This is a genomic window from Asticcacaulis sp. (assembly GCF_051956075.1).
Taxonomy (GTDB): Bacteria; Pseudomonadota; Alphaproteobacteria; order Caulobacterales; family Caulobacteraceae; genus Asticcacaulis.
In genome coordinates, this window is record NZ_JBQCGA010000009.1 from 1 (window position 1) to 56,489 (window position 56,489).

Genomic DNA, 56,489 nt, shown 5'->3' on the forward strand with positions numbered 1-56,489 from the left:
AATTCAGTATTTTTTTTTGGGTGCCATGTCTTCCAACACAAAACACCAGAGACCTTTGGTTGTGTTTGGTTTTGTGCTGTTTTTGGTGTGGGGGCGGCCCCACACCCAACCGTCCGGAGGCCCCCTCCGGCGAGACAAGCTCGCCACCTCCCCCGCAAGCAGGGGAGGAGGAATAAGACATGGCTCGTAAGAAAAAAGGCAATCCGATCCACGGCTGGATATGTTTTGACAAGCCGCTGGAGATGACCTCGACCTCGGCGGTCGGTAAGATACGCTGGCTGTTTCAGGCGCAGAAGGCCGGACATGCCGGGACGCTCGATCCGCTGGCGACGGGCGTTCTTCCGATTGCGCTGGGCGAGGCGACCAAGACCGTGCCGTACCTGATGGAGGCGGATAAGGTCTATAGTTTCACCATAGCCTTCGGGACCACGACCGACTCGTTCGACGCTGAGGGCCGGGTGACGGCGCAGTCCGAGGCGCGCCCGACGCAAGACGCGATTCAAAAATCCCTGCCCGCCTTTATCGGCGTGGTCGAGCAGGTTCCGCCCGCCTTTTCGGCCATCAAGGTCGATGGCAAGCGCGCCTATGATCTGGCGCGCGAGGGCGTCGAGGTTGAGCTGAAGGCGCGCGAGGTCGAGATTTTCGATCTGGCGCTCGACGCTTTTCATGGCGACAGCGCCGACTTTACCCTGCATTGCGGCAAGGGCACCTATGTGCGCTCGGTGGCGCGCGACCTGTGCGCCGAGCTGGGGGTTTGCGGCCATGTGTCGAGACTTCGGCGCGAGAGCGTCGGCGCGTTTGAAACAAAAGACTCAATAACGCTGGAAAAACTCGAAGAATTGGTGCATAGAGGCGCCCATCTTGAGGCTTTGCTCGCCGTCGGGACAGCGCTGGACGACATCCCGGCCCTGCCCGTGACGCCTGACGAGGCCGCGAGATTGAAGCAAGGCCGTGACCTTGTCCTCCTGCCCCGTCAGATAGACCTTATCTTCGAGGCTCTCAAAGCCCGCCGCGAGGCTGGTTTTGCCGAGTTTCCCGATACGGTTCAGGCGGTGTGCGGCGGCCAGGTGATCGCGCTTTGCGAAGCGCGCGGGCGGCATCTGCATCCCGTGCGTATCCTGAACCTTTGATCCTTGTTTTAGAAAAGGAAACACCCGATGTCGATTACAGCCGAACGCAAGTCGGACGTCATCAAGTCTCACGCCCGCGCCGCCAACGATACCGGCAGCGCCGAAGTGCAGATCGCGATCCTGTCGGAACGCATCGCCAACCTGACCGAGCACTTCAAGGAACACAAGAAGGACAACCACAGCCGCCGCGGCCTCCTGAAAATGGTGTCGCAGCGTCGCCGCCTTCTTGACTACCTGAAGAACCGCCATGTTGAGCGCTATCAGGCGATTATCGAAACCCTCGGCCTGCGCCGCTAGGTTTTGCACCATCAGGAGGGCCTGAAGGCGACTTCAGGCCCTCTTGCTTAATCTGAAGGTTCGCTTATCCGGCGAACCCGATATGAGGGCCACCTGCTGTCAAGGTGGCTGACCTTCTATCCGGCGGCGTGATCCGCATGCCGACGGAAATTCACAGGGTTCAAGGAAACTTAAGAAGAACCCTCTCATGACGCCGCTCCGATAGCGGCGGGTCTTGGCGGCATGGGGCCGCTCAAAGGCCAGAACGAAAGACGAAATATGTTCGATATCAAAAGAAAAACGATCGAGTGGGCGGGACGCAAGTTCACGCTGGAAACCGGCCGCGTCGCCCGTCAGGCCGATTCCGCCGTGCTGGCCACCTATGGCGAGACCACCGTGCTGGCCACGGTCGTCTATGCCCGCAAGCCCAAGCCGGGTCAGGACTTCTTTCCGCTGACCGTCAACTATCAGGAAAAGACCTTTGCCGCCGGCAAGATTCCCGGTGGTTATTTCAAGCGCGAAGGCCGTCCTTCGGAAAAGGAAACGCTTGTCTCGCGCCTGATCGACCGTCCGATCCGCCCGCTGTTCGTCAAGGGTTTCAAGAACGAAGTGCAGGTCGTCTGCACGGTCCTGTCGCACGACATGGAAAATGACCCGGATATCGTGGCCATGGTCGCGGCCTCGGCGGCGCTGACCTTCTCCGGCGTGCCCTTCATGGGCCCGATCGGCGGCGCGCGCGTCGGCGTGATCGATGGCGAGTACGTGCTGAACCCGACCCTGGACCAGATGAAGGAGTCCGACCTCGACCTGGTGGTCGCCGGGACGCAGGACGCCCTGATGATGGTCGAGTCCGAAGCGCAGGAACTGTCGGAAGACAAGATGCTCGGCGCCCTGATGTTCGCGCATCGCGGCATGCAGCCGATGATCGACGCCATTATCGAAATGGCCGAGCACGTCGCCAAGGAGCCGTTCGAGTTCGAACCGGAAGACTTCTCCGGCATCGTGGCCGACATCAAGAAGCTGGTCGGTCAGGACATCCGCGACGCCTACACGATTCAGGAAAAGCACCCGCGCCACGAAGCGGTCGGCGCGGCCAAGGCCAAGGCCGCTGAAGCTTTGGTCGTTTCCGAAGCCAACCCGGACGGCGTCGAGGCGACCAAGTTCGCCGCCGCCTTCAAGGAATGTGAAGCCGAGGTTCTGCGTCGCGACATTATCGAGCACGGCAAGCGTGTCGATGGCCGCGCCGTCGATAAGGTCCGCGCCATCGTGTCGGAAGTCGGCATCCTGCCGCGCACCCACGGTTCGGCCCTGTTCACCCGCGGCGAGACGCAGGCCCTTGTGGTCGCGACGCTCGGCACCGGCGAGGACGAGCAGTTCATTGACGCGCTGGAAGGCACGTACAAGGAAAAGTTCCTGCTGCACTATAACTTCCCGCCGTATTCGGTTGGCGAAACGGGCCGCATGGGCTCGCCGGGCCGCCGCGAAATCGGCCACGGCAAGCTGGCCTGGCGCGCGGTGCGTCCGATGCTGCCGGCGACGGAAGACTTCCCCTATACGATCCGTCTGGTCTCGGAAATCACCGAGTCGAACGGTTCGTCCTCGATGGCGACCGTGTGCGGTTCGTCGCTGGCGCTGATGGATGCGGGCGTGCCGCTGAAAAGCCCGGTGTCGGGCATCGCCATGGGCCTGATCCTTGAGCCGTCAGGCGAATACGCCATCCTGTCGGACATTCTGGGCGATGAAGATCACCTGGGCGATATGGACTTCAAGGTGGCGGGTTCCGCCAACGGCATCACCTCGCTGCAAATGGACATCAAGGTGGCCGGCATCACCGAGGAGATCATGACCAAGGCGCTGCGTCAGGCGAATGCCGGGCGCATGCACATCCTGGGCGAGATGAACAAGGCGATTTCGGGCGCTCGTGAGGAGCTGGGCGAGTTCGCGCCAAAGATCGAAACGATCAAGATCGCGACCGACAAGATCCGCGAAGTCATCGGTTCGGGCGGCAAGGTCATCCGCGAAATCGTGGAAAAGACCGGCGCCAAGATCGACATTTCCGACGACGGCACGATCAAGATCGCGGCCAATGATCAGGAAAAGATCGACGCGGCGCGCGACTGGATCAAGTCGATCGCTTCGGAGCCGGAAGTTGGCGCCATCTATAAGGGCAAGGTCGTGAAGATCGTCGATTTCGGCGCCTTCGTGAACTTCTTTGGCGCCAAGGACGGTCTGGTGCACATCAGCCAGATCAAGCCGGAAAAGATCGCCAAGGTGTCGGACTTCCTGAACGAAGGCGATGAGGTCAAGGTGAAGTTCCTCGGCTTCGACGATCGCGGCAAGACCAAGCTGTCGATGAAGGTGGTCGATCAGGAAACCGGCGAAGATCTGACGGAAAAGCTGGAAGCTGAACGCGCCGAGCGTGCGGCGGCCCGCGCCGCCGCTGGCGAGGAACCGGAGCTGGAAACGGCTGACGGTGGTGAGGAGCGCTCCGAGCGCCCGCGCCGCCCGCGTCGTCCGCGTCGCGACTAGTAACGGGGTGAAGGGGCCAATGGCCCCTTCGTCTTCTTCAAGACAAACAATCAGGGCGGTCCCGCAAGGGGCCGCCCTTATTGTTTGTTTTCAAGACGAGGGGTCATCAACCCCTCGACCCCGTAATGGGACGCGGTTAGCCCCATTACCCGGACAGGTTCCATCACATATCCCATCCAAAACCTTCTTTCAGGTGACAAACCGCCGCGATATGGCTATGTCTTGTCAGACATAATCGCCGAAAATGGCGCACCTGGGAGGACAATTATGAAACTTGTTATGGGCCTTGCCGCCCTGATGTCGCTGACTCTTGTCAGCGCCGCCGTCGCGCAGAACGGCCCACCGCCGAACATGCCGCAGTTTCCGAAGCAGACGCCGGAGGAAAAGGCGAAATCCGACGCCGATCAGGCCGCCTACGCCAAGGCACCGGACACCGAAGGCAAGGGGCCTTACGCGGCGATGAAGGAACAGGACCCAAGCCTGCCCAACCATGTCGTCTATCGTCCGAAAGATCTGTCCAAGGTCGCGCCGGGCGCTCTGGGCATTGTCGCCTGGGGCAATGGCGCCTGTTCCGCCGATGGCGCCTCCTCGCGCCTGCATCTGGCCGAGCTGGCCTCCTACGGCTATGTCGTCGTCGCGCCGGGCGGCGTCTATTCCGGTCCCGGTTCGACCCCGGAGCCGCAGCGTCCGGCGGGCGCGGGCGGTTTTACGCTGGCCACCACCGGCGACGACGTCAAGGCGGGGCTTGAGTGGGCGCTGGCTGAAAACGCGCGTCCGGGCAGCCCCTATTACGGCAAGATCGACCCGAACAAGATCGCCGTGTCCGGCTTTAGCTGCGGCGGCATTCAGGCCATCGGGCTGGCGGGCGATCCGCGCGTCAAGGCGGTGATCATCGACAACAGCGGAACCTTCCCCGATGGCAATAACTTCCTGTCGGCGCTGGGCGTCACCAAGGCGACGCTGAAGACCCTGCATACGCCGGTCCTCTATATCCTCGGCGGCCCGAAGGACATTGCCTATAATAACGGCATGGACGATTTCGAGCAGATCAACCATGTGCCGGTCATGGTGGCCGCCAACAACGCCGGTCATGGCGGCGACTTCCTACGCCCCAATGGCGGTCCGTCCGCCCATGTGGCGGTGGAATGGCTGCAATGGCAGTTGCGCGGCGACAAGACCGCCGAAGCCTATTTTGTCGGCGAGGATTGCGGCCTGTGTACGGACAAGGCCTGGACGATCAAGCGCAAGAACTTTCCGACGCAGTAGTCAAGGGTCGCGTTTGTCGCTCCTTGAAAGGGCGATCCCTTAGGGGACGCCCTTTTTTGTCTTGGAGAACGAAGGGCCAGTTGGCCCCTTCACCCCTTAGCGAGACAGGGTTAGTTTGTCTCGTAGGGCGGAGGTGGCCATGTGGTTATTGAAAATCTTAAAAACGATTTTGACGCTTGGTTTGAGTACGACAGTCGTCACGGCGTCATTTTTCCTCAGCCTAAACCTCTGGGATCATTTCCATGACAACGAAACCTGGTCATCGCTACTGTCACCAATGAATATGAGATTCATGTTGGGTATCTGGCTTTTGGCCTTAGCCTTGAGTCTTTTCCTTGGCCTGATAAGCCATGCCCTTCTTTGGGCAGCAAAACTCAGATCCTGTCCTTACTATCTCTTAGCCGGGTGCCTAGGCGGTTGCGCCATATCGCTTCTATTCGGCTTGAAGAATATAGGCTTCTTGATTTTAGTGCTATGCGCGGTTGGAATCGCATTGATTTTTTGGCTCGTCAGGCGGCCTGATCGTGACGAGGTATTGACGCGATGAACATGACAGACATGGCCCCAACCATCCTAACCGACAAAATTCTCGACCGCGGCGCGGTGCTGCTGCTGGCTAATGCAGGCGAGCCGGTTCAGCTTGTCGGCTGCGAGCTGGAGGAGCTGGACCTGTCGGATATGATCCTGAACGGCTGGGTGTTCGAGGACTGTATCCTGAAGAAGTCGAAATTCGCTTCGGCCAAGCTGGAGGGGGCGCGGTTTAGCAAGTGCAAGGCGGCGCAGGCCGATTTCACCAGCGCGGCGCTGGTCGAGGCGGTGTTCGAGGGCTGCGACCTCAACAATGTCCGCTTTCGCGGCGCGCATGTCGCGCAGGCGCGGTTTAACGCCTGCAAGCTGACCGGGGCGGATTTCAACGACGCCAAGTCGCTGGATGCGACGTTTGAGGGTTGCCGGTTGAACGATGCGCGGTTGCGCGGGTTTGCGTTCAAGGGGGTGACGCTGAAATCGCTCGACCTGAGCAATGCCGACCTGCGCAATTGCGATTTCCGCGATGTGGTGTTCGAGGATTGCTCGCTTCGCGACGCCGATCTGGGCCATGCGCGCTTTGAAGGCGCGGACCTGCGCGGTACGGATATTGGCGGGGTCCGGTTGGAGGACGCCAAACGCTTCAAGGGCGCGACCATATCGCGGTCGCAGGCGGCGGAATTGCTGTCGGAGCTGGGGTTGAAGGTGAGGTAGGGGGGCTAAGTCAGAAACCCCACCACCACGCCCTTTGGGCGCGGTCCCCCTCCCCAAACGCTGCGCGTTCAGGGAGGTATAAGAGTGATTACGCGGCGATGGTGGCGTTGAAGCCTTCGCGGAGTTCCTGCTCATTGAGGTGGCGGCCGATGAAGACGGCGCGGGAGATGCGCGGTTCGTCCGCCTTCCATTGGCCTTGCAGGTCGCCTTCCAGGATCATGTGGACGGCTTGGAAGACCAGGCGCTTGTCTTCGCCCTGTACGTTGAGGATGCCCTTGGCGCGCAGGATATCGACGCCCTTTTCCGCCAGCAGCTTATCCAGCCACATCGTAAAGCGGCGCCCGTCGATCGGCTTGTCCGTGCTGAGCGACACTGAGCGGATCTCTTCGTCGTGGATCGGGTTGATGTGGTGCGAACAATGCTCGTCATGCACATGACCGGCCTCGCCATGCGCCGGATTGTGGTGCTGGTGATGATCGTGGTCGTGGTCATGATGATGATGGTCATGATCATGGTGATGATGATCGTGGTGATCGTCCTCGCCGATGGCGTCGATCTTGCTCAGGTCGAAGCGGTGCTGGTTCAGCAGGCTGTCGATGGCGACGCCGGAACGCTCGGCGCGGGTGATGCGCGCCAGCGGGTTCAGGCCCTTGAGGCGGGCCTCAACCTCATCAAGCTTTTCAGGGCTGACCAGATCGGTTTTGTTGAGGATGATGTTGTCGGCGAAGGCGACCTGTTCCTTGACCACCTTGTCGGTGTCCAGCGCCGCCTCGAAATGGCGCGCATCGACCAGGGCGGTGACGGAATCGAGATAGGTTTTCGCCTTGACGTCCTCATCGACGAAGAAGGTCTGCGCCACCGGGCCGGGATCGGCCAGGCCGGTGGTTTCAACGATAATGGCGTCGAACTTGCCTTTCCGCTTCATCAGGCCAGAGAGGATGCGGATCAGGTCGCCGCGCACCGTGCAGCACACGCAGCCATTGTTCATCTCGAACACTTCTTCGTCGGCGCCCACGATCAGGTCGTTGTCGATGCCGATCTCGCCGAACTCGTTGACGATAACCGCGTATTTCTTGCCGTGGTTTTCCGACAGGATGCGGTTCAAAAGCGTCGTCTTGCCCGCGCCCAGATAGCCGGTCAGCACGGTGACGGGAGTCTTTTGCGAAACGGGAGCGGAATCGGGCATGGCGGGGCCTTTTGGGTGTTACTTTATAATCGGCTTTTAAGTATGCCATTGCGGCGTGAAATCAAGTCCGTGACGCGCGCGCTTGCGCAAATCGCGCAAAGCAGCTTAGAAGCTTGAAGCGACGCGCCAAAAACGGCAAATAAAACGCCGCGCCGGTTGACTCACCCGCATTCCTCTGTATAAGTCGCCGCCTCTCGCCCGAAGGCCTTGCGCCTTCTGGGGCGTTTTCCATTTTCTTTCTCGCGCAAGCCTTTGCAGCTCCTGCATTTGTTTTGCGCCACTTGCATAAGGTTCTGACCATGTACGCGGTCATCAAAACGGGCGGTAAGCAATACCGTGTTGCGGCTGGCGATCTGATCAAGGTCGAAAAGCTGGAAGGTGAAGCCGGCGCCGCCGTGACCTTCAACGAAGTGCTGATGCTGGGCGACGAAGCCGGCGCCGTGGTCGGCGCTCCGCTGGTTGACGGCGCGGCGGTCGAGGCGACCCTGATCGAAACCCGCAAGGGCGAGAAGGTCCGCATCTTCAAGAAGACCCGCCGTCAGGGCTATCGCCGCACCAACGGCCATCGTCAGATCGAATCGGTTTTGCGCGTCACCGCCATTTCCGGCGCCGGCAAGTCGGCCAAGTGGGACGGCGTCGTCTCGCTGACCCCGCTGGCCGAGCTGAACGCCCGCGCGCGCAACCTCGCGCCGCGTGGTCTGGCCGCCGCCATCGAAACCCCGGCTGTCGAAGCCGCTCCCGTGGCTGAAGAAGCCCCCGCTCCCGCCAAGAAGAAGGCCGCGCCGAAGAAGAAGGCCGCTGCTGAATCCGAAGCCGGCGAAGCGTAAGCGCAAGATTTAAGGAGATCCTCCCATGGCTCACAAAAAATCCGGCGGTTCGTCCCGCAACGGTCGCGACTCAGAAGCCAAGCGCCTCGGCGTAAAGCGTTTCGGCGGTGAAAATGTCCTCGCGGGCAATATCATCGTGCGTCAGCGCGGCACCAAGTTCTGGCCGGGCGCCAATGTCGGCCTTGGCCGCGACCACACCCTTTTCGCCACGGCCCACGGCCAGGTGAAGTTCACGACGAAGCGCGACAACCGTTGTTACGTTTCGATCGAGCCGGTGGCGCAGGCCGCCGAATAGGCATGATCCTCACATTTCGGATCGTGCTTGAGATTTAAGCCGATCCGGACCTGAGATTTGAGCGGGAGTCCGGATTTCACCGGGCTCCCGTTTTGCATATTCAGGTCTGCGCTGGCGCGAATGTCATCCCGGCCTGAAAATGTGATCCCGCTCAAAATCCATATGGGGTGGAACTGACACAGTTCGACCCTAAATAGGCCTAAGACGGGCGCGATAAAAAGGTCGCTTCGTCACGGGTGAGAGGAGACGAGCCATGATCGCGCGCATTCAGGAACCGATCCCCGCAACCAGAAGCGGGACGGACACGCCAACCGCCATCGAAACCTTACGGCTGAGTCTGACCGGCTTTAAGCCCTCCGACCTGGACGCCCTGGTCGCCATTTTCGCTGACCGCGATACGGCCCGCATGACGCATGCCGTCCCGCATCCGTTCAGCGAGGGCGACGCTGTGTCGCGGCTGGCGCGCATGATGCAGGCGCCGGACGCGCACTGGGCGATCCGCACCGGCGACGAGACGCTGATCGGAACGATCAGCCTGACGCGCGGCGCGTGTGGACAGGCGGCGGACCTGCACACCTTCGGGCCGAACCTGAGCGTCTTCATCGCGCCCGATCATCAGCGTCAGGGGTATGCCACCGAGGCCATTGACGGGCTTTTGCGCCGGATCAAGAAGCGCAAGACCCACAAGGTGATCCACGCCGCGCACTTCGCCGATAATCTGGCCTCGGCGCGGTTGCTGGTCCACGCCGATTTTCTGTACACCGGACGGCGCACGCTGGAGACTTCGCTGGCGCGCGAGGGCGAACATCAGGCCCTGCACATGATCCGGTTGCTGTAACGAAAAAGGGAGCCTTGAAGGCTCCCTTTTTATTCGGCCGCCATCGCCTGTTTGGCCAGTTCGGCGATGGATTTGGCTTCGGGATTGCGGTGGCGTTCAATGTCGCCCGGCAGCATCTGCTGTTCGCAGTGCGCGCAGTAGATCACCGGCTTGATGCGGTTGCCGCAGCTATGGAAACCCTCGATCAGCGGCTTTTCGTCCTGATAGACATAGGTTTGGCCCCAATCGACCATGTGCAAAAGGATGCCGCGCAGGGCGCGCCCCTTTTCGGTCAGCAGATATTCGTGGCGCTGTGGGCGCTCGCAATAGAGGCGGGTCTCGAAAATGCCGTTGGCGACCAGATGTTTGAGCCGGGCGGCGAGCACATTGCGCGCCAGACCGAGCGAATCCTGCCATTGCTCGAACCGCGTCAGGCCGCGGAAGGCGTCGCGGATGATCAGCAGGGTCCACGGCTCGCCGATAATGTCGAGGCAGGCGGCGGAGGCGTCGCGTTGGCGGGAATAATCGGCGGAACGACCCATGAGCATGTATCCTGGCAAACGGTCACCGGCTCTGATGCCGATGCGACTGATACGCAAGATAGGGTGTGTTCCGTCGCCAAAAAAGACGCGAGTGGGATTTTTTTGCACACGAAAGTCGTAAAACTTCGGTAGGTTGAAAACATGGGCGCCGCCTCAGGCGGGTATGGGAAGCCCACGGACTGAAGCGCCTGATTTTCATGCATTCGCGGCGTATAACGCCCAAGTTTTCTAAGGATTCGCGGCGTATAACGCCCGGATTTTTAAGGATTGGCGGCGTATAACGCCCAGGTTTTCTAAGGATTGGCGGCGTATAACGCCCAAGTTTTTTTTTAGGGATTCGCGGCGTATAACGCCCAAGTTTTTTTTAGGGATTCGCGGCGTATAACGCCCGGATTTTCTAAGGATTCGCGGCGTATAACGCCGCGAGGGCATGCGCCATCATATCTTCGTCGCTGCGCACGAAGTCCTGCGCGAACTGATCATCCGAGGCCTGCCAGTGGATCAGCAGGCTGGCGCCGCCCGCCATGCCCAGCATCAGGCTGTCATGGGCGGCGGTGACGCTGCCCGCGCAATCGGTGGAGAAGCTGCCGCAATCGCCCGCATAGGAACCCGCCGCGACGACGCGCAGATCCGGTTGCGCGCCCGCTTCGGCGTCGAAGCTGGTGACGCGGACGTCCTTGACGCCGTTGACCGTATTCAGCTCGACATGGACGGCGATACGGCTGGAGCCGGGCTCGGCGACCAGAACCACGCGGTCCATGCGACCGTCGCCGTCGAAATCTCCGCTGCGCGGCAGGTCGGCGGCGCTTGGGGTCAGGGCGCTGAAATCAGGCGTCAGGCTGGACGCATGGGCCGCGCCCTCAATCGCCAGACCGGCCATCGCCAGAGGTAAAACCGCCGCCAGAACACAACCGCGTAAAGCTGAAACCACCGTAACCACCCTTTTGTTTTATGGGGCGGCTGTGCCGTTTCCGGTCAGTCGCCTCCGCCTCGCATGTGTCTCCTGCAAGGCGAATACCAGCTTTGCCACAAAGCTTATTGGGCGACAACAAGAATTTATTAACTATTCAGATGGCTGTTTTTCTTCGGGTTTCTCAGATGCTGGCAGGCTGACTGCGGCGATGGCGGCGGGTTCCGGCTTGGGGTTGAGCGCAGCGCCGCCCGGATCGAGATTGTCCCACTGACTGCGCGACACGAAGATGAAGTGATCGCCATCGACCACGCCTTGCGCCGGTTGCGAAAGCTGGCTGTCGTCGCGCGCGACCACGTCCGCGCCGGTGACCGCGCTCCAGTCGGGACTCAGATGCAGTTGCAGCACCTTGTTCGGCTTGAAGCCGTTTTGCACGGCGACCAGATCGCCGCCGTGAACCGACAGGGAGGTCAGGCCCAGCAGCGAGACGCCGTCCGGCGCTTTCAGATGCGTCATCTCGCCGGAGTTCAGGTCGATGCGGTAGAGGCCGGAGATGAAGTCGGCGACGATCAGCACGCTGGCCTCGGCGTTTTCGGCCAGACCCTGCGGGCTGTCCATATAGCCTTCGGGGATCAGGGTCTGCAGATCGCCCGCATAGCCATTGAGCCGCAGCACCGCGCCGTGATTGCTGTCGATGACATAAAGGTCGTCGCGTCCGGCCAGAAAATGCCCGAACTGCGCATCGTCTGCGCCAGTGGCGATCGTCTTCACCGCGCCGTCCTTCGGGTCGATGGTGACGATCTTGGAGGCCGCCGGTTTTTTCGGATCGTAGCCCTCGGTCTGGCGCGTCGCGGCGGTGGCGGCCCACAACAGGCCGTCGCGCAGGGCCAGACCGTAGGCGGCGACGCCGGGACGGAAGGTCAGCACGTCATGGCCGCCCTTGGGGTCGAGCGCGATGATCTTGCCGTTGCGCACTGTGGCGACGTACAGGCTCTGCGTCTGCGGATCATAGGCCAGGGCGTTGGGGATGGTGAAGCCGGGCAGGCTGGCCGCGACGTGCAGGTCGCCGACGACCGCCGTGTTCGCGGCCTGCTGTTTGGCCAGATCGTCGTTCCACAGGGTGCGGAATTCGGTGTTCTGCTTCAGATCGACCAGATAGCCGCGGTCAAGATAATCGGTGAGGGCCGCGGTGGCGAGGTCGCGTTTGTTGGCTTTCAGCGCGGTCTGCGCCTCCAGCAGCAGGATCGACGGCGAATCGGGGATCAGGGCCTGGGCGCGCCGAAAGTTGGCGAAGGCGGCATTGGGGTCTTTCCAGTCGAGCGCCTGCATGCCGGAGTCGCGATACTGACGGAACTTGCCGAGATCAGAAGCCGGATCGACGGTCTGGGCCATGACGGGCGCAGCCGCCAGCAGGGCCAGAAACGGCGCGATGTAGCGGATCGGCATGAGGCGCTCCTTTTAAGGTTTACGCGCCCGCCGCCTTCTTGTCGGCGACCGAAGCGCGGTTGTCGGCGAGCAGGATCGGCACCGCCGTGGTGGCGCGCACCGAACGCATGATGATGCGACTTTCTACCCCGGAGACGAGGTCTGAGGCCAGCAGCTTGTCGCGCAAAAAGTCATCATAAGTATGCATGTCTTTTGTAAGGACGCGCAAAATATAGTCCTCATGGCCGGTGACCGTGTCGCAACTGACGACTTCGGGCCAGTCGGCCAGACGCGCCTCGAAGGCTTCGAGATTGGCGCGCGACGGCAGGGATAGTTTCACCGATACATAAACCTCGAAGCCAAGGCCGAGCTTCTCCGGGTCGAGCAGGGTGACGCGTTTGCGGATGACGCCGATATCCTCCAGCCGCTTGATGCGACGCCAGCAGGGAGAAGGGGAAAGCCCGACCTTATCGGCCAGGTCGGCGACGGATACGGAGGAGTCTTCCTGAATCAGGGTCAGGATTTTCGCGTCAAGCTCATCGATCAGATCGGACAAAATATTTCCCCGGCGTCAGTATGCGGCACAACTCAACGTCACTATCCGCTCGTTTTCGGAAATTTTCCACCGCCGCGAAAGGTCGCAGGCGATTTTCCCGAACAGGTGTTTTAAATATGTCAAAACTCGCCTAGGTTCCGGGCACTTTTGCACGTTACGGGATGAGGGATGCGGATTCTCAACATCATGCTGGCCGAGAGGCGCGGCGGGGTCGAAACCATGTCCCTGCGCTATCATGCGGCGCTGAAGGCGTCCGGGGTCAGCGTGCTGAGCATGGGCCATCCGCACGGCGTGCTGGGCGAGGCCCTGATGCGTGGGGAATTGCCGGGGGACGAGTTTCGCCCGGTCCACGCCCTGTTCAATCACGACCCGTTCGCCGCCGCGCGCATCCGGGCCGCTGCGCGCGAGTTTCAGCCCGATCTGGTGCTGACCCATGGCAATCGCGCCACCGGCATCTGTCTGTTGCCGTTTCTCGGCACGGCGGCGCGCACCGTGCAGGTGATCCATAATTTCCGCCTCAAGGGTCAGATCGAACGGGTGCGCGCCGCCATCTGCGTCTCGGCCTCGGTGACGCAGAGCGTGCGCGACAGACATCCCGGCCTGCCGGTCTATGAGCTGGCCAATTTCGGCCCCTTGGGCGTGCGGCCCGTCAAACCGGCGCCGCAAGGCGTGGTGACGTTGGGCGTACTGGGGCGGCACCATGTCAATAAGGGATTCGACGTGATGCTGCGCGCCTTCGCCCTGTTGCGCCAGCGCGGGCTTGATCTGAGCTTGCGCATCGGCGGCGACGGGCCGGAGCGCGGCGCGCTGGAGCGGCTGGCGCGCGAGCTGGGCGTGACCGACCGGGTGGAGTTTGTCGGCTGGGTCGATGCGCCCGCCGACTTTATGCACGGGCTTGACCTGTTCGTGCTGCCGTCGCGCGTCGAGCCGTTCGGGCTGGTCGTGGCCGAGAGCATGGCGGCAGGCGCTCCGATCATCGCCACCGGCATTGACGGGCCAGAGGAAATCTTATTGGGCGGCCAATTGGGCGGCCTATGCGCGCCGGACAATCCGCAGGCTCTGGCGGACGCCATAGCGGCGGCGCTGTCCGACTGGCCCGCGACCTCGCGGCGGGCTGAGGCGGCGCAGGATTATGCGCTCGGCCATTTCAGCCTTGAGGCGGGCCGCGAACGCCTGATCAGCACGCTTGACGCCATTCTTACGGAAAGCCGTTAGCCGAGGCTTGTGCGCTTGTTTTTGCGCGCCTAAGTATGGAGCCATGACCGCGCCCGCCCCCCTTATCGACGGTTTTGGCCGCCGCATATCCTATGTGCGGTTATCGGTGACGGACCGCTGCGACCTGCGCTGCGCCTATTGCATGAGCGAGCATCCGGCCTTTCTGCCGCGCCGCGATCTTTTGAGTTTCGATGAGCTGGAGACCCTGTGCGGCTTTCTGATCGCGCGCGGGGTCGAGCGGTTGCGCGTCACCGGCGGCGAGCCGCTGGTGCGCAAGGGCGTGCTCGACTTTCTGAGCCGGGTCGGCGAACACGTCCATGCCGGACGGCTCAAGGAACTGACCCTGACCACCAACGGCACCCAGCTTGAACGGTTCGCGCCGGGGCTGGCGGCGGCGGGGGTGCGGCGGATCAATGTTTCGTGCGACACGCTGAAGCCGGATGTGTTCCGCAGCCTGACGCGCGGCGGCGATCTGGCGCGCGTGCTGGCCGGAATTGAGGCGGCGCAGGGTGCGGGGTTGAAGGTCAAGCTCAATGTCGTGGCGCTGGCGCAGGACAATCGGGAGGAAATTCCCGATCTGATCGCTTTTGCGCATCAGCGCGGCATGGATATTTCGCTGATCGAGACCATGCCGCTGGGCGACGAGGTCGAGGGCCGCGAGGCGCAGTTCGTCTCGTTGCGCGACGTGCTGGCCGAACTGCAAAGCTTCTGGACCGTCGAACCGGTCAGCGAAACGACCGGCGGTCCCGCGCGCTATTACCGCGTGGCGGAGACGGGCGGCAAGCTGGGCCTGATCACGCCGCTCAGCCATAATTTCTGCGATACCTGCAATCGTGTGCGCATCACCTGCACGGGCAGGCTCTATATGTGCCTGGGGCAGGACGATCATGTCGATCTGCGCGCCGCTTTACGGGATGGCGGCGGCGAGGCGGGTCTGGCGGCGGCCTTGCAGACGGCGCTGGCGAAAAAGCCGCAACGGCACGATTTTTTCATCGACGCGCCGGGACTGACGGCGCCGGAGCGGCGCTATAGGCCCGCGCGCACCATGTCGGCGACGGGTGGCTGATCAGGACTAACTGTCCGTCTTTATGGAATTTTTATTTCCAATTCCCGCCTTCTTATTGGATGCTTGCCGCCGCCGACCTAGGGTCCGGGTTTTCACGCTGGTCTTTACGGGACGGGCGGCGCAGGGGAATGGCTGAGAATGAGCATGACGACGAGCGCGCCGCAGGTTCGACGGCAGATGCGCATGGATATCGGCGTATCGCTGGGCCTGTCGCTGGTGGCGGTGTTTTTCGTCCTGAGCGGCGTCGTCTCCTGGCTCAATATCCGCACCCTGAACGACGACGCCGACCGCATCGCCCAGACGCATGAGGTCATTTTGGGCCTCAACCAGATTCTCTCGACCATGAAGGACGCCGAAACCGGCCAGCGCGGCTATGTGCTGACCGGGCAGGAGTCCTATCTGCAGCCCTATGACAACGCCTTGAACTCGATCGAGGAGCAGGTGCTCAAGGTCGAGCAGGAAACGCAAGGCCAGCCGGAGTTTCAGCGCCGCATGGCGCCGCTGAAGTCGCATATCGCCGCCAAGCTGAACGAGCTGGCTCAGACCATAAGCCTGCGGCGCGAGCGCGGCTATGAAGCGGCGCTCGATATGGTGCAAAGCGACAGCGGCAAGACCGATATGGACGCCATCCGCGCGCAGATCGCCCAGATGCAGGGCGATGCGGAGCAGGAGCGCGAACGGCGCGTGACCGAGATGGACCACGCCTTCACGACGGCGGTGATCAGCGTGACGGTCACCGCGATTATCGGCGTTTTGCTGGCCGGACTGATCACCCTGATCATCTCGCGCGCTTCGGCTTCGCGGCGGCGCGAGGCATGGCTGCAGGCCGGTCAGGTTGGTCTGTCGGCGGCGGGCGTCGGCGAGCAGAGGCTGAACCAGCTTGGCGACAGCCTGCTCGATTTTCTCAGCGGCTATCTCGGCGCCGAGGCGGGCGTCTTCTATGTCCTGAGCGAAGGTCTTTACCGCCGCGTCGCCACCTTTGGCCTGCCGGAAAAGAGCGATGCGCCGATGCAGTTCCGCAACGGCGACGGCCTGCTGGGCGAGGCGGCGCAGTCGGGGCGCGCCATGGCGCTCGCCGACCTGCCGGAAAGCCATCTGGCGGTCGGGGCGGCGCTGGGGCAATGGCGGCCGCGTCATGTGGTGATCGCCCCCGCCGCGCATGAGGGCCGCGTCGAGGCGGTGATCGAACTCGGTTTCTTAAAGCCGATCCCGCCGCAGAGTCTGGAGCTGATGGCGCGGTTGTCCGACCTGATTGGCGTGGCGGTGCAGTCGGCCAAGTACCGCGCGCATCTGCAACAGCTTCTGGAGGAGACGCAGCGTCAGTCCGAGGAGTTGCAAAGCCAGTCCGAGGAGCTGCGCGTCAATAATGAGGAGCTGGAGGAGCAGAGCCGGGCGCTGAAGGAATCGCATGCGCGGCTGGAGCAGCAGCAGGCCGAGCTGGAGCAGACCAACGCCCAGCTTGAGGAGCAGGCGGCGATTCTGGAAAATCAGAAGGATGACCTGAACCGCGCCAAGTCGGATCTTGAGGCCAAGGCGCGTGAACTGGAGCAGGCCAGCCGCTACAAGTCCGACTTCCTGGCCAATATGAGCCACGAATTGCGCACCCCGCTCAATTCGTCGCTGATCCTGGCCAAGCTGCTCAGCGACAACCCGGACGGTAATCTGACCGAGGAGCAGGTCAAGTTCGCCCGCACCATCCAGTCGTCGGGCAATGATCTGCTGGTTCTGATCAACGATATTCTCGACCTGTCCAAGATCGAGGCGGGCCAGATGGACATCCGCCCCGAAGCGGTGTCTTTGCAACGGCTGCTGCGCGATATGGAGCGCACCTTCGAGCCGGTGGCCAAACAGAAGGGGCTCACCTTCCGGGCCGAGATCGAGGGCGAGCCGCCCGGCCAGATCGACACCGACCGGCTGCGGCTGGAGCAGGTGCTGAAGAATCTGCTGTCCAACGCGATCAAGTTCACCGGCAAGGGCGAGGTGCGCCTGACCCTGTCGCCGCTGGGCGAGGACCGGTTGCGGCTGGCGGTGCGCGACACCGGCATCGGCATTTCCAAAGAGCATCAACAGACGATTTTCGAGGCTTTCCGGCAGGCGGACGGCACGATCAACCGCCGCTATGGCGGCACGGGTCTTGGCCTGTCGATCTCGCGCGAACTGGCGCGGTTGCTGGGCGGGCGCATCACGCTGGAGTCCACGCCGGGCCAGGGTTCGACCTTCGCCATCGAAATCCCGCTGACCTACGATGCGGGCGCGGTGGCGGCGCCGGAAGTCCTGCCGGTCGCTTCGCCGGAGCCGGAGACCCTGGCCGAGACTGCGGCGCCCAAAACAAAGAAGACCAAGGCGGCCCGCAGCCTGCCGGGGCCGCGTTTTCATGACGACCGCGACGCGCTGTCGCCCGATCGGCGCACGCTGCTGATCGTCGAGGACGATGAGACCTTTGCGCGCATCCTGTACGATCTGTCGCATGAGCAGGGCTTTCAGTGCGTGGTCGCCGCCACCGCCGAGGCGGCGCTCGATGCGATGGAACCCTATCAGCCGTCCGCCGTGCTGCTCGATATCGGCCTGCCCGACCATTCCGGCCTGTCGGTGCTGGACCGCCTGAAGCGCGACGTCAAAACGCGCCACATCCCTGTGCATGTCGTGTCCGGCAATGATTATCAGCATACCGCCCTGTCGCTGGGCGCGGCGGGCTATATGCTCAAGCCCGTCAAGCGCGAGGAGCTGGTCGGCGCCTTCCGTCAGCTTGAGACGCGGCTGTCGCGCTCGGTCGGGCGCATCCTGATCGTCGAGGACGACGACGTGCAGCGCGAGAGCGTGGCGCGCCTGCTCAAGACCGGCGATGTTGAAACCGTGGCGGTCGGCACGGCGGCGGACTGTCTGGAGCTGCTCAAGACCCAGACCTTCGACTGCATGGTGCTGGACCTGAACCTGCCCGACGCCACCGGCTATTCGTTGCTGGAAACCTTAAGCCAGGAGGACGCCTATTCCTTCCCGCCGGTCATCGTCTATACCGGCCGAGATCTGAGCGCGGACGACGAGCAGCGCCTGCGCCGCTATTCCAATTCGATCATCATCAAGGGCGCCAAATCGCCGGAGCGCCTGCTCGATGAGGTGACCCTGTTCCTGCATCAGGTGGTGTCGGAGCTGTCGAGCGAGCAGCAGAGCCTGCTGAAAAAGGCGCGCAATCGCGACTCGATGCTGGAGGGTCGCCGCATCCTGATCGTCGAGGACGATGTGCGCAATGTCTATGCCGTCACCAACATCTTCGAGCCGCTGGGCGCGGTGATCGAGATCGCGCGCAACGGCAAGGAGGCGCTCGACGTGCTGGACCGCAGCAATGGCGGGCTGAAAAAGGGCGAGCGCGGGCCGGACAGCGTCGATCTGGTGCTGATGGATGTGATGATGCCGGAAATGGACGGGCTGACCGCGACGCGCGAAATCCGCAAGCGCAAGGCATGGGCCAAGCTGCCGGTCATCATGCTGACCGCCAAGGCGATGAAGGACGATCAGGAGCGCTGCCTGGAGGCGGGCGCCAATGACTATATGGCCAAGCCGCTCGATGTCGAGAAGCTGATTTCGCTGGTGCGCGTATGGATGCCCCGCTGAGCGCCCCCCCTTTCAACGAACCGGGCGCGCCGCGCACCGAGGATATAGAGCTGCGCCTGTTGCTGGAGGCGGTGTTCCAGAAGTATCATTACGACTTTCGCGGTTATGCGATGGCTTCGATCAAACGCCGCATGGCGCAGGCGCGCCAGCATTTTCGTGTCCAGACCTTTACGCAATTGCAGGATCTGGTCCTGCACGACGACGCCATGATGGGGCAGTTGCTGCCGTTTCTGACCGTGCAGGTGTCGGAAATGTTCCGCGACCCGGCCTATTTCCGCGCCATTCGCGAAAAGGTGGTGCCGCACCTGAAGACCTGGCCATCGCTGAAGGTGTGGATTGCGGGCTGTTCGACCGGCGAGGAGCTGTATTCTTTCGCCATCCTGTTTCGCGAGGAGGGGCTGGAAAGCCGCACCCTGTTCTACGCCACCGATATCAACGCCGAGGCGCTGGCGCGGGCGGAGGCGGGAGTGTACAGCCTCGACCGCATTCGCCAGTTCACCGAAAATCACCGTTTGTCCGGCGGCAAATCGTCCCTGTCCGACTATTACACCGCCGCCTATGGCGCCGCCTCGTTCGACAAGTCCTTACGCAAGAACGTGGTGTTTTCCGATCACAGTCTGGCGACCGACGCGGTCTTCGCCGAGACGCATATGGCGTCGTGCCGCACTGTGCTGATCTATTTCGACCGCGCCTTGCAGGACCGCGCCATCGGCCTGTTCAAGGAGTCGCTGACGCACAAGGGGTTTTTGGGCCTCGGCTCAAAGGAGACCTTGCGCTTTTCGTCCGAGGCCGACGCCTTTGTCGATTTCGCGCGCGAGGAGCGCATCTATCAGAAGCGGGAGCGCGACTGATGGGACGGATCAGAAAAGCGGTGGTGATCGGGGCTTCGGCGGGCGGTCTGGGCGCGTTGTCAGCGGTGCTGACGCCGCTGCCGCATGATTTTCCTGCGCCGGTCATGGCCGTGATTCACCTGCCGCCCGACCGCGACAGCATGGTTCCGGCCCTGCTGGCCGAGGGGTGCGCGCTCAGGGTCGTCGAGGCCGAGGACAAGATCGCCGCCGAGGCGGGCTGCGTCTATTTCGCCCCGCCCGACTATCATCTGCTGGTCGAGCTGGACGGGCGGTTATCGCTGTCGAGCGACGATCCGGTGCTGTTTTCCCGGCCCTCGATCGACGTTCTGTTCGAGAGCGCGGCGGACGCTTACGGGGCCGGTCTGACGGCGGTGGTGCTGACCGGCGCCAATGAGGACGGCGCCGCCGGCGCGCGCGCCGTGGCCAGCGCGGGCGGGCGGGTGATCGTGCAGGAGCCGCAAAGCGCCTACGCCACGGCCATGCCGCTGGCCGCCGCCGCCGCGGTGCCCGCCGCAGCGGTGCTGCCGCTAAACGCCATCGCCGCCGAGCTGTTGCGCGAGGTCGCCGCATGACCCAGATGACAATGCCCCATTTCGACACGCCCGCGCCCATCCTGATCGTTGACGATCTGGAGGAAAATCTTCTGTCGCTGGAGGCGGTGCTGCGTCAGGACGGGTTGGAGATCATCAAGGCGCGCTCCGGCGCCGACGCGCTGGAGATCCTGCTCAAGCGCGATGTCGCCCTGGCCCTGCTCGACGTGCAGATGCCGGATATGGATGGTTTTGAGCTGGCCGAGACGCTGCGCGGCAATTCGCGCACGCGACAGATTCCGATCATCTTCCTGACCGCCGGATCGACCGACCGCCAGCGGCGCTTTCGCGGTTATGAATCGGGCGCGGTCGATTTTCTCGAAAAGCCGCTGGAGCCGGACATTTTGCGCTCCAAGGTCGCCGTCTTCTGCGAACTGTACGGCCAGCGCCGCCAGATCGCCGTGCAGCGCGATAATCTGCGCGCCTTTTCCGAGCAGAATATGCGTCTGCTCAAAGAATCGCGCGCCTATGCCGAGGCGCTGAAACAGGCCGATCAGCGCAAGGATGAGTTTCTGGCCACCCTGGCGCATGAATTGCGCAATCCTTTGGCGCCGATCCGCAACGGTCTGCAAATCCTGCGCATGGCGCCGGAAGGGCCGCGCGCCGAGGAGGTGCGCGGCATGATGGATCGCCAGCTCACCCATCTGGTGCGGCTGATCGACGACCTGCTCGACGTGTCGCGCGTCAGCCGGGGCAAGATCGACCTGCGCCGCGTGCGCATGAAGTTGCAGGACGCGATCGCCGCCGCCATCGAGGCGTCGAAACCACTGATCGAAGCCAGCGGTCACGAACTGACGCTGGACGTCCCCGAAGAGCCCTTGTGGCTGGACGGCGACCTGACGCGGCTGGCGCAGGTGGTGTCGAACCTGCTCAACAACGCCGCCAAATATACGGCGGAGGGCGGACAGATCGCGCTGAGCGTCGCGCGGCGCGGCCATGTCGCCGACATTACGGTCAGCGACAACGGGCTTGGCATTGACGCGGCCATGCTGCCGCGCGTCTTCGAACTGTTCGCCCAGTCCGATGAACATCTGGAACGCGCGCAGGGCGGGCTGGGCATCGGTCTGGCCCTGGTGTCCAAACTGGTCGAGATGCACGGCGGCTCGACGCGGGCGGCGTCGGAAGGGGTCGGACGCGGTTCGCAGTTCACCGTCACCCTGCCTCTGGCCAGCGGCGAGGGCGAGGCGTTGGAGGCGGCGCCCGGCGACGAGGGCAGGGCGGCTTCGCTGCATGTGCTGGTCGTCGATGACAATGTCGATTCGGCGCAGACGACGCGCTGGATGCTGGAGCTGAACGGGCATATTCCGTCGGTGGCGCATGACGGACCGACGGCGCTGACGGAGGCGAAACGTCTGAAGCCGGACGTGATCCTGCTCGATATCGGCATGCCGGGCATGGACGGTTATGAAGTCTGCCGCCGCCTGCGCAGCCTTCCCGAAACGCAAGGGGCGGTGATCATCGCCCAGACCGGTGGGGGACAGGAAAGCGACCGGCAAAAGGCGTTCGAGGCGGGTTTCGACCACCACATCACCAAGCCGATCAGCCTCGACGCGCTCAACGCCCTGCTGGTTCAGGTCAAGGTCTGACTTATGATGATTTTACAAATCGGAAACAGGCTTGCTAGTTTGCCCTTATCAGGCGGCTGACAGTGTGCGAACCGGGCGCAGCGTAACAGGGGAAGGACCGGCATGAGCGAACCCATGCGCGTCATGATCGTCGAGGATAACGAGGCTCTGGCCCAGACGACCGGCTGGCTGGTCGAGATGCTCGGCTACGACTACCGGCTGGCTCTGTCCGGCAAGGCGGCGTTGGAGCAGGTCGGCGATTACCACCCCCATGTCATGATGCTCGATCTGGGCCTGCCCGGCATCAGCGGCTATGACCTGTGCCGCATGCTGCGCCAGCGCCCGGAACTGGCCGATACGGTCTTCATCGCCCAGACCGGCTGGAGCGAGGCCGAACACCGCCGCCAGTCCGCCGAGGCGGGCTTTCATCACCATCTGGTCAAGCCGCTGGCGCTGGAAAAGCTGGAAATGGTGCTGGGCGAGATCGCCAAGGCCAAGGCTTAACCGGGACTCGGCCTCAGCCGAACACGGTGCGCAGAATCTGGCTGGTGCGCTTGGCCGGATCGCGGCGGATGGCGGTTTCTTCGACCCCGACATAGTGGAACAGGCCGCTCAGGGCCAGACCGACGGCGTATTGACCCAGATAGGTTCTGGCGTCGGTCCTGACGACGCCCTGCAAGCGGTTGCGACGGATGGCGCGGTCAAGATAGTCAACGGCGCCAGTCGATTGCAGCGCGTTCTCCATCGGCGGCGTGAAGGCGGCGGTCAGGCGCGGCGTCGTGGTTTTGCGCAGATAATCGGTCCCGGCGGTGTCGCCGCCTCTGACGACGCCGATGGCGTCCTTGATGGTCATGGCGGTGATGGCGTCGAGGAACAGGCCTTTGGCGACCGGCGCGGCGGCTTCGGCGGCGCGGTTCATGCGCAGGTGAACATCGTCGAGCAGAGCCGACTGACCGAGCGGCTTCAGCACGGCCTGCGTGGTCGCCAGCGGTTTCGGCAGGGGAATGCGGATGGCGGAATCGCCCCAGTAGCCGTCGGTCTTCGATACGCGCGTCACCGCAGCGACGGTTCCGTTGCTGAGCGCCTCGCGCAGGCCGCTGGCGGCGCTGGTTTCGCTCAGGCCGCCGGAGCGCTTTTTCTGCGCGGCGTTCAGCAGGTCCTTGAGAGACTGCGCCTGCGCGGCGGCAGGCGCAAGGCTAAAGACGGCCAGGCCGATGATCAGATCGCGTCGTTGCATAAGCGCCCCCTTGACTTAGAGCGGACCAGATTACCGCATCTGACCGCCAAGGCAATGGCGGCCGGTTTTAACGCTGCAACTGATCCAGATCGCGCACCGCGCCGGTGTCGGCGGAGGTGACGAGGGCGGCATAGGCTTGCAGGGCTTTCGACACATAGCGGTCGCGGTCTCTGGGCGTATAGGCGTCCTTGCCGCGCGCGTCTTCCGCCTTGCGCCGCGCCGTGATCTCGCTGTCGGGGATGGCGAGGCGGATCGAACGGTTGGGGATGTCGATCTCGATCGGGTCGCCGTCCTGCACCAGGGCGATCAGGCCGCCCGCCGCCGCTTCGGGCGAGACGTGGCCGATGGAGAGACCCGAGGTGCCGCCGGAGAAGCGCCCGTCGGTCAGAAGCGCGCACGCCTTGCCCAGGCCCTTCGATTTCAGATAGGTGGTCGGGTAGAGCATTTCCTGCATGCCGGGACCGCCGCGCGGGCCTTCGTAGCGGATGACGACGACATCGCCCGCTGCAATCTGGTTGTTGAGGATCGCCGCTGAGGCCGCGTCCTGCGATTCAAACACGCGCGCCTTGCCGGTGAAGGTCCAGATCGATTCATCGACCCCGGCCGTTTTCACGATGCAGCCCTTTTCGGCGATATTGCCGTACAGCACGGCCAGACCGCCATCCCTGGTGAAGGCGTGCTCGACCGAGCGGATCACGCCCTTTTCGCGGTCGGTATCCAGCGAATCCCAGCGCTTGGATTGCGAAAAGGCCTGGGTCGTGCGCACGCCGCCGGGCGCCGCCTTGAAGAACTCCGCCACCGAGGAATCGTTCGAGGTCTTGATGTCCCAGTGCGCCAGCGCCGCCGCCAGGGTCGGCGAATGCACGGTCGGCTGTTCGCCGTGGATCAGGCCGCCGCGGTGCAACTCGCCCAATATGCCCATAATGCCGCCGGCGCGATGCACGTCTTCGATATGCACCGTGGCGACGGCGGGCGCGACCTTACAGATACAAGGGGTGTGGCGTGAAATGCGGTCGATATCGGTCATGGTGAAATCGACGCCCGCCTCCTGCGCCGCCGCCAGAATGTGCAGCACGGTGTTGGTCGAGCCGCCCATGGCGACATCGAGCGCCATGGCGTTCTCGAAGGCCTCTTTTGTGGCGATGCTGCGCGGCAGGACGGAGGCGTCGTCCTGCTCGTAATAGCGCTCGGCCAGATCGACAATGGTGCGGCCCGCTTCGCAGAACAGGCGCTCGCGGTCGGAGTGGGTGGCCAGGGTCGTGCCGTTGCCGGGCAGGCTGAGGCCGAGCGCCTCGGTCAGGCAGTTCATCGAATTGGCGGTGAACATGCCCGAACACGAGCCGCAGGTCGGGCAGGCGGCTTCTTCGACGGCCTGCACCTGCGCGTCGGAAATGCGGTCGTCGCCCGCCTGCATCATGGCGTCCACCAGGTCGAGCGCATGCTCCTTATTGTCCCAGACAACCTTGCCCGCCTCCATCGGCCCGCCGGACACGAAGATGCACGGGATGTTGAGCCGCATGGCCGCCATCAGCATGCCCGGCGTGATCTTGTCGCAGTTGGAGATGCAGACCAGGGCGTCGGCGCAGTGGGCGTTGACCATATATTCGACGCTGTCGGCGATCAGATCGCGCGAGGGCAGGGAATAGAGCATGCCGCCGTGGCCCATGGCGATGCCGTCATCGACCGCGATGGTGTTGAACTCCTTGGCCACGCCGCCCGCGCGTTCGATCTCGCGCGCGACAAGCTGGCCAAGGTCTTTCAGGTGGACGTGGCCAGGCACGAACTGGGTGAAAGAGTTGGCGACCGCGATGATTGGCTTGGTGAAGTCGCCCTCCTTCATGCCGGTGGCGCGCCACAGGGCGCGCGCGCCCGCCATATTGCGGCCGAAGGTGGTGGTGCGGGAGCGATAGGCGGGCATGGTCTTCACCTGAATCAAAGGGAAAGCGTCATTTAAAGGCGGCGTCGAGCGCCTGCCTTGTTGCGCCCTATATAGACCCCTGAACCCCTGTGGCAAGGCGCGTTTGCCGTCGGGGAAGGTGGTTGCATCTGCAACCGGGACAGATTGTTTCACGATTCACGCTCACGAAGCCGTGATTTCTGTCATTTTGCAGCGCAATGCAAAAATAAATTGCGGCCTTGCGGCAAATACGGGAATAATATTTTGCTGCATTGCAGTAAAACCGCGTTGCGCCGGAAAATTTTTCCAACAAAACGCCAATTTCCCTTTGCATTTGGCGCAGGCTTGCGGCTATATATCGACACGCAACCGCTCATCGGGGGCGCGGAGTTACGTTTTATGTCGAAAGCCAAGGTCATTGCGATAGGTTCGGACGTTGCGCAACGGGTTTACGCCCTGGCGTCGTCGGCGCTTGTCACCCTGATCGTACTCGACATCGTATCGCTGCTTATTGGGGGCGTGCTTCGCCCCTTGACGCCGGAGTGGTAGCGCAGGTTTGAAACCCCGCTAATGAGGACCAAAATCCTCCCGCTCCATGAAAGAGCGGGATTTTTTCGCACATCTGAATCGCACATAGAGTTATCGTCATGAACGCCATCGCTAATATGAACCGTCAAAACGCCGCCCCCTATCATGGCGCGGGCGACGTGGTGCGCAGCGCCAGCGGTGGGTTCGCGATTCTTCATGGGGCGCTGGCGCCGGAGGGCTGCGTGGCGCGGATCGATGCGTTCGAGGAAACGATTTTTGACGGTCCGGCGCGCGTGTTTGAAAGCGGCGCCGAGGCGATCAGCGGCGTTGCGGCGGGCCGGGTCCGGTCGTGCGACATCGTGATCGTGCGCGGCGACGAGGGCTTCGACGCCGACGTCATCCAGTCTGCGGTCGAGGCCGCAGGTTTAGAGCGCGTCACCCTTATCACCGACGCGGCGGCGCGCGACGCCTCCGGCGCGGTCATCGGCCATGTCGCCCCGTCGGCGGCGGCGCGCGGTCCGATCGCCTATGTCAATGACGACGACATCATCCATATTGACCTGACGTCCGGCCGCATCGACGTCATGGCCGATATCGAGCTGCGTCGCGGCGTCAAGGCGCAGAAGCCCGGCAAGGCCGTCTTCGGCGCCGGCGCCTTGCAGAAATACGCCCGCCTGGTCACGGCGGCGCATAAATAACCCCCATCCCGACCTAGAAAAGACCTACGGAGACCATTGTGAAGATCTATACGAATGACGACGTTTCGCCCGACAGCCTGAAGGGTGAGCGCATCGCCATCATCGGTTACGGCAGCCAGGGCCGCGCCCACGCCTCGAACCTGAAGGATTCGGGCGCGGACGTCGTGGTCGGCCTGCGCCCCGGCGGCGCCGGTGAAGTCAAGGCCAAGGCTGACGGCCATACGGTCCTGTCGGTCGCCGACGCCTGCAAGGACGCGACCATCATCGCCATCCTGACCCCGGACATGACGCACGCCGACCTCTATAAGGACGTGATCGAGCCGAACGCGCCCAAGGGCGTCGCGCTTCTGTTCGCGCACGGCTTCTCGGTCCTTTATGGCCGCGTCACGCCGCGCGCTGACATGGACGTGATTCTGGTCGCCCCCAAGGGTCCGGGCGATCTGGTCCGCCGCGAATATCAGCGTGGCCGCGGCGTGCCGTCGCTGTTCGCGGTGGACCGCGACGTGTCCGGCAAGGCGGCGCAGAAGGCCCTGGGCTACGCGCGCGGCATCGGCGGAACCATCGGCGGCGTGATCGAGACCTCGTTCAAGGAAGAAACCGAGACCGATCTGTTCGGCGAACAGGCCGTTCTGTGCGGCGGCACGACCGAGCTGGTCATGATGGGCTTCGAAACCCTGGTCGAAGCCGGTTATCGCCCGGAAATCGCCTATTTTGAATGCCTGCACGAGCTGAAGCTGATCGTCGATCTGCTGTACGAAGGCGGTTTCGCCAAGATGCACAGCTTCGTGTCGGAAACCTGCAAGTATGGCGATCTGGTTTCGGGCCCGCGCATCATCAATGAAGAAACGCGCGAGCGTATGCGCGCCGTGCTGAAGGACATTCAGGACGCCACCTTCGCGCGCGACTGGATTCTGGAAAATCAGGCCGGTCGTCCGCGTTACAATTCGCTGATGAACGCCGACCTGAACCACCAGATCGAAAAGGTCGGCGCGGACCTGCGTTCGCGTATGAGCTGGCTGCAAAACAAGCAGGAAGCGTAATTCTTTCATCCTTCCCCGTTTACGGGGAAGGTGGATTTTGAAAGCGTCAGCTTTCAGAAGACGGAAGGGGGGAATTCCACCGTCGGCATCCCCCTCCCACCGCTTCGCGGTCCCCCCTCCCCGTAAACGGGGAGGGATGGATTGGCGGAATGAAATATAAGCAATTTGAGTTTTTACGATGAGCAATCAACCCACCGGAGCGCAACTGGTCATCTCCACGCTGAAGGCGTTGGGGGTCGATACCCTGTTTGGCTATCCGGGCGGGGCGATCATGCCCATCTATGACGCGCTGGCCGGGTCCGGCCTGCAACATATTCTGGTCCGTCACGAGCAGGGCGCGGCCTTCGCGGCCGACGCCTGGGCGCGCGCCACGGGCCGCGTCGGCGTCTGCATGGCCACGTCCGGTCCCGGCGCCACCAATCTGATCACTGGCATCGCCAACGCCTATATGGATTCCGTGCCGATGGTCTGCATCACCGGTCAGGTCGCCTCGCACCTGATGGGCACGGACGGCTTCCAGGAAGTCGATATTCTCGGCATCACCCTGCCGATCGTCAAACATTCGTGGCTGGTCCGCGATCCCGCCGACATTCCCGCCATTCTGGCCGAGGCCTTCGCCATCGCCGCCGAGGGCCGTCCGGGTCCGGTGCTGGTCGATATTCCGAAAGACGTCGCCTCCGCCCATGTCGCGACCGCGCACCCGGCCAGCTTCCCGGCCTGGACCGCGCCCGCGCCCGACCTTAAGGCCATCGAAGCCGCCACCAAGATGATCGAGCAGGCGAAAAAGCCTCTGTTCTACGCCGGGGGCGGCGTCGAAATGGCCGGGGCCTCGCCCGCCATGCTGGAGTTGGTCAGGCGCACCGGCATCCCCATCGTCACCACGCTCAAGGGCATCGGCGTCGTGCCGACCAATGAGGAGCTGTACCTGGGCATGCTGGGCATGCACGGCACGCGCGCCGCCAACCATGCGGTGCAGGAATCGGACCTGCTGATCGCGCTGGGCGCGCGCTTTGACGACCGCGCCACCGGCAAGCTCAATGCCTTTGCGCCGAACGCGAAGATCATCCACGCCGATATCGACGCCGCCGAGATCAACAAGCTGCGCAAGGCCGACATCGCCATTCACGGCGACCTGAAGACCACCATTGAGAGCCTGAAACCGAAAGTTTCCGGCATTCAGAAGTGGGTCGAGCAATGCAAGGCCGACAAGTGGGAGCACCGCTTCCGCTATAATGCGCCGGGTCAGGGCGTCTATGCGCCTGCCCTGTTGAAAATGCTGTCGGAAAAGGCGGGCGAGAAATTTATCGCCGCCTGCGATGTCGGCCAGCATCAGATGTGGGTCGCGCAGCACTGCGAATTCCCCAATTGTCGCGCCCACCTGACCTCGGGCGGTTCCGGGGCGATGGGCTATGGCCTGCCCGCTGGGGTCGGGGCCAAGCTGGCCAAGCCGGACCACCATGTCGTCACCATTTCGGGCGACGGCTCGTTCATGATGAACATTCAGGAGATGGCGACGCTCAACCGTTACCAGATCCCGCTGAAGATCGTGCTGCTGGACAATTCCTCGCTGGGTCTGGTCCGTCAGTGGCAGCAATTGTTCTATCAGGAAAATTACAGCGAGATCGACCTGTCGGACAATCCCGACTTCGTCGTCGTCGCCAAGGCGTTCGGGCTCGATGCCTTCCGCATCACCCATCGCCACGAAGTCGAGGGCGCCATCGACCGGCTGCTGGCCGCCGAGGGGCCGACCCTTTTGCATGTTTTGATTGATCCGCGCGAAAATGTGTGGCCGCTGGTGCCGCCGGGCGCGTCGAACGCGGAAATGATGGAGGAGCGCTGGGATGAGCCACTTGATTCATATTGAGCTGGATCGTCTCGAAGGCAGCCTGATCCGCGTGATCGGCCTGATCGAGCGGCGCGGCTTCCATATCGACGCGATGGAGCTTTACGATCTCGGCGAGGACAAGCGCGGCGCGTCCGTGACGGTGCGTCCGCGCGATCCGTCGCGCAATGCCGACATGCTCGGCCTTCAGATCGACCGGCTTTACGGCGTCAGGCGCCTGAACGAAGCGCCCGCCCGCCCCAAGGCGGCGGCGAAGCAGAAGCAGAGCGCCTGATCATGACGCAGACAAGACACATAGGAGAAGGTCATCGGGGCCGTTGTCGCGGCCCCGGCGGCGTAGGGAGCGGAATTTAAAAATCCGTCTTTGCTGGCGTCCGCGAAGGGCGTACAGACATTCCCAAACTCTCTATCGAATGGCTAATTCACATGACCAAACTGGCTGACAATATCTGGATCAATGGCGAAACCGTCGCATGGGACGACGCCAAGATTCACGTCATGACCCACGCCCTGCATTACGGCACCTCCGTTTTCGAGGGCATTCGCTGCTACAATACCCCTAACGGCCCGGTCGGTTTCCGCCTGACCGACCATATGCGCCGCCTCGAAGACTCGGCGCGCATCTATGGCATCAAGATTCCCTACACGCTCGATCAGATGGTTCAGGCGTGCAAGGACATCGTCAAGGCCAACAACCTCAAGAGCGCCTATTGGCGTCCGATCGCCTTTCTCGGCGAAAACGGCATGGGCGTCACGCCCAAGGGCGACGTCAAGGTCGATCTGGCCATCGCCGCCTTCGCCTGGGGCGCGTATCTCGGCGAAGAAGGCCTGAACAAGGGCGTCGATGTCTGCGTCTCGTCGTGGCAGCGCGCCGCGCCGAACACCATCCCGAACGCGGCCAAGATGGGCGGCAACTATCTGTCCTCCTACCTGATCGGCAAGGAGGCGCGCGGGCGCGGCTATGTCGAGGGCATCGGCCTCGGCACAGATGGTCGCCTGTCGGAAGGGGCGGGCGAGAACCTGTTCCTGATGATGAACGGCAAGATTCACACCCCGCCGGTGGCGTCTTCGATCCTGGGCGGCATTACGCGCGACTCGATCATCAAGCTGGCCAAGGCCGACGGCATCGAGGTCATCGAGCAGGCCCTGCCGCGCGAAATGCTGTACCTGGCGGACGAGGTCTTCATGTGCGGCACCGCCGCCGAGATCACCCCGATCCGCTCCATTGACGACATCCCGACCCGCGCCGGCGGCCCCGGCAAGATCACCAAGCGTTTGCAGACCCTGTTCCACGGTCTGTTCAACGGCACGACGGAAGATCGCTTCGGCTGGCTTGAGCCGGTTGAGGCGACCGTTCCGGCAGAGTAATTTTTTCTCCTCCCCTGCTTGCGGGGGAGGGGGACCACGAAGTGGTGGAGGGGCCGCCTCCGCCAATGCCCCCTCCGTCGCGGACAAGCCGCGACACCTCCCCCGCTGCGCAGGGGAGGAGAAAATAGAGCGAACAAGAGCCCTGAAGACCATGCCCAAATCCTTATTCGAAAAAGTGTGGGACGCCCACGTCGTCGAGCCGGAAGGCGCGCACAGCCCCGCCATCCTCTATATCGACCTGCACCTGGTCCACGAGGTCACCTCGCCGCAGGCCTTTTCCGAGCTGGAGGCGCGCGGCCTCAAGGTCCGCCGCCCGGACCGCACCTTCGCGACGCTCGACCACTCGATCCCGACTCTGGCGCCCGGTGTGGACGGCAAGCGCCCTTACGTAACCGCGCAGGCCGAGATTCAGGTGCATACGCTGGAACAGAACGCCGCGAAGAACGGCGTCCGTCTGTTCGGCTATGACGCCGAAAACCGCGGCGTCGTCCATGTCATCGGGCCGGAAATGGGCCTGACCCAGCCGGGCTTCACCGTGGTCTGCGGCGACTCGCACACCTCGACCCACGGCGCGTTCGGCTGCATCGCCTTCGGCATCGGCACGTCGGAAGTCGGCCACGTGCTGGCGACGCAATGTCTGGCGCAGCGCAAGCCGAAGACCATGCGCATCAATATCGAAGGCAAGCTGCAACCGGGCGTCACCGGCAAGGACGTGGCGCTGACCGTCATCAACACGCTCGGCTTTTCGGGCGGCACCGGCTATGCGCTGGAATATGCCGGTTCCGTGATCCGCGATCTCGATATGGAAGGCCGCATGACGGTCTGCAACCTGTCGATCGAGGCGGGCGCGCGCTGCGGCATGATCGCGCCGGACGAAAAGACGGTCGAATGGCTGCGCGGGCGCGAATATGTGCCGTCGGGCGCGGCGTTTGACGAGGCGGCGAAGTCATGGCTGGCGCTGAAGTCGGATGACGGCGCGGTCTTCGATAAGGAAATCACGATTGATGGCTCCAAGATCGAGCCGATGGCGACCTGGGGCACCTCGCCGGATCAGGGCGCGCCCATCGTGAACGGCGTGCCGGTGGCCGCCAATGAGGATCAGGCGCGCGCGCTGAAATATATGGGCTTCACCGGCGGCGAAAAGCGCGAAGTCGAAAAGGTCGATGTGGTTTTCATCGGTTCCTGCACCAATGGCCGCATGGCGGACTTACGCGCCGCCGCCGAGGTCTTTAAGGGCCGCAAGGTGGCGCCGGGCGTGCGCGCCCTAGTCGTGCCGGGCTCGGAATGGGTGCGGATCGAAGCCGAAAAGGAAGGCCTGCATCAGATCTTCCTTGAGGCGGGCGCGGAATGGCGTCTGCCGGGCTGTTCGATGTGCATCGCTATGAACGGCGATTTCGTGCAGCCGGGGCAACTGGCCGTCTCGACCTCCAACCGCAATTTCGAGGGCCGTCAGGGCCCCGGCTCGCGCACCGTGCTGGCCTCGCCCGCCACCGCCGCCGCGTCCGCCGTCGCCGGCCATGTCGCCGATCCCCGTCAATTCATGGCTCTGGAAAGCGCATAAGATGAGCAATCAGGAACCCATCAACACCTTCTCGTCGCGCATCGTCGTGCTGCCGGAAGCCAATATCGACACCGACCAGATCATTCCGGCGCGCTTTTTGACCACCACCACCAAGGCGGGGTTGGGCAAGGTCGCGTTCAACGACTGGCGCTATAATGCCGACGGCTCGAACAAGGATTTCATCCTCAACACCATCGACCCGACGGAGCATCGCGTGCTGGTGGCGGGCAATAATCTCGGCTGCGGTTCGTCGCGCGAACACGCGCCCTGGGCGCTGATGGATTACGGCTTCAAGGCCGTGATCTCGACCGAGATCGCCGACATCTTCAAGTCGAACTCGCTGAAGAACGGCCTGCTGCCCATCGTGGTCGATCAGCCGACCTATGACAAGCTGATCAAGAACCCGCAGCAGCGCGTCACGGTCGATCTGGAATCGTGCAAGCTGACGCTGGAAGACGGGACCGAGTTCACCTTCCAGGTCGAGGCGTTCGCGCGCGAATGCCTGCTCGAAGGCGTGGACGCCATGGGCTGGCTGTTGAAGCGCATGCCGGAAATCGAAGCTTACGAACAATCGCACGGAAAGGCCGCCTAATGGGAACCTTCAACATCACCGTCCTGCCCGGCGACGGAATCGGCCCGGAAGTCGCGGCGGCGGGCGTTGCGGCGCTGAAAACCATCGGCGACGTCTATGGCCACAGCTTCAATTTTGAAGAAAAGCGCATCGGCGGCATCGCCATTGACACCGATAACAACCCCTATCCCGAAGACACCGACAAGGCCTGTCTGGCGGCGGACGCGGTGCTGCTCGGCGCGGTCGGCGGGCCGAAGTGGGATCTGGGCAAGATGCGCCCGGAACAGGGCCTTCTGGCCGTGCGCAAGTCGATGGGCCTGTTCGCAAACTTACGCCCGATGAGCGTCACCCCATCTCAGGTGCAGCGCTCGCCGCTCAAGCGCGAAGTCGTCGAAGGCGCGGACATGCTGATCGTGCGCGAGCTGACCGGCGGCCTCTATTTCGGCAAGCAGACCCGCACCGAGGACATGGCCATCGACGAATGCGTCTATACCGTGCCGGAGATCGAGCGCGTTGCCCGCGTCGCCTTCGAGGCCGCACGCAAGCGCCGCAACAAGGTCACGAGCGTCGATAAGGCCAATGTCATCGAGACCTCGCGTCTGTGGCGCGAAACGGTGATGAAGATGCACAAGGCCGAATATTCGGACGTCGAGCTGGAGCACAACCTCGTCGATTCCATGGCCATGCACCTCGTCACCCGCCCGACCACGTTCGACGTGGTGGTGACGGAAAACATGTTCGGCGACATCCTGTCCGACCTCGCCTCGGTGCTGCCGGGCTCGATTGGGCTTCTGGGTTCGGCCTCGCTGGGTAATTCGGGCAAGGGCCTGTACGAGCCGATCCACGGTTCCGCGCCGGACATCGCAGGGAAAGACCTGGCCAATCCGATCGGCACGCTGAAATCGGTCGCCATGCTGCTGCGCTTCTCGCTGAACCTCAATGCCGAGGCCGATGCGCTTGACGCCGCCATCGACGCGGTGGTGGAAAAGGGCGTGCTGACCCGCGATCTCGGCGGCACGGCCTCCGGCTCGCAGGTTGCGGCGGCGATCAACGACCAGATCAGAGCCGCGGCCTCGGTCGGCGCGTAAGGCGTTCACCGGCTTAAACGCTTAGCCCCGCGATGCAGGCTGCATCGCGGGGCTTCGCTTTATGTGTCACATCTCCCCTCGTGAAGGGAGAGGACGGGAAGCAAGCCGCCTTAGCGGCGCAGGCGACCGGGTGAGGAGGTTTCGGACCGTTGCGCTCAGCCGGCGGACGGCCCCTCACCCGATCGTCTTCGCTTCGCTCGTCTCTCGTCCTCTCCCCATGATCATGGGGAGAGGGGGTACATTTGAGTTAGACTCTGGCGGTAGCGGTAGCGTGGCGCGATCCGGAATATCTGGCTTATCTGGCTTATCTGTGGATACCCTTTCCTGCTGTCGTCGGAGCAGGCACGAAGGTTGGTTTTTTGATCCACAGATGAGCCAGATGTTCATGGTCAACGCACGCTACCGCTATCGCTGCGGCTTAGCTGAAAACACGAACCCCGCGCGTGCAGTCTATATCAGGGGGTTTCGGACATTCGCTCAATCGGTTGACGGCCCCTCACCCGATCGTCTTCGCTTCGCTCGTCTCTCGTCCTCTCCCCATGGTCATGGGGAGAGGGGGTACATTTGAGTTAGACTATGTCGATAGCGGTAGCGTGGCGCGATCCGGAATATCTGGCTTATCTGTGGATACCCTTTCCTGCTGTCGTCGCAGCGGGCGATGAGGTTGGTTTTTTTGATCCACAGATAAGCCAGATGTTCATGGTCGTCGCACGCTACCGCTATCGCCGGGAGATGAGGTCATCGGCCTTGCCGCTGCGCGGCGTTTGAGGGAGAGGCCCGTTAACCCTTACCCGCTTGCGGGAAGGCGGCGCGGGGCTTAAACGATAGGCTCCTCCTTTTTGCCGAGCGCCTATGCCCGACACCGCCTCTCCCGAAACCGCACCCGTCAAAAAGTCCACCGGGCTGGTGCGCAATTCGCTGATCAATGCCGCCTTTACGCTGATCTCGCGCTTTGCGGGCTTTGCGCGCGACCTCGTCATCGCCGCCTATATGGGCGCGTCGGGTAATATCATGGCCGACGCCTACGCCACGGCGCAGAACTTTCCCAACCTGTTCCGCCGCATCTTCGCCGAGGGCGCGTTTTCGACCGCCTTTGTGCCGTCCTATTCCGCCGCTCTGGAGCGCGACGGCAAGGAGAAGGCCGACAAGATGGCGCACGACGCGATGGCGACGCTGGTCTTCCTGACCGTCGCCTTTACGCTGGTCTGTGAACTCAGCATGCCGTGGCTGATGTACGCCTTGAAGCCGGGCTTCGCCGCCACGCCGGAAAAGATGAAATGGGCGGTGATCTTCACCCAGATCACCATGCCCTACCTGCCGTGCATGGCGATTGTCGCGCACCTGGCCGGGGTGCTGAACGCGCGCAACCGGTTTGTGCTGTCGGCGGCGGCGCCGATCCTGCTCAATGCGGTGACACTCATCTGCGTGATCCCGACGCATTCGCCGTTTCAGTCGGCGCTGTGGGCCTCGGTCGGGACGCTGATTGCGGGCGTATTGCAGGCCTCGCTCTTGCTATGGGGCGCGCGCAAAACCGGCGCCCATGTCAGCCTGTCGATCCTTCCGGTCTTCTCGAAGGAGATCAACGCCCTGCTGCTGCTGGCCGTGCCGGGCGCGCTGGCGGCGGCGGCGACGCAGCTTAACGTCTTCGTGTCGCAGTTCTTCTCGTCGGGCGTGAAGGGCGCGACCATGTGGATGGCGATCGCCGACCGCTTCTATCAGTTGCCGCTGGGTCTGGTCGGGGTGGCCATCGGCACGGCGCTTCTGCCCGCCCTGTCGCGCGCCGTGCATGCTCAAGATCATGAGCATGCGCAAAAGACGATGGATCAGGCAGTGGTGTTCGCGCTGGTCTTCGCCCTGCCCGCCGCCGTGGCGCTGGTGGCCATGCCGTATTTCCTCGTCGATGGCGTCTATGTGCGCGGCGAATTCCTGGTCTATGACGCGCAGTGGACGGCGCGCTGTCTGTTCCACTATGGCTGGGGCGTGCCCGCCTTCGTGCTGACGCGGATTTTGAATCCCGCCTTCTTCGCGCGAAAGGACACGTTCGGGCCGATGAAGTTCGCCCTGGTCTCGGTCGTGACCAATATCGTGGTGGGGGTGAGCATGTTCCATGTCATCGGCGTGCCGGGGCTGGCAGTCGGCACCTCGACGGCGGCCTGGGTCAATGTCGTGCTGATGGTGATCGCCCTGCATCGGCGGGGCACATGGACGATCGGTCGGGGCGCGCTTGGCAAGGTGCTGCTGGTGCTGCTGGCCAGCGCAGGCATGGCCGCCTTCTGTTTCGCCGCCGTGCATTTCAGTCCTCAGCTCAAGAGCCTGCTCGGCGAAGGTCTGCCGCGCATCGGCGGTCATGTCGTCGGCGCCAAGGAAATCTCGGTGCTGCTGGTTTCCCTTGTGGGCGTCTTCGTCTATATCGGGCTCCTCTTCGCCAGCGGGGCGGTGCGCCCCTCAGAACTGAAGGCGATGCTCAAACGTCGCCGGGGATAAGTAACGTGACCACCAAACGCATTCTGTCGGGCATTCAGGCGTCCGGTTCGCTCCATCTGGGCAACTATCTCGGCGCGCTGAAAAAATTCGCCGACATGCAAAATGATGATGCCGAGCGCTTCTATTTCATCGCCGACCTGCATGCGATCACCGTCTGGCAGGATCCTGAAAAGCTGCTGTCGCAGACGCGTGAAATCGCCGCCTGCTATCTGGCCGCCGGGGTCGATCCGCAAAAATCGACCATCTTCCCGCAATCTGCCGTGGTCGGCCATGTCGAACTGGCCTGGATCTTCAACTGCGTGGCGCGTCTCGGCTGGCTGGACCGCATGACCCAGTTCAAGGACAAGGCGGGCAAGGACAAGGAGCGCGCCAGCGTCGGGCTTTACACCTATCCGGTTTTGCAGGCTGCAGACATATTGCTCTACAAGGCGACGCATGTGCCGGTCGGCGAGGATCAGCGCCAGCATCTGGAGCTGACGCGCGACGTGGCCAAGAAGTTCAACCACGATTTCGGCGTCGAGTATTTCCCGGTGCCCGAAACCCTCTATCAGGGGCCGGGCGCGCGCATCATGTCCCTGCGTGACGGCATGGCCAAGATGTCGAAGTCCGACCCGTCGGACAATTCGCGTATCAATCTGACCGATACGGCGGACGTGATCGCCTCGAAGATCAAGAAGGCCAAGTCCGACGCCGATGTGTTGCCCGAAGCCGAAGACGGGCTCGTAGGCCGCCCGGAAGCGAAGAACCTGGTTGGCATCTATGCCGCCCTGTCGGGGCAGTCGGTGGCGCAGGTGTTGGCCGAATTCGGCGGCAAGGGCTTTGGCGCGTTCAAACCGGCGCTGGCCGATGTGGTGGTGGACAAAATGTCCCCTGTGTCGGAACGTCTGCGTGCGCTATTGAAGGAACCGGACGAGATCGACCGCGCCCTTATGATCGGCGTCGAAAAGGCGCGCGCCGTCGCGGAGCCGGTGGTCAAGGATGTCAAAAAGATCGTTGGATTATGGGGATAGGATGATGCGCAAGCTTCTGATCGTGGCCTCGGCCATGCTGGTTCTGGCGGGCTGCAACAGCCGCACCGAAACATCGAAAACCGTGGTCAGCGACGGTCAGACGAGCGCCACCACCCAGGTGAAGACGAACGATAATGGCGTGCATTCCGGGCTGAAATTCACCCAGTACGCCGTGCGCGCGGCTCTGGGCGTCAATCCGAATACCGCGGCCTATGTGACGATTGAAAACACCGGACAGACGCCCGACCGGCTGGTTTCGGCCTCGTGCGCCTGTGCGAAAACGGCGGCCTTGCACACGATGAGCATGAACGGGACCATGATGGAGATGGGCGACGCCAAGGACGGTTTCGCCATCGCGCCGGGCCAGACGATCGCGCTGAAACCGGGCGGCGACCACATCATGCTGATGGGGCTGACCGGCCATCCGCAGGACGGCGATTTTGTCGATGTGACGCTGAATTTCGAGAAGGCGGGCGCCATCACCCTGCATATGCCGGTGTCCACGACGCCCCTGGCTTCGGATGGTCAGGCCTCGGACAGCCAGATGTCCGGCATGAAGATGTAAATGCTTCCCCCTCTCCCCTCCATGAGGGGAGAGGACGAGAGCGGAGCGGAGCGAAGGCGATCGGGTGAGGGGCTGTCTGCCGACTGTGCGCAATCTTCGGGCGGCCCCTCACCCGAGGATCGGCGGCTTCGCCTTGCTCCTCGTCCTCTCCCCATGGTCATGGGGAGAGGGGGCTTCACCCCTTGAACACGCACGCGATAAAGCCCTGCATAGCGGCGATGGAGCCCGCCATCGCAACGTCGCTGAAGCGCATGATCGGCCCCTTATTGTCTTCTTCGTCGAAGGCATGGGTGGCGTCGAAGATGGCGGTCTCTATGGCTACGCCCGCATGGCTCAGCCGTTTCAGCACCTTGCAGGCGTGCGATAGCGGCGTCAGGTGGTCGCGCGCCGCCAGTACGGCGAAGGTTGGCGGGCGCCAGACCCAGTTGCGCGTGTTGGAGCGCGCCGGGAAGCCGATATAGGGATAGACCAGGAGCAGGGCCTTGACCTGCGCCATCAGGGCCGGGTCGGGATCGGCCAGCTTCGCCGCGCCGGGCTTATCGAGCGGATCGGTCATCAGGTCCATGAGCGTCCAGCCGCCGTGGCTGAACCCGGCCAGCATCACCTCCGACACACGCGCATCCTGTTTCAGGCCATAAAGCGTCGCCAGCACATCGCCGGTGCGGTCATAGCCCTGAAACACCAGGCCGGTGCAGACGAAGGAGACGGCGAAGGCGCGGTCCCAGCCGCGCGGCGCAAACGAGTCGATCACCAGAGCGCGCACGCCCATGGCGGCGGCGGCCTTGGCGTAGGCGATGACATGCGGACGCAGGCCGCCGCAGCCGTGAAACAGCACGAGGGTGGGGCGCGGCGTCGCATCGTCTGGCCCGAACCATTGCGCGTAAGCCTTCAGCCGCGTCCATCTTTGCGCCATCGTGTCCATGCCAAGGGCTTAGCGCGGATTGACGGTGACAGCAAGATAAATTTGAACCACGTTCAATTATCCCAGCGTTGTGTGCAGAAAATCATTGAACGCCGCCTCGGTCTGTTTGTGGCTGGCCGCGTCATAGGCCATGAGCGGGCCGAAATGCAGGGCGGAATCCTCATCGAAGCAATGTGTCGCCTCCATGACGCGGTAGTCGATGGGAACGCCTTCGCTGCGCAGGTGGTCGAGGATGTGCGTGGCGTGGCTGTGCTGGGTCAGGAAGTCCTGCCGCGCCAGAATGACCTGGGTGCGCGGACGATGCGCCCAGCCGTGCGTGTTGGAGCGCGCCGGAAAGCCAAGATAGGGATAGACGAGAAAGGCGCCGCGCAGGCCCTGCAACGGTTCCGGCGTCGGGTCTTGCAGCCGCGCCTCGCCGTGCCGAGTCAGGCGTTCGGTCATCAGGTCCATGATCGCCCAGCCGCCGTGGCTCCAGCCCGCGACCGCCAGACGCGACGCATCGACCTCGGGTCGCTGCGCCAGCCCCCACAGGGCCGCCAGCACGTCGCCGGAACGCTCATAGCCGTGCAGGGCCAGGCCCGAACAGACCAGGGTCAGGGCCGCCTGATGGTCCCAGCCGCGCGGCGTGAAGGAATCGACGACATAGGCGCGATAGCCAAGCCCGGCGGCACGGCGCGCATAGGCGTGGATGTGCGGACGCACGCCGTTGCAGGCGTGGAACAACAGCACGGCGGGACGCGGCGCGTCGTCGGTGCCATAGGCATCGGGGCCATAGGCTGTGATGTAGGGCTCCAGCATGGAAAATCTGTGCGCCAGCGTATCGAGCAAGCCGTTCGCCCCTTGACATTAAATGTAACAGATACAATTTTAGTTACGGATCGCGGCCCGCCTCCCTCCTGTCAATCAGAATTCGCGGTCTATTGCCAGTTTTAATAAAGGGTATTTGCATGTCACAGCCGCTTCGCCATTCCGATTATCCGATTCAGCCGCAGTTTCTGGAACGCTGGTCGCCGCGCGCCTTTGCCGATCAGCCGATCAGCGAGGCGGAACTGCTGACCCTGTTCGAGGCCGCGCGCTGGTCGCCGTCGGCGTCGAACCTGCAACCGTGGCGCTTTATCTACGGCCTGAAGGGCGAGCCCGAATTCGCCGCCCTGTTGAGCCTGCTCGTGCCGTTCAACGAAGGCTGGGCCAAGGATGCCGCGGCGCTGGTCTTTCTGACCTCCGTGACGACCTTTGACGGCGAGCGCCCCGTGCCGACCGGCAGTTTCGACGCGGGCGCGGCCTGGATGTCGCTGGCCTTGCAGGCGCATGCGCAGGGTCTGGTGGCGCACGCCATGTACGGCATTGATTTTGAGAAGGCGCCGCTGGTGCTGGGCCTGCCCGACACGATGAAGATCGAAGCCGCCATCGCCATCGGCCATCGCGGCGATCCGCAAAGTCTGCCGGAACCCCTGCGTGCGCGTGAGATTCCTTCGGATCGCCAACCGCTCGATCAGATGGTGTTCAAGGGCGCGTTCAGCGGTGCTTTTGGGGCCTGATCCTGATACTTCGGCGCGGGTGGCGGAGGCGTAAGGTTTATCCACAGATAAGCCAGATATTCAGGATCATTGCACGCTACCGCTATCCGGGTCGAAAACCTGAAAATGGCTCCGGCAATGCCGGAGCCGGTCTTTATCGACGCGCACCATCGATAGCGGTAGCGTGAAGCAAATCCTGAATATCTGGCTTATCTGTGGATAAAGCCTATCCCCGCATCCGAAAGCGCAGGTCGCCCCGGAAAAGGCTCCGCACCAGATCGGCGTCGCGTAAGCCGATGATCGGCATGCGGTTGTCGTAGAGGGTTTCCTCAATCAGGCCCGCCGCTTCGCACTGGTCGAGCGCGTGGGCCAGGGTGTCCGCGTCCCAGCCCTTCGCCACGCCGAAAGTCGGCATGCGCGTGGTGAAGTCGGGCTTCTCCGCGACGCCACGCACATGCTCAATCAGCTTTTTACGTCCGCGTGGGCCGTTGAGGCGGTAAAGGGCCGACATCAGCATCTGCGCCGCCTCGGTAATGTCTTTGCCAGCGCCGCGCGCCAGACAGTTGTCGCAATGGCCGCAAGGCGCGCCCGCCTCTTCGCCGAAATAGCGCTTCACGCCCTGACGGCGGCAATCGGTCCCCAGCACGAAGCTGAAGAAGTCGCGCGCCTTCTGTTTTTGCGCGGACTGGTCGGGCGCGCCCTCCTGCTCGCGCAATGAGAGCCGCCGCAACGCCCAGCCAAGATCGCCGGGGCCGTAAAAGCAGACGCCGAAGGCGGGCAGACCGTCGCGGCCCGCGCGCCCGACCTCCTGCCAGTAGGCCTCCATCGAGGACGGCGGATCGGCGTGGATCACGAAGCGCGCATCCGCCTTGTTGATCCCCATGCCAAAGGCGATGGTGGCGACCATGATGCGAACCTTGCCGCTCATGAAGTCGCTCAGGCGCTGCTCGCGCGTCTTTGCGGGCAGGCCTGCGTGATAGGAAGCCGCTGCGTGGCCTTCGCGGATCAGGGCCTCGGCCAGTTTTTCCGCGCCGTCGCGCGAGCCGCAATAGACGATGCCCGCCGCGCCCTTCTGACGGCGCAGCAACCCAGCCACGGCCTTGGCGGCGGGACCGTTGCGGCGTTCAAAGCGTAAGGAGAGGTTCGGGCGGTCGAAACCCGCGACAATCTCCTCGGCCTCGGGCACGCCGAGCGCCTGTTTGATGTCGGCGCGCGTCTGGGCGTCGGCGGTGGCGGTCAGGGCCAGCATCGGCACGCCGGGCAGCAAGTGCCGGACCTGGCCAAGGGCGCGGTATTCCGGGCGGAAGTCGTGGCCCCACTGGCTGATGCAGTGCGCCTCGTCAATGGCGATCAGACGCGGTCGCAGGCGCGCCATGCGCTCCAGCACAAAGCCCTGCATCAGGGCTTCGGGCGACAGGTAGAGAAGGTCGAGCGTCCCGGCCTTCGCCTCGTCCCAGATGCGCGTGCGCTCGTCGAGGGTTTGCGAGGAATCGAAGCGTTCGGCGCGCACGCCGCGGCTTTTCAGCGCCGCCACCTGATCGCTCATCAGCGCGATCAGCGGCGAGATCACCAGCACCAGACCGGCGTGCAGCAGGGCGGGAATTTGATAGCACAGGCTCTTGCCGCCGCCGGTCGGCAGCACGGCCAGCACGTCGCGTCCGGCCAGAACGGCGCGCAGCACCTCGGCCTGACGCCCGCGAAAACCGTCATAGCCGAAGACCTCGCGCAGAACCGCCTCGGCGTCATCAAGACTGGGTGCGTCAAGATCGGGACTGCGAACGGAGGCGTCGGGCATGGTTTCGCCGGTAAGCTGGTTCGTCGGTCCTGTTAACCCTTAATTTGGCCAAATCGGCGCTTTACACCTGTCTTAGGTTTAACGCGACAGGGGCCGCGTCATCGGCTATAGAGGTCGGGTCGAGGCGCGACGAAGGGCCGGTTGCAACGGGTCCGCAAGTAAGGATGACGAATGGCTAAGGGTAACGCTCCGCAGGGGGGCAGGGGCCGTGGCGGCCGCACGCCGATTCAGGCCCTGTTGTACTGGGGCACGGTGCTGGTGATCTGGGCGGCGATCTTCACCGTCGCCTTTCTGGGATTCATGGCGATTGGCCTGCCCAGCATTTCCTCGCTGGACAAGATCAACAAGCAGCCCTCGATCACCTATCTTGACCGTTCCGGCGCGCTGATCGCGGTGCGCGGCTCGCAGGCGGCGGCGGCGGTCGATATCGACAAGCTGCCCGACTATGTGCCGCTGGCCTTCGTCGCTATTGAGGACCGGCGCTTCTTCACCCATCCGGGCTTCGATCCGATCGGCATAACGCGCGGCCTGTTCTACGACGTGTTCAAGCGCAAGAAGGGCGGCAATCTGGCCGGCGGTTCGACCATCACTCAGCAATTGGCGCGCAATCTGTTCCTGTCGGCGGATCAGAACATCAAGCGCAAGGTGCAGGAGCTGATGATCGCCATCTGGCTTGAGCACAAATACACCAAGAAACAGATTCTGGCCCTGTACCTGAACCGGGTCTATTTCGGCGCCGGCGCCTATGGCATCGAAGCGGCGTCGCAGCGCTATTTCAACAAGCCGGCCAAGGATTTGAGCATCGGCGAGGCGGCCATGCTGGCGGGCCTGATGAAGGCGCCCAACTCCTATTCGCCCTTGTCGGATCAGGAGCGGGCGGGCAAGCGCGCCCTGATCGTGCTCAACGAAATGGTCGACTCCAAGGTGATCACGCCGGAACAGCGCGACGAAGCCCTGCGCACCCCGATCAATGTCTCCAAGACCCTGGCCTCGGCGCATGCGCAGTATTTCGTCGATTGGCTGGATTCGCAGGTGCGCGAACTGGTCGGGCCGAACAATACCGAAGACCTGATCGTCGAGACCACGCTCGACCTGCCGATCCAGACGGATGCGGAGCGGGCGGTGCAGACCATTATGGCGCGCGACGCGAAAAAGGGCGTCGAGCAGGCCGCGCTGGTCTCGGTCGATGGCGAGGGGCGCATCCGCGCCATGATCGGCGGCGTCTCTTACGCCGACTCGCAATATAACCGCGCCACCATGGCCAAGCGTCAGACCGGGTCGTCGTTCAAGCCGTTCGTCTATCTGGCGGCGATGGAGGCCGGTTATCAGCCTTCGACGCCGGTGGTGGACGAACCCTATTCGATCGGCGACTGGTCGCCGCAGAATTATGAGAAGACCTATATGGGTCTGATCGACCTGCAGACCGCGCTCGAACACTCGGTCAATACCGTGGCGGCGCGTCTGGCCAATGATGTCGGTCGGGGCAAGGTGGCCGAGGTCGCGCACCGTCTGGGGATTACATCGTCGATCAATACCGATCCGGCGATGGCGCTCGGCACCTCGGAAGTCGCGCCAATCGAGATGGCGCAGGCCTATATTCCATTCTCCAATGGCGGCTACAAGGCGTCGGCGCACGGCATCATCCGCATCCGCACCGCCTCGGGCAAGGTGCTGTATCAGTACCGCGACCCGTCGCAGGACGGCGGGCGCGTGCGCGTGATCAACAACCCGCCTCTGATGGAGATGAACCAGATGATGCGTGTCGTCATGCACGGCGGCACCGGCACGGGCGCGGCGATTCCCGGCTACGATCTGGCGGGCAAGACCGGCACGACCAGCGACTTCCGCGACGCCTGGTTCGACGGCTATACCGGCGGCTTCGTCACCGTGGTCTGGGTCGGGCGCGACGACAATACGGTGATGAAGGGCGTGACCGGCGGCTCGACTCCGGCGGCGATCTGGAAAACCTATATGACCTCGGCGCTGAAACGCATTCAGGTCTCGCCGATCCCCGACGGTCCGCCGGCCAGCGGAACCCTGTCGCCGGTGGCCGAGGACGCCTTGCAGGATCTGCTCGGCTCGCAGGCCAGCGCCTATGCGGCGTCGCAGGCGGCGGCCAATGACAACCAACAGCAGACCGAGGACGGCCTGCCGCCCATGGTCACCATGCAGCCGATTCCGAACCCGGAAGATAAAAAACCGGCGGCGAAGAAGGACGATCCGTCGCTGGACGACATCTTCTCGCAGGCCCAGAAGAAGAACCAATAATGAGAAAGCCCCGGCGTCGACCGGGGCTTTTTACGTAAACCGGAACAGGCTGTGGCCCTGTTCCTTCAGCCATGTGCGCGCCGGTTTCCAGTCCCTGCCGTAAAGCTCGGTGACGGTGGCCCAGAAGGCGGGGCTGTGGTCGGGGTGTTTGAGATGCGCGACCTCGTGCGCGACCAGATAGCTGAACACCTCGCGCGGGGCCAGGATGACGCGCCACGAATAGCGGATCGCCTTGCGTCCCGGCGTACAGGAGCCCCAGCGCGCCTTGGCGTCGAACAGCGAGACCTTGACGCCGGAAACGCCCAATCGGGCCGCGCAGGCGTCGGTTTCCGTCTGGAAAGCTTTTAAAGCCTGAGCGCGCAGGTAACGCTCGACGCGGCGGGCGTAAACTTTCGCGTCGCCGCTGGTCACCAGCCGCCAGCCGTCTTCGCCCTCGACGGCGCGCGGCGTGACGACGCCCGGCGCTTCGGCCAGGGTGACCGGATGGCCGCGTATCTCCAGCCTCAGACCGGGCGCGAACGGCGCGCGCTCCGGTTCGCGGCGGCGAACCTGCAGAATCCAGTCATGGCGCGCTTTTGCAAAGGCGACCGCGTCCTTCAGGCCGCGGAGCGACGGCGCCGAGACCACGGCCTCGCCGCTTCTGTTGTCGATGCGCAGGGAAATGCGGCGGACGCGGCGGTTGACCTTCAGCCGCAGGACATAATCGCCGCAATCAATCGCCTGTCCGTCGGCGTAAGCCGCGCGCGGCGAAAACCAGCCGTCAGGCGGCATCGTGGCGCGCGATGAAATCGCGGATGCGCGGATAGATTTCGTCGCGGAAGCGCCGACCATTGAAGACGCCGTAATGACCCGCGCCCTTCTGGACGTAAAGTTCTTTCATGGCGTCGGGAATGTTCGGGCACATGCCGTGGGCGGCCTGGGTCTGGCCGACGCCGGAAATATCGTCCTTCTCGCCCTCGACCGTCATCAGGGCGATGTCGGTGATCGCCTTCGTATCGACCTTGCGGCCGCGATGGGTCAGCTCGCCCTTGGGCAGGGCGAATTTCTGGAACACCAGGTCGATGGTCTGGAGATAGAATTCCTCGGTCAGGTCCAGCACCGACAGATATTCGTCGTAAAATTCCAGGTGCTTTTCGATGCTTTCGCCGTCGTTCTCGACCAGAGAATTGAAGTAGTCCCAATGCGCGTCGGTATGGCGCGCCTCGTTCATGCTCATGAAGGAATAGAGCTGCACAAAACCCGGATAGACGCGGCGGCCCACGCCCGGATAGGGCGGCGGCACGGTATGGACCATGTTCGACTTGAACCAGGTGAACGGCTTTTCCTGCGCCAGATCATTGGTCACGGTCGGGTTGAAACGCGCGTCGATCGGCGAACCCATAAAGGTCATCGAGGCGGGCCGCAGGGGATCTTTATCCTCCGCCATCAGGCAGGCCGTCGCCAGCACCGGCGGTCCCGGCTGGCACACGGCGACAATATGGACGCGCGCGCCGATGGCGGTCAGCATGTCGCGAATAGAGTCCATATAGGCGTAGAAGTCAAAACGGCCTTCCAGCACCGGCACCTGACGCGCATTGACCCAGTCGGTGATGTAAACGTCGTGGTCGAGCAGGAACTGGTCGACCGTACCGCGCAGCAGGGTGGCGTAGTGGCCGGACAACGGCGCGACGATCAGCACGGCGGGCTGGGTTTTCTTGATCCCGGCGCGGCGCAGGTCGGTCACGTCACGCTGAAAGCGCAGCAGCCTGACCCAGGGCGAGGACCAGTCCTCGATCGTGCGCACACGTACGTCGCGATCATTGATGCTGACCGTAGTGATGCGCCAGTCCGGCTTGTTGTAACGCTTGGTGACGTTGGAGAACAGCTCGGCTGAGGCGTACATGGTGCGGCCCAGAGCCGTGTCAGAGGCCGGATTCAGCTTCGAGCCCCAGAAGTCGCGCGTCAATTGCGCCATCACCCGGAAAGGCGCCGCCGTGTAATAGGCGTATTCATGCAGCGAATAGAGCATGGTGGTGTGTAAACTCTGTTACCGTTAACCCGAAGGCTAGCATTAACATGTGAAGCCTGCCAATTGATTACGACCGCATCAAATATATTGTGATGCAACACAAAGCATGGTGCGCAGCATGAATGCTCCGTCAAGGCAGCAGGATTGATCGTATTTTCAGAGGTTTATTTGCCTAGCGCGGTTTTTTGCAGGGCGAAAAGCTCGTCCGCGCCTTTGAGCGCCAGGTCGTAGAGCGTGTTAAACTCGGCGCGCGAAAAGCCGCGTTTTTCGCCCGTAGCCTGAATCTCGACGGCGTCGCCGGAGCCGGTGACGACGAAGTTGGCGTCGGTCTCGGCGGTGGAGTCCTCATCATAGTCGAGGTCCAGAACCGGCGTGTTCTGATAGATGCCGCAGGAGATGGCGGCGACCTGATCGAGCAGGGGCGAGGCGGGAATGATCTTGTCCGCGACCAGCTTGTCGCAGGCCTGAGCCAAAGCAACCCAGGCGCCGGTGATTGAAGCGGTGCGCGTGCCGCCATCGGCCTGCAAGACGTCGCAGTCGAGGGTGATCTGGCGTTCGCCCAGAGCTTTCAGGTCGATGACGGCGCGCATCGAGCGGCCAATCAGGCGCTGGATTTCCTGGGTGCGGCCCGACTGCTTGCCCTGCGCGGCCTCGCGGCGCGAGCGGGTGTGGGTCGAGCGCGGCAACATGCCGTATTCGGCGGTCACCCAGCCCTGGCCCTTGCCCTTGAGGAAGGATGGCACGCCCTGCTCCACGGAGGCCGTGACCAGCACCTTGGTGTGCCCGAACGTCACAAGGCACGAGCCTTCGGCGTAGCGCGTCACGCCGGTCTCCAGCGTCACGGCGCGCATCTGATCGGGCTGGCGGTTCGAGGGGCGGATGGTCTTGAGCGCGGCGAGCGCGTCGAATTGCGACATAGTATGTCTCCTGTCGGGCCGTGCCTAACAGGTTCGGGGGGCACAGTTCAAAGGAAAACTTCAGTAATGATCGCGTCCGTCCGGTTCGCGCTGCGACGGCGGCTGCGTGTTGTAGGCAGGCGTGCGCACCTTGCAGGCCTTGTCATTGCAGGCATAGGGGCCAGAGGCGTAACGGTCGTCGGGCGCCATGAAGTCATGATTGCGCGGCGCGGGGCCGAAGATTCGGAGCTGTCCCGGCGCCAGAGTCTCTGCGACGCGCACCGTCGGGGCGGCGTTGAGATCGGAATAGGCCGAGGGCGCGGGCTGCGGCGCGTTCAGCGCCTTGGCGACGGGCGAAGGCGGCGCGACCTGATAGGTCGGTTCGGTTGCGGCGGCGGTCAGGGCGAACGATATAAGCATAGCGACAGGCATGGGGAGCATCCTTCGGCGCGATCTCGAAAGACGAGGCTATACCCGTTCATCGGCGCTGAAAAGTCTAAAGACTTGTGGCGCCGCAACCGTATTTGCTAAAATAAGCTCATGAAACACTCGCCCTATTCGATGAGTCTGCTCAATTCGACAGCGCCCCTGAGCGAACTGGACGCGCGGGCGCGCGACATCTTCCGGCACGTCGTCGAGACCTATCTTGAGACGGGAGAGCCGGTCGGCTCGCGCACCGTGTCGAAAAGCGGGGTGCATCTGTCGCCCGCCTCGATCCGCAACACCATGCAGGATCTGGCGCACTTAGGGCTTCTGTCCGCGCCGCACACCTCATCCGGGCGGCTGCCGACGCATCAGGGCTTACGCCTGTTCGTCGATGGCCTGCTGGAAATCGGCGACCTGCCCGAAGACGACAAGCGCGACATCGAGGCGCGCCTGACAGGGCGCGGCCAGACCTTCGATCAGGCTCTGCACGAGGCCAGCAATATCCTGTCGGGTCTGGCGGGCGGCGCCGGGATCGTCATGACCCCGGCGTTCGAGGCCGGGGTGCGCCATGTCGAATTTGTCGCCCTTGGTCCCGATCAGGCGCTGGCCGTGCTGGTCTATGCCGATGGGCGGGTCGAGAACCGGCTGATGGCCTTGCAGGCCGGGATGACGCCGTCCGTGCTGATCGAGGCGTCGAACTATCTGAATACGCATTTGCGCGGGCGCACCCTGAGCGAGGCGCGCGCCAGTCTCAAGGCCGAGCTGGAGGCCGAAAAGCGGCGGCTGGACGAGGCGGCGGCGACCCTGATCGAGACGGGGCTGGCCGTCTGGTCGGGCGGCGATGCGGGCCAGCGCGCCCTGATCGTGCGCGGGCGCGCCAACCTGCTTGGGGCCGGGCAGAGCGCCGAGGATCTGGAGCGCGTGCGCTCTTTGTTCGAGGATCTGGAGCAGAAAGAGGAGCTGATCGACCTGCTCGACGACGTCGCCGGGGCGCAGGGGGTGAGAATTTTCATCGGCGCGGAGTCGAAACTGTTTTCTTTGTCCGGCTCGGCTGTTATTGCAGCCCCCTACATGGTGCAGCAGCCCAAGACCGGCGCCGCCCGCGTGGTCGGCGCCATCGGCGTGATCGGCCCGGCCCGGTTGAATTATGCGCGCATCATCCCACTTGTGGACTACACCGCCCGGATTCTGGGCCGCCTCATCGACTAGCGGCCTCCGGCGACATTTGAAGGATCAGTCAAGACCATGAGCGATACGCCCGAAACCGAAGGCGCCAATCTGGAGCAGGACGCCGATGCGCTGCTCAACGCCGAGTTGGAAAAGCTGACGGCGGAGAATGCGGCCCTGAAGGAACAGGCCCTGCGCTACGCCGCCGACGCCGAAAACGTCAAACGCCGCGCCGAGCGCGACATGAATGACGCGCGCGCCTTCGCCATCCAGCGCTTTGCCCGCGACCTCCTGGGCGTGGCCGATATCCTGCAACGCGCCCTGGGCGCCACTCCGGCGGAGATCGCTGATCCGGCGTTCAAGAACTTCGTCGCCGGCATCGACATGACCGAAAAGGAACTGGCCGGGGCGTTCGAGCGCAATGGCGTCAAGAAGATCGCGCCACTGAAGGGTGAGAAGTTCGACCCGCATCTGCATCAGGCGGTCAGCGAAATCCCCTCCGACGATGTCGATGGCGGTGGCGTCGTCACCGTCATGCAGGCGGGTTATGAGCTGTTCGGCCGCGTCATCCGTCCGGCCATGGTCGCCGTCGCCGCCCGTAAGGCCGCCGCGCCGCAGGCCAACGGCTATGCGCCGGAAACCGGCGAGGATACAGGCGAGACTATCGACACCAAAGCGTAGGCGACAATCCATCTTTTCTTTGAAAAGCCTCCGTTCGCGGAGGCTTTTTTATTGACCACGAAAGATACGAAAGGGTGCGAAAATGAGAGCGTAACGCGCTTCTTTCGTGTCTTCGGCGAAGCCGAAGATTTCGTGTATTTCGTGGTTACATATATACGGCCACGCGCTTGACCGCGCGCCGCGCGCAGCCTAACCGTTACGACTGCAACGGAAAGGGTAATGGCGATGCGTAGAATGATGGCGGCGGCGGCGGTAATGGCGCTGATGGCGGGGGTCGCGCACGCTGAGGACTGGACCGTTAAGCCGCAATGGGTGGCCGCGCATGAAGCCTTCCTGGCCAGTGACGCCTTGCGTGGCCGCGGCAGCGCGACGCCGGACGAAGGCGTGGCCGCGGTCTATGTCGCTTCGGAATTTCAGGCCTATGGTCTCAAGCCCGCGCCGGGCATGGATACCTATCTGCAAACCGCCAAGGTCACGCGCCCGAAACTGAGCGGTCACGCCTTTGTCACGCTCGGCGCCGGGCGCACCGATGAGGGGGCGGGTCTGACGCTACTTTATAGTAACGGCCAGTCGCTGTCCGGCGTGCTGACGGTGGCGGCGTCCGACGATCCCAAGGCGCTGCCGACCGGCGATGTCGTGCTGATCGCCAATCCCGGCAAGACGCCTCTGTATGGCTGGTGGCGCGCGGCGCGCGAAAAGGGCGTCAAGCTGCTGATCGTGCGCGAGAATGACGATAGCAAGGCGGCGCTGGCGCGCTTTGGCGGCGTCACCGGCACGGCGCCACAGCTTGAAGGCGGGCAAAACGGCATGGGCGGCGCGCGCCCCGACCTGATCGCCCTGTCGGACGCAGCTTTCGACGCGGCGGCCAAGGCGGGCGGCCAGAGCCTGACGCTGGATCTCAACGGCGCGACAACGGACAAATCTGTTACCACCAACGCCATCGGCTGGCTGCAAGGCACGGACCCGAAGGCGGGCGTGATCCTGATCTCGGCCCATCTCGACCATCTCGGCGTCAGGCCCGATGGCGTGATCATGCACGGCGCCAATGACGATGCGTCGGGCACGACAGCGGTGATGGAGGTTGCGCACGCGCTGGCTTCCGGCAAACCGCCGCGCCGTTCGATCCTGTTCGTCGCCTATGGCTCTGAGGAGATCGGCGGTCTGGGCTCGACATACTTCGGCGCGCATCCGCCTGTTCCGCTCTCCGACATCGTGACCAATCTCGAATTTGAAATGATCGGCGCGCATGACCCCAAGATGGCGCCGGGCGAGATGATGATGACCGGCTTTGACCGCTCCAATCTCGGCCCGACTTTGAAAGCGCATGGAGCTTTGGTGGCGCCCGACCTCTATCCGGACCAGCACTTCTTTGAGCGTTCGGACAACTATTCGCTGGCGCTCAAAGGCATTGTCGCCCACACGATTTCCGGCTGGGCGGTGACGCCGACCTATCACGATCCCTCCGACACCATCGCCAATCTGGACATTCCGTTCATGACTCAGGCGATCCAGTCCCTGATCGTTCCGGTCGAATATCTGGCCAACAGCGACTTCACCCCGGCCTGGGCGCCGGGCGGGAAACCGTAAAACCTAGAAAGGCCCGCGCGACGCAATGGCGTCAAAGGTTTTTTGCAGTTCGGCGAGGCGATCCCGATAGGCGTTTTTGATGCAGGCGACATCGCGTCCGCACCGGGCGCGGCGCGTCAGCCACAAAACCTGCGCATCCTGAATGTCGCCGCGCTGGCCCATGGCGACGAGACGGGTATCGACCTGATAGAGCGTCGCCATCTTCACGTCGAGTTCGCTCAAACGCCGGTTGGCGCAGACGGCTTTTTCGTCGGGCGCCCTGGCTTTGGCGCAATCGAAGCTGGCGGCGCACGCCGGCGAGGCCAGGGCGAAAAGGGCGAAGGTGAGACAAAGGCGGCTCATAAGAGATCTCCATATGGGTCGAGACTTAACCGTATCTCCAGACCGGGCGGCAATGGACTTGCGACCCTATAACCCTAAAAAAGTTGCAAGCTTTGCCGCGCCACGCCCTTGAAGGGCATGACTCGTTTCCCATATCCGTGACAACCTTTCAGGCTTTTGCGCGCGTAAAACCGCGCGGGGCTTGAATTTTCCCGCAACTTCATCTTAACGGGGATGGATCATCGCGGCGCTTGTCTTTAAAAGGCCGCCCATTCGGTAAAGATCATCCATTCGCCTCAACGGAGCAGATATAGAAACATGGCTAAGATCATCGGCATCGACCTGGGTACGACCAATTCCTGCGTCGCCGTCATGGACGGCAAGAACCCCAAGGTCATCGAAAACGCGGAAGGCGTGCGCACCACGCCGTCAGTCGTCGCCCTGATGGACGACGGCGAGCGTCTGGTCGGCCAGCCCGCCAAGCGTCAGGCCGTCACCAACCCTTCCAACACCTTCTTCGCTATCAAGCGCCTGATCGGCCGCACCTTCACCGACCCGATGGTGCAGAAGGACAAGGGCATGGTCCCTTACGAAATCTCCAAGGGCCCGAACGGCGACGCCTGGGTCAAGGCGCACGGCAAGGACTATTCGCCGCAGCAAATCTCGGCCTTCATCCTGCAAAAGCTGAAGGAAGACGCCGAAGCCTATCTCGGTGAAACCGTCACTCAGGCCGTCATCACGGTTCCGGCCTATTTCAACGACGCCCAGCGTCAGGCGACCAAGGACGCGGGCAAGATCGCTGGCCTTGAAGTCCTGCGCATCATCAACGAGCCGACGGCGGCCGCCCTGGCTTACGGCCTCGACAAGGACAACAACAAGAAGATCGCGGTCTATGACCTCGGCGGCGGCACGTTCGACGTGTCGATCCTCGAAATCGGCGACGGCGTCTTTGAAGTGAAGTCCACGAACGGCGACACCTTCCTCGGCGGTGAAGACTTCGACATGCGCGTCGTTGACTATCTGGCCGACGAGTTCAAGAAGGAAAACGGCGTCGATCTGCGCTCCGACAAGCTGGCCCTGCAACGCCTGAAGGAAGAGGCGGAAAAGGCCAAGAAGGAGCTGTCGACCGTCGCGCAATACGACCTGAACCTGCCCTTCATTTCGATGAACGCTTCGGGTCCGCTGCACCTGAACCTGAAACTGACCCGCGCCAAGCTGGAAAGCCTCGTCGAAGACCTGATCCAGAAGACCATCGCCCCGTGCCAGCAGGCGCTCAAGGATGCCGGTCTCAAGGCTTCGGACATCGACGAAGTCGTTCTCGTCGGCGGCATGACCCGCATGCCCAAGGTCGTCGAAGCGGTTAAGACCTTCTTCGGCCGCGAGCCGCACAAGGGCGTCAACCCGGACGAAGTCGTGGCGCTCGGCGCCGCCATTCAGGCCGGTGTGCTGCAGGGCGACGTCAAGGACGTGCTGCTGCTGGACGTCACCCCGCTGACGCTCGGCATCGAGACTCTGGGCGGCGTCTTCACCCCGCTGATCGAGCGCAACACCACCATCCCGACCAAGAAGTCGCAGACCTTCTCGACCGCCGACGACAACCAGTCGGCCGTGACGATCCGCGTCTTCCAGGGTGAGCGCCCGATGGCTGGCGACAACAAGCTTTTGGGTCAGTTCGACCTCGTGGGCATTCCGCCCGCGCCGCGCGGCGTGCCGCAGATCGAGGTCACCTTCGACATCGACGCCAACGGCATCGTCAATGTCCACGCCAAGGACAAGGCGACCAACAAGGAGCACTCGATCCGCATTCAGGCCAATGGCGGCCTGTCCGACGCCGATATCGAGCAGATGGTCAAGGACGCCGAGGCCAACAAGGCCGAGGACGAGAAGCGCAAGAGCCTGATCGAAGCCCGCAATCAGGCCGACGCCCTGATCCACTCGACCGAAAAGTCGCTGAAGGAATTCGGCGACAAGGTCGCGGCGGAGGATAAGACGGCGATCGAAACCGCCCTGACCGATCTCAAGACGGCCAAGGACGGCGAAGACGCCGAGGACATCAAGGCCAAGTCGCAGACCCTGATTCAGGCGTCGATGAAGCTGGGCGAAGCCATGTACGGCCAGCAGGGCGGCGAGGAAGCCGCCGAGGCGGCCGGTGACGACAATGTCGTTGACGCCGAGTTCGAGGAAGTCGACGACGACAACAAGAGCGCCTGAGGGCGTTGAGGATGACCGCGCGCAATCGCTTTTTGAGAGGCGCGGGGTCCGCAAACATCGTGCGGACGGCGGCGGGGTTTGACTCCCTGTCGCCGTCGCGGCACAAACTCTTTCCCAGATATGACAATCTGACCGCCCGATTCGGACGCAGCACATTTGCGTCTGCGCATGGGCGGACTTCGGGGCCAGTAGGATGAGCAAGCGTTGTTATTATGAAGTGCTGGGGGTCGAGCGCACCGTCGATGAGGTGACGCTGAAATCCGCCTTCCGTAAAAAGGCGATGGAGCATCACCCCGACCGCAATCAGGGCGACGCTCAGGCCGAGGCGCGCTTCAAAGAGGTCAATGAGGCCTATTCGGTGCTGTCCGATGGCAATAAGCGCGCGGCCTATGACCGTTTCGGCCATGAGGGCGTGAATGGCGGCCCCGGCGGCATGGGCGGCGGTTTTGGCGGCTTCGGCGGCGGCGCGCAGGGCTTCTCGAACGTCGAAGACATCTTCTCCGAAATGTTCGGCGACATTTTCGGCCAGCAGCAGCGCCGTCCGGGCGGCCCACAGCGCGGCGCCGATGTGCGCTTCGATTATGAAATCACGCTGGAGCAGGCCTATAAGGGCGCCGAGGTCGAGATCACCGTCCCGACGACCATGACCTGCGAGTCCTGCCACGGCTCCGGCGCCAAGGCGGGCACCAAGCCGCAGACCTGCGCGACCTGCGCCGGTCATGGCCGCGTGCGCACCTCGAACGGCTTTTTTGCGGTCGAGCGCGCCTGTCCGGCCTGTAACGGTCAGGGTCAGACGATCAAGGAGCCCTGCTCCGACTGCCGCGGCCACGGTCAGGTGCGCAAGAACCGCGACCTGAAGGTGCGCATCCCGGCGGGCGTTGACGACGGCGCGCGTATCCTGCTGAAGGGCGAAGGTCAGGCGGGCGCCAAGGGCGGCCCCAAGGGCGATCTCTACATCTTCCTCAGCGTGGCCGAACACGACCTGTTCGAGCGCGACGGCCTCGATCTGCATTGCTCGATCCCGGCGCCGATGGCGACCGCCGTATTGGGCGGCGTACTGGAGGTGCCGTGCCTGATGGGCGGCGAGAATTGCGACGGCCAGTGTAAGCTGGAGGTCGTCATCCCCGAAGGCGCCCAGACCGGTCATAAGGTCAAGCTGAAAGGCCGCGGCATGCCGGGCCTGAACTCGCGCGCCAAGGGCGATCTGATCGTCGAACTGTTCGTCGAGACGCCCAAGAATCTCAATGCGCGCCAGAAAGAGCTGATGAAGGAATTCGCCGAGATTTCCGAGGCGCAGTCCTATGCGCAGTCGCAAGGCTTCATGCGCCGCGCTCGCCGTTTCTGGGACGACATCACCGGCGCGGCGGCGCAATAGGATCGGCGTAAATTTTGGCTGTCGCGCATTTTATCGGTTGAGCGCAGCCGGGCTTTAGCTTAGGTTCCGCGCCGTTGTCCGCCCCCTCGGGGGCGTTGATAAGCGCCCGTAGCTCAGCTGGATAGAGCGTTGCCCTCCGAAGGCAAAGGCCGTGCGTTCGAATCGCGCCGGGCGCGCCATATTTTATAAGGGTTTGAGAGGCGTCGTCCGCCTTTCTAAAAATCTCGCTCCAACACGCTGTGTCGTGACGTCGATCTCAGCGATTCCGAAAATTGTAACAGAGCCCAACCACCAATCCCCGCACTTGAAAATCCCGGTCGCGTCTGTAGGTTGGCGGCATGTTGGGGATCAGGCGTCTGCCGTTGAAAATTCGACTGCCGTTGATACACGGCGCGCTGGGTTGGCTGGGCCGTCGGCGTCAAAAGCGCTGGGTCAAGGCGGGCGCCATGACGCCCTCAACGGGTTTGTTTGTCGTGTCCGGCTTTTTCAGCGAGACGCTGGGGATCGGGCGCGGCGGTCAGTTGAGCGCCGACGCGTTTGACGCCGCCGGTTTTAAGCCTGTCCGTCACGACCTGCGCCCGGCCTTTCGCAAGCTGTTGACGGGTCGCGCGCGCTTGCCTGGAAAGGGCGGCGTGTGGTTTCTGCACGCGAATGCGCCGGAATGTCTGGTTGCGTTTCTGGCGCACGATCCGAAGTCCTGGGCGGATCGCTACCGCATCGGCTACTGGGCGTGGGAGACGCCGCGCGCGCCGGATGACTGGGTATGGCTGGCCGATTATCTGCACGAAATCTGGGTTCCGAGTCAGTTTGTCCGCGACGCCCTGATCGCCGCCTTCGCCGCCGCGGGCCGAGAGGATCTCAGCGACCGGCTGCGCGTCATGCCGCACCCCGTGCCGCTCAGCCCGCCCGTGCGTTACGATTATGCGCATCTGCGTTTCGGCATGGCGCCGGAGCTGTGCGAAGTTTTGAGCCTGTTCGATGTCAAATCCTCGCCTGCGCGCAAGAATCCGTGGGCGGTTCTCGATGTCTGGAAGCGCGCCTTCCCGCTGCCGTCCGATACGGCGCGGCTGACGCTGAAGATTTCCGACCTGTCCGGCGATGCGAAGACGGCGCGCCGCCTGTTGCGCGAACTGAAGGGACGTCCCGATATCCGCCTGTTTGAAGAGCGTCTGAGCCCGGCGGATATGGACGCCTTCGTCGCCGGGTTCGACATGTTGATCTCGCTGCATCGCGCGGAAGGGTTCGGCCTGCCTCTGGCCGAGGCGATGGCGGCGGAGGTCGCGGTGATCGCGACCGGCTGGTCGGGCAATCTCGATTTCATGACGGAGAGCAACAGCCGCCTGATTCCGGTCCGGCTGGTTCCGCTGCGCGACCCGGACGGTCCCTATTGCCGCCAGTCGGACAAACCCGGTCAGGTCTGGGCCGAGCCCGATCACATCGCCGCCATCGACGCCCTACTGGAGCTGACGCAGTCCGAAGGCAAGCGCCGCGATCTGGTCTTCGCTGCGCGTCAGGCCGTGCGCGCCCTCAG

Annotated in this window: 51 protein-coding genes and 1 tRNA gene (1 of these 52 running past the window's edge); 37 read left to right on the forward strand and 15 right to left on the reverse strand. The window is 63.2% G+C overall.

Going from position 1 to position 56,489, the window contains the following annotated elements:
• Window positions 1–179: 179 nt before the first annotated feature.
• From truB to ACTHLA_RS02355, 5 genes are all read left to right on the forward strand, one after another.
• Complete coding sequence (truB, locus tag ACTHLA_RS02335; RefSeq protein WP_440184965.1) at window positions 180–1,130, forward strand: tRNA pseudouridine(55) synthase TruB; 951 nt, start codon at window positions 180–182, stop codon at window positions 1,128–1,130.
• A 27-nt stretch (window positions 1,131–1,157) separates the two neighbouring features.
• Complete coding sequence (rpsO, locus tag ACTHLA_RS02340; RefSeq protein ID WP_440184967.1) at window positions 1,158–1,427, forward strand: 30S ribosomal protein S15; 270 nt, start codon at window positions 1,158–1,160, stop codon at window positions 1,425–1,427.
• A gap of 258 nt (window positions 1,428–1,685) precedes the next feature.
• A complete protein-coding gene (gene pnp / locus ACTHLA_RS02345; protein ID WP_440184970.1) occupies window positions 1,686–3,935 on the forward strand; it encodes a polyribonucleotide nucleotidyltransferase in 2,250 nt (749 codons plus the stop codon).
• 267 nt (window positions 3,936–4,202) lie between these two features.
• Window positions 4,203–5,201: a hypothetical protein gene (locus tag ACTHLA_RS02350; protein WP_440184972.1), complete on the forward strand. Its 999-nt coding sequence runs from the start codon at window positions 4,203–4,205 to the stop codon at window positions 5,199–5,201.
• 558 nt (window positions 5,202–5,759) lie between these two features.
• Window positions 5,760–6,440: a pentapeptide repeat-containing protein gene (locus tag ACTHLA_RS02355; RefSeq protein ID WP_440184975.1), complete on the forward strand. Its 681-nt coding sequence runs from the start codon at window positions 5,760–5,762 to the stop codon at window positions 6,438–6,440.
• A gap of 88 nt (window positions 6,441–6,528) precedes the next feature.
• On the opposite strand, the gene ACTHLA_RS02360 is transcribed toward ACTHLA_RS02355, so the two are convergent.
• Window positions 6,529–7,626 (reverse strand): CobW family GTP-binding protein, encoded by a 1,098-nt coding sequence (locus tag ACTHLA_RS02360; protein WP_440184977.1) that lies wholly within the window; start codon window positions 7,624–7,626, stop codon window positions 6,529–6,531.
• A 299-nt stretch (window positions 7,627–7,925) separates the two neighbouring features.
• Between ACTHLA_RS02360 and rplU the strand changes: the two genes are divergently transcribed.
• The 3 genes from rplU (at window position 7,926) to ACTHLA_RS02375 (ending at window position 9,586) form a co-directional block, all read left to right on the forward strand.
• Complete coding sequence (gene rplU, locus ACTHLA_RS02365) at window positions 7,926–8,453, forward strand: 50S ribosomal protein L21 (protein ID WP_440184979.1); 528 nt, start codon at window positions 7,926–7,928, stop codon at window positions 8,451–8,453.
• 25 nt (window positions 8,454–8,478) lie between these two features.
• On the forward strand, window positions 8,479–8,748 hold the full coding sequence (rpmA, locus tag ACTHLA_RS02370) for a 50S ribosomal protein L27 (protein WP_440184981.1): 270 nt from the start codon (window positions 8,479–8,481) through the stop codon (window positions 8,746–8,748).
• Window positions 8,749–9,001: 253 nt separating this feature from the next.
• Entirely contained in the window at window positions 9,002–9,586 is a 585-nt protein-coding gene (locus tag ACTHLA_RS02375) for a GNAT family N-acetyltransferase (protein WP_440184983.1), read from the forward strand.
• A 29-nt stretch (window positions 9,587–9,615) separates the two neighbouring features.
• On the opposite strand, the gene ACTHLA_RS02380 is transcribed toward ACTHLA_RS02375, so the two are convergent.
• The 4 genes from ACTHLA_RS02380 to ACTHLA_RS02395 all read right to left on the reverse strand — a co-directional run bounded on the left by ACTHLA_RS02380 (window position 9,616) and on the right by ACTHLA_RS02395 (window position 12,998).
• Window positions 9,616–10,107 (reverse strand): winged helix-turn-helix transcriptional regulator, encoded by a 492-nt coding sequence (locus ACTHLA_RS02380; RefSeq protein WP_440184986.1) that lies wholly within the window; start codon window positions 10,105–10,107, stop codon window positions 9,616–9,618.
• A gap of 397 nt (window positions 10,108–10,504) precedes the next feature.
• Window positions 10,505–11,038: a hypothetical protein gene (locus ACTHLA_RS02385; RefSeq protein WP_440184987.1), complete on the reverse strand. Its 534-nt coding sequence runs from the start codon at window positions 11,036–11,038 to the stop codon at window positions 10,505–10,507.
• Between the two features lie 132 nt (window positions 11,039–11,170).
• Complete coding sequence (locus tag ACTHLA_RS02390) at window positions 11,171–12,463, reverse strand: tetratricopeptide repeat protein (protein WP_440184989.1); 1,293 nt, start codon at window positions 12,461–12,463, stop codon at window positions 11,171–11,173.
• 19 nt (window positions 12,464–12,482) lie between these two features.
• Window positions 12,483–12,998, reverse strand: a complete 516-nt coding sequence (locus ACTHLA_RS02395; RefSeq protein ID WP_440184992.1) for an Lrp/AsnC family transcriptional regulator — start codon at window positions 12,996–12,998, stop codon at window positions 12,483–12,485.
• Window positions 12,999–13,166: 168 nt separating this feature from the next.
• Here ACTHLA_RS02395 and ACTHLA_RS02400 point away from each other — a divergent pair, with 168 nt between their 5' ends.
• The 7 genes from ACTHLA_RS02400 to ACTHLA_RS02430 all read left to right on the forward strand — a co-directional run bounded on the left by ACTHLA_RS02400 (window position 13,167) and on the right by ACTHLA_RS02430 (window position 22,398).
• On the forward strand, window positions 13,167–14,213 hold the full coding sequence (locus ACTHLA_RS02400) for a glycosyltransferase (protein ID WP_440184994.1): 1,047 nt from the start codon (window positions 13,167–13,169) through the stop codon (window positions 14,211–14,213).
• 43 nt (window positions 14,214–14,256) lie between these two features.
• Entirely contained in the window at window positions 14,257–15,279 is a 1,023-nt protein-coding gene (gene moaA, locus ACTHLA_RS02405; protein ID WP_440184997.1) for a GTP 3',8-cyclase MoaA, read from the forward strand.
• A 138-nt stretch (window positions 15,280–15,417) separates the two neighbouring features.
• A complete protein-coding gene (locus tag ACTHLA_RS02410; RefSeq protein WP_440184999.1) occupies window positions 15,418–18,888 on the forward strand; it encodes a response regulator in 3,471 nt (1,156 codons plus the stop codon).
• Window positions 18,873–19,739 (forward strand): CheR family methyltransferase, encoded by an 867-nt coding sequence (locus ACTHLA_RS02415; protein WP_440185001.1) that lies wholly within the window; start codon window positions 18,873–18,875, stop codon window positions 19,737–19,739. Before ACTHLA_RS02410 ends, ACTHLA_RS02415 begins: the two co-directional genes overlap by 16 nt.
• The gene (locus ACTHLA_RS02420; RefSeq protein ID WP_440185003.1) at window positions 19,739–20,311 is read left to right on the forward strand and encodes a chemotaxis protein CheB; all 573 of its coding nucleotides are present in this window, start codon (window positions 19,739–19,741) and stop codon (window positions 20,309–20,311) included. The genes ACTHLA_RS02415 and ACTHLA_RS02420 overlap by 1 nt, the downstream gene beginning before the upstream one ends.
• Window positions 20,308–21,915: a response regulator gene (locus ACTHLA_RS02425; RefSeq protein ID WP_440185006.1), complete on the forward strand. Its 1,608-nt coding sequence runs from the start codon at window positions 20,308–20,310 to the stop codon at window positions 21,913–21,915. The genes ACTHLA_RS02420 and ACTHLA_RS02425 overlap by 4 nt, the downstream gene beginning before the upstream one ends.
• A gap of 102 nt (window positions 21,916–22,017) precedes the next feature.
• Window positions 22,018–22,398 carry a response regulator gene (locus ACTHLA_RS02430; RefSeq protein ID WP_440185009.1) on the forward strand — a complete coding sequence of 127 codons (381 nt, stop codon included), beginning with the start codon at window positions 22,018–22,020 and terminating at the stop codon, window positions 22,396–22,398.
• A 13-nt stretch (window positions 22,399–22,411) separates the two neighbouring features.
• Here ACTHLA_RS02430 and ACTHLA_RS02435 read toward each other — a convergent pair whose 3' ends face one another.
• Both ACTHLA_RS02435 and ilvD read right to left on the reverse strand, forming a co-directional pair.
• Entirely contained in the window at window positions 22,412–23,131 is a 720-nt protein-coding gene (locus tag ACTHLA_RS02435) for a DUF4197 domain-containing protein (RefSeq protein WP_440185011.1), read from the reverse strand.
• Window positions 23,132–23,198: 67 nt separating this feature from the next.
• A complete protein-coding gene (ilvD, locus tag ACTHLA_RS02440) occupies window positions 23,199–25,049 on the reverse strand; it encodes a dihydroxy-acid dehydratase (RefSeq protein WP_440185014.1) in 1,851 nt (616 codons plus the stop codon).
• Window positions 25,050–25,193: 144 nt separating this feature from the next.
• Here ilvD and ACTHLA_RS02445 point away from each other — a divergent pair, with 144 nt between their 5' ends.
• The 13 genes from ACTHLA_RS02445 (at window position 25,194) to ACTHLA_RS02505 (ending at window position 37,784) form a co-directional block, all read left to right on the forward strand.
• On the forward strand, window positions 25,194–25,577 hold the full coding sequence (locus ACTHLA_RS02445) for a hypothetical protein (RefSeq protein ID WP_440185017.1): 384 nt from the start codon (window positions 25,194–25,196) through the stop codon (window positions 25,575–25,577).
• A gap of 98 nt (window positions 25,578–25,675) precedes the next feature.
• Window positions 25,676–26,254: a hypothetical protein gene (locus ACTHLA_RS02450; RefSeq protein ID WP_440185020.1), complete on the forward strand. Its 579-nt coding sequence runs from the start codon at window positions 25,676–25,678 to the stop codon at window positions 26,252–26,254.
• 38 nt (window positions 26,255–26,292) lie between these two features.
• A complete protein-coding gene (gene ilvC / locus ACTHLA_RS02455; RefSeq protein WP_440185022.1) occupies window positions 26,293–27,294 on the forward strand; it encodes a ketol-acid reductoisomerase in 1,002 nt (333 codons plus the stop codon).
• A 178-nt stretch (window positions 27,295–27,472) separates the two neighbouring features.
• Window positions 27,473–29,158: an acetolactate synthase 2 catalytic subunit gene (gene ilvG / locus ACTHLA_RS02460; protein WP_440185025.1), complete on the forward strand. Its 1,686-nt coding sequence runs from the start codon at window positions 27,473–27,475 to the stop codon at window positions 29,156–29,158.
• Window positions 29,136–29,411, forward strand: a complete 276-nt coding sequence (locus ACTHLA_RS02465) for an ACT domain-containing protein (RefSeq protein WP_440185027.1) — start codon at window positions 29,136–29,138, stop codon at window positions 29,409–29,411. Before ilvG ends, ACTHLA_RS02465 begins: the two co-directional genes overlap by 23 nt.
• Before the next feature lie 152 nt (window positions 29,412–29,563).
• Window positions 29,564–30,505 carry a branched-chain amino acid transaminase gene (locus ACTHLA_RS02470; RefSeq protein ID WP_440185030.1) on the forward strand — a complete coding sequence of 314 codons (942 nt, stop codon included), beginning with the start codon at window positions 29,564–29,566 and terminating at the stop codon, window positions 30,503–30,505.
• Between the two features lie 151 nt (window positions 30,506–30,656).
• Window positions 30,657–32,066, forward strand: coding sequence for a 3-isopropylmalate dehydratase large subunit (gene leuC, locus ACTHLA_RS02475; RefSeq protein ID WP_440185033.1), 1,410 nt, complete (start codon window positions 30,657–30,659; stop codon window positions 32,064–32,066).
• A gap of 1 nt (window position 32,067) precedes the next feature.
• The gene (leuD, locus tag ACTHLA_RS02480; RefSeq protein ID WP_440185036.1) at window positions 32,068–32,658 is read left to right on the forward strand and encodes a 3-isopropylmalate dehydratase small subunit; all 591 of its coding nucleotides are present in this window, start codon (window positions 32,068–32,070) and stop codon (window positions 32,656–32,658) included.
• A complete protein-coding gene (gene leuB / locus ACTHLA_RS02485) occupies window positions 32,658–33,725 on the forward strand; it encodes a 3-isopropylmalate dehydrogenase (RefSeq protein ID WP_440185038.1) in 1,068 nt (355 codons plus the stop codon). Before leuD ends, leuB begins: the two co-directional genes overlap by 1 nt.
• A gap of 576 nt (window positions 33,726–34,301) precedes the next feature.
• Window positions 34,302–34,493, forward strand: coding sequence for a hypothetical protein (locus tag ACTHLA_RS02490; RefSeq protein ID WP_440185041.1), 192 nt, complete (start codon window positions 34,302–34,304; stop codon window positions 34,491–34,493).
• An 84-nt stretch (window positions 34,494–34,577) separates the two neighbouring features.
• On the forward strand, window positions 34,578–36,209 hold the full coding sequence (gene murJ / locus ACTHLA_RS02495) for a murein biosynthesis integral membrane protein MurJ (protein ID WP_440185043.1): 1,632 nt from the start codon (window positions 34,578–34,580) through the stop codon (window positions 36,207–36,209).
• A 5-nt stretch (window positions 36,210–36,214) separates the two neighbouring features.
• The gene (gene trpS, locus ACTHLA_RS02500) at window positions 36,215–37,219 is read left to right on the forward strand and encodes a tryptophan--tRNA ligase (protein WP_440185045.1); all 1,005 of its coding nucleotides are present in this window, start codon (window positions 36,215–36,217) and stop codon (window positions 37,217–37,219) included.
• A 1-nt stretch (window position 37,220) separates the two neighbouring features.
• Entirely contained in the window at window positions 37,221–37,784 is a 564-nt protein-coding gene (locus tag ACTHLA_RS02505) for a copper chaperone PCu(A)C (RefSeq protein ID WP_440185048.1), read from the forward strand.
• Between the two features lie 175 nt (window positions 37,785–37,959).
• Here the strand turns inward: ACTHLA_RS02505 and ACTHLA_RS02510 are convergent, their stop codons facing one another.
• Both ACTHLA_RS02510 and ACTHLA_RS02515 read right to left on the reverse strand, forming a co-directional pair.
• Window positions 37,960–38,706, reverse strand: a complete 747-nt coding sequence (locus tag ACTHLA_RS02510; protein WP_440185050.1) for a dienelactone hydrolase family protein — start codon at window positions 38,704–38,706, stop codon at window positions 37,960–37,962.
• A gap of 57 nt (window positions 38,707–38,763) precedes the next feature.
• On the reverse strand, window positions 38,764–39,534 hold the full coding sequence (locus ACTHLA_RS02515; protein WP_440185053.1) for a dienelactone hydrolase family protein: 771 nt from the start codon (window positions 39,532–39,534) through the stop codon (window positions 38,764–38,766).
• A gap of 119 nt (window positions 39,535–39,653) precedes the next feature.
• Between ACTHLA_RS02515 and ACTHLA_RS02520 the strand changes: the two genes are divergently transcribed.
• Complete coding sequence (locus ACTHLA_RS02520; RefSeq protein WP_440185056.1) at window positions 39,654–40,244, forward strand: nitroreductase family protein; 591 nt, start codon at window positions 39,654–39,656, stop codon at window positions 40,242–40,244.
• Between the two features lie 205 nt (window positions 40,245–40,449).
• Here ACTHLA_RS02520 and ACTHLA_RS02525 read toward each other — a convergent pair whose 3' ends face one another.
• The gene (locus tag ACTHLA_RS02525) at window positions 40,450–42,018 is read right to left on the reverse strand and encodes a RecQ family ATP-dependent DNA helicase (protein ID WP_440185058.1); all 1,569 of its coding nucleotides are present in this window, start codon (window positions 42,016–42,018) and stop codon (window positions 40,450–40,452) included.
• Window positions 42,019–42,189: 171 nt separating this feature from the next.
• On the opposite strand from ACTHLA_RS02525, the gene ACTHLA_RS02530 reads away from it, so the two are divergent.
• Window positions 42,190–44,286, forward strand: coding sequence for a transglycosylase domain-containing protein (locus ACTHLA_RS02530; RefSeq protein WP_440185060.1), 2,097 nt, complete (start codon window positions 42,190–42,192; stop codon window positions 44,284–44,286).
• A 30-nt stretch (window positions 44,287–44,316) separates the two neighbouring features.
• Here ACTHLA_RS02530 and ACTHLA_RS02535 read toward each other — a convergent pair whose 3' ends face one another.
• The 4 genes from ACTHLA_RS02535 to ACTHLA_RS02550 form a co-directional block, all read right to left on the reverse strand.
• Entirely contained in the window at window positions 44,317–45,057 is a 741-nt protein-coding gene (locus ACTHLA_RS02535) for a M48 family metallopeptidase (RefSeq protein WP_440185063.1), read from the reverse strand.
• Window positions 45,047–46,294, reverse strand: a complete 1,248-nt coding sequence (locus ACTHLA_RS02540; protein WP_440185066.1) for a polyhydroxyalkanoate depolymerase — start codon at window positions 46,292–46,294, stop codon at window positions 45,047–45,049. The genes ACTHLA_RS02535 and ACTHLA_RS02540 overlap by 11 nt, the downstream gene beginning before the upstream one ends.
• A gap of 164 nt (window positions 46,295–46,458) precedes the next feature.
• Window positions 46,459–47,175, reverse strand: a complete 717-nt coding sequence (rph, locus tag ACTHLA_RS02545) for a ribonuclease PH (RefSeq protein WP_440185253.1) — start codon at window positions 47,173–47,175, stop codon at window positions 46,459–46,461.
• 96 nt (window positions 47,176–47,271) lie between these two features.
• Entirely contained in the window at window positions 47,272–47,622 is a 351-nt protein-coding gene (locus ACTHLA_RS02550) for a hypothetical protein (protein ID WP_440185068.1), read from the reverse strand.
• Window positions 47,623–47,751: 129 nt separating this feature from the next.
• Between ACTHLA_RS02550 and hrcA the strand changes: the two genes are divergently transcribed.
• The 3 genes from hrcA (at window position 47,752) to ACTHLA_RS02565 (ending at window position 51,051) form a co-directional block, all read left to right on the forward strand.
• Window positions 47,752–48,825, forward strand: coding sequence for a heat-inducible transcriptional repressor HrcA (gene hrcA, locus ACTHLA_RS02555; protein WP_440185256.1), 1,074 nt, complete (start codon window positions 47,752–47,754; stop codon window positions 48,823–48,825).
• 36 nt (window positions 48,826–48,861) lie between these two features.
• Entirely contained in the window at window positions 48,862–49,464 is a 603-nt protein-coding gene (gene grpE, locus ACTHLA_RS02560; protein WP_440185070.1) for a nucleotide exchange factor GrpE, read from the forward strand.
• 219 nt (window positions 49,465–49,683) lie between these two features.
• Window positions 49,684–51,051: a M28 family metallopeptidase gene (locus ACTHLA_RS02565; protein WP_440185072.1), complete on the forward strand. Its 1,368-nt coding sequence runs from the start codon at window positions 49,684–49,686 to the stop codon at window positions 51,049–51,051.
• A 3-nt stretch (window positions 51,052–51,054) separates the two neighbouring features.
• Here ACTHLA_RS02565 and ACTHLA_RS02570 read toward each other — a convergent pair whose 3' ends face one another.
• Window positions 51,055–51,393 carry a lysozyme inhibitor LprI family protein gene (locus ACTHLA_RS02570; RefSeq protein WP_440185074.1) on the reverse strand — a complete coding sequence of 113 codons (339 nt, stop codon included), beginning with the start codon at window positions 51,391–51,393 and terminating at the stop codon, window positions 51,055–51,057.
• Window positions 51,394–51,657: 264 nt separating this feature from the next.
• Here ACTHLA_RS02570 and dnaK point away from each other — a divergent pair, with 264 nt between their 5' ends.
• The 4 genes from dnaK to ACTHLA_RS02590 form a co-directional block, all read left to right on the forward strand.
• Window positions 51,658–53,583, forward strand: coding sequence for a molecular chaperone DnaK (dnaK, locus tag ACTHLA_RS02575; protein ID WP_440185259.1), 1,926 nt, complete (start codon window positions 51,658–51,660; stop codon window positions 53,581–53,583).
• A 193-nt stretch (window positions 53,584–53,776) separates the two neighbouring features.
• Window positions 53,777–54,958, forward strand: coding sequence for a molecular chaperone DnaJ (dnaJ, locus tag ACTHLA_RS02580; protein ID WP_440185076.1), 1,182 nt, complete (start codon window positions 53,777–53,779; stop codon window positions 54,956–54,958).
• Window positions 54,959–55,060: 102 nt separating this feature from the next.
• Window positions 55,061–55,137, forward strand: a tRNA-Arg gene (locus ACTHLA_RS02585).
• Between the two features lie 159 nt (window positions 55,138–55,296).
• Window positions 55,297–56,489: the 5' portion of a glycosyltransferase gene (locus ACTHLA_RS02590; RefSeq protein ID WP_440185079.1), read on the forward strand. 112 nt of this gene lie beyond the right edge of the window; 1,193 of the gene's 1,305 nt are visible here — the first part of the coding sequence; it begins with the start codon at window positions 55,297–55,299; its stop codon lies beyond the right edge, outside the window.

What these genes read in the sequence shown, in the direction of transcription:
- truB (WP_440184965.1), top strand. Translation starts at nt 180, where the DNA reads ATGGCTCGTAAGAAAAAAGGCAATCCGATCCACGGCTGGATATGTTTT.
- rpsO (WP_440184967.1), top strand. Translation starts at nt 1,158, where the DNA reads ATGTCGATTACAGCCGAACGCAAGTCGGACGTCATCAAGTCTCACGCC.
- pnp (WP_440184970.1), top strand. Translation starts at nt 1,686, where the DNA reads ATGTTCGATATCAAAAGAAAAACGATCGAGTGGGCGGGACGCAAGTTC.
- ACTHLA_RS02350 (WP_440184972.1), top strand. Translation starts at nt 4,203, where the DNA reads ATGAAACTTGTTATGGGCCTTGCCGCCCTGATGTCGCTGACTCTTGTC.
- ACTHLA_RS02355 (WP_440184975.1), top strand. Translation starts at nt 5,760, where the DNA reads ATGGCCCCAACCATCCTAACCGACAAAATTCTCGACCGCGGCGCGGTG.
- ACTHLA_RS02360 (WP_440184977.1), bottom strand. Translation starts at nt 7,626, where the DNA reads ATGCCCGATTCCGCTCCCGTTTCGCAAAAGACTCCCGTCACCGTGCTG.
- rplU (WP_440184979.1), top strand. Translation starts at nt 7,926, where the DNA reads ATGTACGCGGTCATCAAAACGGGCGGTAAGCAATACCGTGTTGCGGCT.
- rpmA (WP_440184981.1), top strand. Translation starts at nt 8,479, where the DNA reads ATGGCTCACAAAAAATCCGGCGGTTCGTCCCGCAACGGTCGCGACTCA.
- ACTHLA_RS02375 (WP_440184983.1), top strand. Translation starts at nt 9,002, where the DNA reads ATGATCGCGCGCATTCAGGAACCGATCCCCGCAACCAGAAGCGGGACG.
- ACTHLA_RS02380 (WP_440184986.1), bottom strand. Translation starts at nt 10,107, where the DNA reads ATGGGTCGTTCCGCCGATTATTCCCGCCAACGCGACGCCTCCGCCGCC.
- ACTHLA_RS02390 (WP_440184989.1), bottom strand. Translation starts at nt 12,463, where the DNA reads ATGCCGATCCGCTACATCGCGCCGTTTCTGGCCCTGCTGGCGGCTGCG.
- ACTHLA_RS02400 (WP_440184994.1), top strand. Translation starts at nt 13,167, where the DNA reads ATGCGGATTCTCAACATCATGCTGGCCGAGAGGCGCGGCGGGGTCGAA.
- moaA (WP_440184997.1), top strand. Translation starts at nt 14,257, where the DNA reads ATGACCGCGCCCGCCCCCCTTATCGACGGTTTTGGCCGCCGCATATCC.
- ACTHLA_RS02410 (WP_440184999.1), top strand. Translation starts at nt 15,418, where the DNA reads ATGAGCATGACGACGAGCGCGCCGCAGGTTCGACGGCAGATGCGCATG.
- ACTHLA_RS02415 (WP_440185001.1), top strand. Translation starts at nt 18,873, where the DNA reads ATGGATGCCCCGCTGAGCGCCCCCCCTTTCAACGAACCGGGCGCGCCG.
- ACTHLA_RS02420 (WP_440185003.1), top strand. Translation starts at nt 19,739, where the DNA reads ATGGGACGGATCAGAAAAGCGGTGGTGATCGGGGCTTCGGCGGGCGGT.
- ACTHLA_RS02425 (WP_440185006.1), top strand. Translation starts at nt 20,308, where the DNA reads ATGACCCAGATGACAATGCCCCATTTCGACACGCCCGCGCCCATCCTG.
- ACTHLA_RS02430 (WP_440185009.1), top strand. Translation starts at nt 22,018, where the DNA reads ATGAGCGAACCCATGCGCGTCATGATCGTCGAGGATAACGAGGCTCTG.
- ACTHLA_RS02435 (WP_440185011.1), bottom strand. Translation starts at nt 23,131, where the DNA reads ATGCAACGACGCGATCTGATCATCGGCCTGGCCGTCTTTAGCCTTGCG.
- ilvD (WP_440185014.1), bottom strand. Translation starts at nt 25,049, where the DNA reads ATGCCCGCCTATCGCTCCCGCACCACCACCTTCGGCCGCAATATGGCG.
- ACTHLA_RS02450 (WP_440185020.1), top strand. Translation starts at nt 25,676, where the DNA reads ATGAACGCCATCGCTAATATGAACCGTCAAAACGCCGCCCCCTATCAT.
- ilvG (WP_440185025.1), top strand. Translation starts at nt 27,473, where the DNA reads ATGAGCAATCAACCCACCGGAGCGCAACTGGTCATCTCCACGCTGAAG.
- ACTHLA_RS02465 (WP_440185027.1), top strand. Translation starts at nt 29,136, where the DNA reads ATGAGCCACTTGATTCATATTGAGCTGGATCGTCTCGAAGGCAGCCTG.
- ACTHLA_RS02470 (WP_440185030.1), top strand. Translation starts at nt 29,564, where the DNA reads ATGACCAAACTGGCTGACAATATCTGGATCAATGGCGAAACCGTCGCA.
- leuC (WP_440185033.1), top strand. Translation starts at nt 30,657, where the DNA reads ATGCCCAAATCCTTATTCGAAAAAGTGTGGGACGCCCACGTCGTCGAG.
- leuD (WP_440185036.1), top strand. Translation starts at nt 32,068, where the DNA reads ATGAGCAATCAGGAACCCATCAACACCTTCTCGTCGCGCATCGTCGTG.
- leuB (WP_440185038.1), top strand. Translation starts at nt 32,658, where the DNA reads ATGGGAACCTTCAACATCACCGTCCTGCCCGGCGACGGAATCGGCCCG.
- ACTHLA_RS02490 (WP_440185041.1), top strand. Translation starts at nt 34,302, where the DNA reads ATGTCGATAGCGGTAGCGTGGCGCGATCCGGAATATCTGGCTTATCTG.
- murJ (WP_440185043.1), top strand. Translation starts at nt 34,578, where the DNA reads ATGCCCGACACCGCCTCTCCCGAAACCGCACCCGTCAAAAAGTCCACC.
- ACTHLA_RS02505 (WP_440185048.1), top strand. Translation starts at nt 37,221, where the DNA reads ATGATGCGCAAGCTTCTGATCGTGGCCTCGGCCATGCTGGTTCTGGCG.
- ACTHLA_RS02510 (WP_440185050.1), bottom strand. Translation starts at nt 38,706, where the DNA reads ATGGACACGATGGCGCAAAGATGGACGCGGCTGAAGGCTTACGCGCAA.
- ACTHLA_RS02520 (WP_440185056.1), top strand. Translation starts at nt 39,654, where the DNA reads ATGTCACAGCCGCTTCGCCATTCCGATTATCCGATTCAGCCGCAGTTT.
- ACTHLA_RS02525 (WP_440185058.1), bottom strand. Translation starts at nt 42,018, where the DNA reads ATGCCCGACGCCTCCGTTCGCAGTCCCGATCTTGACGCACCCAGTCTT.
- ACTHLA_RS02530 (WP_440185060.1), top strand. Translation starts at nt 42,190, where the DNA reads ATGGCTAAGGGTAACGCTCCGCAGGGGGGCAGGGGCCGTGGCGGCCGC.
- ACTHLA_RS02535 (WP_440185063.1), bottom strand. Translation starts at nt 45,057, where the DNA reads ATGCCGCCTGACGGCTGGTTTTCGCCGCGCGCGGCTTACGCCGACGGA.
- ACTHLA_RS02540 (WP_440185066.1), bottom strand. Translation starts at nt 46,294, where the DNA reads ATGCTCTATTCGCTGCATGAATACGCCTATTACACGGCGGCGCCTTTC.
- ACTHLA_RS02550 (WP_440185068.1), bottom strand. Translation starts at nt 47,622, where the DNA reads ATGCCTGTCGCTATGCTTATATCGTTCGCCCTGACCGCCGCCGCAACC.
- hrcA (WP_440185256.1), top strand. Translation starts at nt 47,752, where the DNA reads ATGAGTCTGCTCAATTCGACAGCGCCCCTGAGCGAACTGGACGCGCGG.
- grpE (WP_440185070.1), top strand. Translation starts at nt 48,862, where the DNA reads ATGAGCGATACGCCCGAAACCGAAGGCGCCAATCTGGAGCAGGACGCC.
- ACTHLA_RS02565 (WP_440185072.1), top strand. Translation starts at nt 49,684, where the DNA reads ATGGCGATGCGTAGAATGATGGCGGCGGCGGCGGTAATGGCGCTGATG.
- ACTHLA_RS02570 (WP_440185074.1), bottom strand. Translation starts at nt 51,393, where the DNA reads ATGAGCCGCCTTTGTCTCACCTTCGCCCTTTTCGCCCTGGCCTCGCCG.
- dnaJ (WP_440185076.1), top strand. Translation starts at nt 53,777, where the DNA reads ATGAGCAAGCGTTGTTATTATGAAGTGCTGGGGGTCGAGCGCACCGTC.